The organism is Clostridium muellerianum (assembly GCF_012926525.1).
In the GTDB taxonomy this organism is placed as follows: Bacteria; Bacillota; Clostridia; order Clostridiales; family Clostridiaceae; genus Clostridium_AM; species Clostridium_AM muellerianum.
Window position 1 is genome coordinate 57,672 of sequence record NZ_JABBNI010000012.1, and the last position, 57,671, is coordinate 115,342.

The 57,671-nt window shown below is 28.7% G+C and carries 57 protein-coding genes, 1 tRNA gene and 2 riboswitches (2 of these 60 cut by a window edge); of the genes, 44 read left to right on the forward strand and 14 right to left on the reverse strand.

All coding sequences use genetic code 11. The features are described 5' to 3' along the window. Positions 1-836 carry the 3' portion of a DegT/DnrJ/EryC1/StrS family aminotransferase gene (locus tag HBE96_RS06465; protein WP_169296940.1) on the forward strand. It extends 286 nt beyond the left edge of the window, so only the last 836 of its 1,122 coding nucleotides appear in the window; its start codon lies off the left edge, out of view; the stop codon is at positions 834-836. Positions 837-886: 50 nt separating this feature from the next. On the opposite strand, the gene HBE96_RS06470 is transcribed toward HBE96_RS06465, so the two are convergent. Further along, on the reverse strand, positions 887-1,582 hold the full coding sequence (locus tag HBE96_RS06470) for a metallophosphoesterase family protein (protein WP_169296941.1): 696 nt from the start codon (positions 1,580-1,582) through the stop codon (positions 887-889). 146 nt (positions 1,583-1,728) lie between these two features. Then, a complete protein-coding gene (locus HBE96_RS06475) occupies positions 1,729-3,042 on the reverse strand; it encodes a M48 family metallopeptidase (protein ID WP_169296942.1) in 1,314 nt (437 codons plus the stop codon). Between the two features lie 332 nt (positions 3,043-3,374). Here HBE96_RS06475 and HBE96_RS06480 point away from each other — a divergent pair, with 332 nt between their 5' ends. From HBE96_RS06480 to add, 4 genes are all read left to right on the forward strand, one after another. Continuing rightward, complete coding sequence (locus HBE96_RS06480) at positions 3,375-4,379, forward strand: asparaginase (protein WP_169296943.1); 1,005 nt, start codon at positions 3,375-3,377, stop codon at positions 4,377-4,379. Between the two features lie 172 nt (positions 4,380-4,551). Continuing rightward, on the forward strand, positions 4,552-5,139 hold the full coding sequence (locus HBE96_RS06485) for a thiamine phosphate synthase (protein ID WP_169296944.1): 588 nt from the start codon (positions 4,552-4,554) through the stop codon (positions 5,137-5,139). Positions 5,140-5,359: 220 nt separating this feature from the next. After that, positions 5,360-5,450 (forward strand) — tRNA-Ser (locus HBE96_RS06490). A gap of 87 nt (positions 5,451-5,537) precedes the next feature. After that, a complete protein-coding gene (add, locus tag HBE96_RS06495; protein WP_169296945.1) occupies positions 5,538-6,563 on the forward strand; it encodes an adenosine deaminase in 1,026 nt (341 codons plus the stop codon). Positions 6,564-6,599: 36 nt separating this feature from the next. Here add and HBE96_RS06500 read toward each other — a convergent pair whose 3' ends face one another. Beyond that, positions 6,600-7,139 (reverse strand): DUF1256 domain-containing protein, encoded by a 540-nt coding sequence (locus HBE96_RS06500; protein ID WP_169296946.1) that lies wholly within the window; start codon positions 7,137-7,139, stop codon positions 6,600-6,602. A gap of 324 nt (positions 7,140-7,463) precedes the next feature. On the opposite strand from HBE96_RS06500, the gene HBE96_RS06505 reads away from it, so the two are divergent. After that, positions 7,464-8,105: a DUF5105 domain-containing protein gene (locus tag HBE96_RS06505; RefSeq protein ID WP_169296947.1), complete on the forward strand. Its 642-nt coding sequence runs from the start codon at positions 7,464-7,466 to the stop codon at positions 8,103-8,105. A 301-nt stretch (positions 8,106-8,406) separates the two neighbouring features. Here HBE96_RS06505 and HBE96_RS06510 read toward each other — a convergent pair whose 3' ends face one another. The 4 genes from HBE96_RS06510 to HBE96_RS06525 form a co-directional block, all read right to left on the reverse strand. Continuing rightward, positions 8,407-10,254, reverse strand: coding sequence for a stage V sporulation protein D (locus HBE96_RS06510; protein ID WP_169296948.1), 1,848 nt, complete (start codon positions 10,252-10,254; stop codon positions 8,407-8,409). Positions 10,255-10,489: 235 nt separating this feature from the next. Continuing rightward, positions 10,490-12,232, reverse strand: a complete 1,743-nt coding sequence (locus HBE96_RS06515; protein WP_169296949.1) for an NADH-dependent [FeFe] hydrogenase, group A6 — start codon at positions 12,230-12,232, stop codon at positions 10,490-10,492. Between the two features lie 26 nt (positions 12,233-12,258). Beyond that, the gene (locus HBE96_RS06520) at positions 12,259-14,139 is read right to left on the reverse strand and encodes an NADH-quinone oxidoreductase subunit NuoF (protein WP_169296950.1); all 1,881 of its coding nucleotides are present in this window, start codon (positions 14,137-14,139) and stop codon (positions 12,259-12,261) included. A gap of 30 nt (positions 14,140-14,169) precedes the next feature. Further along, entirely contained in the window at positions 14,170-14,652 is a 483-nt protein-coding gene (locus tag HBE96_RS06525; RefSeq protein WP_169296951.1) for an NADH-quinone oxidoreductase subunit NuoE family protein, read from the reverse strand. Between the two features lie 278 nt (positions 14,653-14,930). Here HBE96_RS06525 and HBE96_RS06530 point away from each other — a divergent pair, with 278 nt between their 5' ends. The 3 genes from HBE96_RS06530 to HBE96_RS06540 all read left to right on the forward strand — a co-directional run bounded on the left by HBE96_RS06530 (position 14,931) and on the right by HBE96_RS06540 (position 17,542). Next, positions 14,931-15,449 (forward strand): RNA polymerase sigma factor, encoded by a 519-nt coding sequence (locus HBE96_RS06530; protein WP_169296952.1) that lies wholly within the window; start codon positions 14,931-14,933, stop codon positions 15,447-15,449. Between the two features lies 1 nt (position 15,450). Further along, complete coding sequence (locus HBE96_RS06535) at positions 15,451-16,791, forward strand: DUF4179 domain-containing protein (RefSeq protein WP_169296953.1); 1,341 nt, start codon at positions 15,451-15,453, stop codon at positions 16,789-16,791. Between the two features lie 331 nt (positions 16,792-17,122). Beyond that, positions 17,123-17,542, forward strand: coding sequence for a hypothetical protein (locus HBE96_RS06540; RefSeq protein WP_169296954.1), 420 nt, complete (start codon positions 17,123-17,125; stop codon positions 17,540-17,542). Between the two features lie 341 nt (positions 17,543-17,883). Here HBE96_RS06540 and HBE96_RS06545 read toward each other — a convergent pair whose 3' ends face one another. From HBE96_RS06545 to HBE96_RS06555, 3 genes are all read right to left on the reverse strand, one after another. Next, complete coding sequence (locus tag HBE96_RS06545) at positions 17,884-19,860, reverse strand: methyl-accepting chemotaxis protein (RefSeq protein WP_169296955.1); 1,977 nt, start codon at positions 19,858-19,860, stop codon at positions 17,884-17,886. Positions 19,861-20,338: 478 nt separating this feature from the next. Then, positions 20,339-20,800, reverse strand: coding sequence for an ImmA/IrrE family metallo-endopeptidase (locus HBE96_RS06550; protein ID WP_169296956.1), 462 nt, complete (start codon positions 20,798-20,800; stop codon positions 20,339-20,341). 28 nt (positions 20,801-20,828) lie between these two features. After that, positions 20,829-21,155 (reverse strand): helix-turn-helix domain-containing protein, encoded by a 327-nt coding sequence (locus HBE96_RS06555; protein WP_169296957.1) that lies wholly within the window; start codon positions 21,153-21,155, stop codon positions 20,829-20,831. Between the two features lie 173 nt (positions 21,156-21,328). Between HBE96_RS06555 and HBE96_RS06560 the strand changes: the two genes are divergently transcribed. The 27 genes from HBE96_RS06560 (at position 21,329) to HBE96_RS06690 (ending at position 46,630) form a co-directional block, all read left to right on the forward strand. Next, positions 21,329-21,532 (forward strand): DUF739 domain-containing protein, encoded by a 204-nt coding sequence (locus tag HBE96_RS06560; RefSeq protein WP_169296958.1) that lies wholly within the window; start codon positions 21,329-21,331, stop codon positions 21,530-21,532. A gap of 183 nt (positions 21,533-21,715) precedes the next feature. Continuing rightward, positions 21,716-22,582: a phage replisome organizer N-terminal domain-containing protein gene (locus tag HBE96_RS06565; RefSeq protein ID WP_169296959.1), complete on the forward strand. Its 867-nt coding sequence runs from the start codon at positions 21,716-21,718 to the stop codon at positions 22,580-22,582. A 164-nt stretch (positions 22,583-22,746) separates the two neighbouring features. Continuing rightward, positions 22,747-23,211, forward strand: coding sequence for a sigma-70 RNA polymerase sigma factor region 4 domain-containing protein (locus HBE96_RS06570; RefSeq protein ID WP_169296960.1), 465 nt, complete (start codon positions 22,747-22,749; stop codon positions 23,209-23,211). Between the two features lie 350 nt (positions 23,212-23,561). Next, positions 23,562-23,738 (forward strand): hypothetical protein, encoded by a 177-nt coding sequence (locus tag HBE96_RS06575; RefSeq protein WP_169296961.1) that lies wholly within the window; start codon positions 23,562-23,564, stop codon positions 23,736-23,738. A 143-nt stretch (positions 23,739-23,881) separates the two neighbouring features. Then, positions 23,882-24,154: a hypothetical protein gene (locus HBE96_RS06580; protein ID WP_169296962.1), complete on the forward strand. Its 273-nt coding sequence runs from the start codon at positions 23,882-23,884 to the stop codon at positions 24,152-24,154. 201 nt (positions 24,155-24,355) lie between these two features. Continuing rightward, positions 24,356-25,255, forward strand: coding sequence for an Ig-like domain-containing protein (locus tag HBE96_RS06585; RefSeq protein ID WP_169296963.1), 900 nt, complete (start codon positions 24,356-24,358; stop codon positions 25,253-25,255). Between the two features lie 37 nt (positions 25,256-25,292). Then, positions 25,293-25,748 carry a hypothetical protein gene (locus HBE96_RS06590; RefSeq protein WP_169296964.1) on the forward strand — a complete coding sequence of 152 codons (456 nt, stop codon included), beginning with the start codon at positions 25,293-25,295 and terminating at the stop codon, positions 25,746-25,748. Next, positions 25,696-25,917 (forward strand): hypothetical protein, encoded by a 222-nt coding sequence (locus tag HBE96_RS06595; RefSeq protein WP_169296965.1) that lies wholly within the window; start codon positions 25,696-25,698, stop codon positions 25,915-25,917. Before HBE96_RS06590 ends, HBE96_RS06595 begins: the two co-directional genes overlap by 53 nt. Positions 25,918-25,957: 40 nt before the next feature. After that, positions 25,958-28,627 (forward strand): phage tail tape measure protein, encoded by a 2,670-nt coding sequence (locus tag HBE96_RS06600; RefSeq protein WP_169296966.1) that lies wholly within the window; start codon positions 25,958-25,960, stop codon positions 28,625-28,627. A gap of 12 nt (positions 28,628-28,639) precedes the next feature. Continuing rightward, positions 28,640-29,077, forward strand: coding sequence for a hypothetical protein (locus HBE96_RS06605; protein WP_169296967.1), 438 nt, complete (start codon positions 28,640-28,642; stop codon positions 29,075-29,077). Then, complete coding sequence (locus HBE96_RS06610) at positions 29,067-30,155, forward strand: XkdQ/YqbQ family protein (RefSeq protein ID WP_169296968.1); 1,089 nt, start codon at positions 29,067-29,069, stop codon at positions 30,153-30,155. The genes HBE96_RS06605 and HBE96_RS06610 overlap by 11 nt, the downstream gene beginning before the upstream one ends. After that, entirely contained in the window at positions 30,155-30,484 is a 330-nt protein-coding gene (locus HBE96_RS06615) for a hypothetical protein (protein ID WP_169296969.1), read from the forward strand. The genes HBE96_RS06610 and HBE96_RS06615 overlap by 1 nt, the downstream gene beginning before the upstream one ends. Positions 30,485-30,497: 13 nt before the next feature. Further along, positions 30,498-32,312 (forward strand): hypothetical protein, encoded by a 1,815-nt coding sequence (locus HBE96_RS06620; protein WP_169296970.1) that lies wholly within the window; start codon positions 30,498-30,500, stop codon positions 32,310-32,312. Continuing rightward, complete coding sequence (locus tag HBE96_RS06625) at positions 32,309-33,430, forward strand: hypothetical protein (protein WP_169296971.1); 1,122 nt, start codon at positions 32,309-32,311, stop codon at positions 33,428-33,430. The genes HBE96_RS06620 and HBE96_RS06625 overlap by 4 nt, the downstream gene beginning before the upstream one ends. Positions 33,431-33,444: 14 nt before the next feature. Then, the gene (locus HBE96_RS06630) at positions 33,445-34,989 is read left to right on the forward strand and encodes a hypothetical protein (RefSeq protein WP_206154849.1); all 1,545 of its coding nucleotides are present in this window, start codon (positions 33,445-33,447) and stop codon (positions 34,987-34,989) included. Between the two features lie 9 nt (positions 34,990-34,998). Further along, on the forward strand, positions 34,999-37,158 hold the full coding sequence (locus tag HBE96_RS06635) for a hypothetical protein (RefSeq protein WP_169296972.1): 2,160 nt from the start codon (positions 34,999-35,001) through the stop codon (positions 37,156-37,158). Between the two features lie 21 nt (positions 37,159-37,179). Further along, entirely contained in the window at positions 37,180-37,425 is a 246-nt protein-coding gene (locus tag HBE96_RS06640) for a hypothetical protein (RefSeq protein ID WP_169296973.1), read from the forward strand. Positions 37,426-37,436: 11 nt separating this feature from the next. After that, the gene (locus HBE96_RS06645) at positions 37,437-38,432 is read left to right on the forward strand and encodes a hypothetical protein (protein ID WP_169296974.1); all 996 of its coding nucleotides are present in this window, start codon (positions 37,437-37,439) and stop codon (positions 38,430-38,432) included. An 11-nt stretch (positions 38,433-38,443) separates the two neighbouring features. After that, positions 38,444-39,868 carry a signal peptidase II gene (locus HBE96_RS06650; protein WP_243186848.1) on the forward strand — a complete coding sequence of 475 codons (1,425 nt, stop codon included), beginning with the start codon at positions 38,444-38,446 and terminating at the stop codon, positions 39,866-39,868. 34 nt (positions 39,869-39,902) lie between these two features. Then, positions 39,903-41,450, forward strand: coding sequence for a hypothetical protein (locus HBE96_RS06655; protein ID WP_169296975.1), 1,548 nt, complete (start codon positions 39,903-39,905; stop codon positions 41,448-41,450). A 24-nt stretch (positions 41,451-41,474) separates the two neighbouring features. Beyond that, positions 41,475-42,134 carry a hypothetical protein gene (locus HBE96_RS06660; RefSeq protein ID WP_169296976.1) on the forward strand — a complete coding sequence of 220 codons (660 nt, stop codon included), beginning with the start codon at positions 41,475-41,477 and terminating at the stop codon, positions 42,132-42,134. A 21-nt stretch (positions 42,135-42,155) separates the two neighbouring features. Beyond that, positions 42,156-42,413, forward strand: coding sequence for a hypothetical protein (locus HBE96_RS06665; protein WP_169296977.1), 258 nt, complete (start codon positions 42,156-42,158; stop codon positions 42,411-42,413). A 1-nt stretch (position 42,414) separates the two neighbouring features. Then, the gene (locus HBE96_RS06670; protein WP_169296978.1) at positions 42,415-42,738 is read left to right on the forward strand and encodes a hypothetical protein; all 324 of its coding nucleotides are present in this window, start codon (positions 42,415-42,417) and stop codon (positions 42,736-42,738) included. A gap of 143 nt (positions 42,739-42,881) precedes the next feature. Next, entirely contained in the window at positions 42,882-44,660 is a 1,779-nt protein-coding gene (locus HBE96_RS06675) for an SGNH/GDSL hydrolase family protein (protein ID WP_169296979.1), read from the forward strand. Positions 44,661-44,894: 234 nt separating this feature from the next. Beyond that, positions 44,895-45,110, forward strand: coding sequence for a BhlA/UviB family holin-like peptide (locus tag HBE96_RS06680; RefSeq protein WP_169296980.1), 216 nt, complete (start codon positions 44,895-44,897; stop codon positions 45,108-45,110). An 11-nt stretch (positions 45,111-45,121) separates the two neighbouring features. Then, entirely contained in the window at positions 45,122-45,892 is a 771-nt protein-coding gene (locus HBE96_RS06685; RefSeq protein ID WP_169296981.1) for an N-acetylmuramoyl-L-alanine amidase, read from the forward strand. 276 nt (positions 45,893-46,168) lie between these two features. Next, entirely contained in the window at positions 46,169-46,630 is a 462-nt protein-coding gene (locus tag HBE96_RS06690) for a hypothetical protein (RefSeq protein ID WP_169296982.1), read from the forward strand. A 194-nt stretch (positions 46,631-46,824) separates the two neighbouring features. Here the strand turns inward: HBE96_RS06690 and HBE96_RS06695 are convergent, their stop codons facing one another. From HBE96_RS06695 to HBE96_RS06710, 4 genes are all read right to left on the reverse strand, one after another. After that, positions 46,825-47,619 (reverse strand): ABC transporter ATP-binding protein, encoded by a 795-nt coding sequence (locus tag HBE96_RS06695; RefSeq protein ID WP_169296983.1) that lies wholly within the window; start codon positions 47,617-47,619, stop codon positions 46,825-46,827. Next, on the reverse strand, positions 47,582-48,496 hold the full coding sequence (locus HBE96_RS06700; RefSeq protein WP_169296984.1) for an ABC transporter permease: 915 nt from the start codon (positions 48,494-48,496) through the stop codon (positions 47,582-47,584). The genes HBE96_RS06695 and HBE96_RS06700 overlap by 38 nt, the downstream gene beginning before the upstream one ends. Next, positions 48,496-49,503: an ABC transporter substrate-binding protein gene (locus tag HBE96_RS06705; RefSeq protein ID WP_169296985.1), complete on the reverse strand. Its 1,008-nt coding sequence runs from the start codon at positions 49,501-49,503 to the stop codon at positions 48,496-48,498. The genes HBE96_RS06700 and HBE96_RS06705 overlap by 1 nt, the downstream gene beginning before the upstream one ends. A 440-nt stretch (positions 49,504-49,943) precedes the next feature. Next, complete coding sequence (locus HBE96_RS06710; protein ID WP_169296986.1) at positions 49,944-50,363, reverse strand: HutP family protein; 420 nt, start codon at positions 50,361-50,363, stop codon at positions 49,944-49,946. Between the two features lie 288 nt (positions 50,364-50,651). On the opposite strand from HBE96_RS06710, the gene HBE96_RS06715 reads away from it, so the two are divergent. The 8 genes from HBE96_RS06715 to HBE96_RS06750 form a co-directional block, all read left to right on the forward strand. Continuing rightward, positions 50,652-51,590 carry a hypothetical protein gene (locus tag HBE96_RS06715; RefSeq protein ID WP_169296987.1) on the forward strand — a complete coding sequence of 313 codons (939 nt, stop codon included), beginning with the start codon at positions 50,652-50,654 and terminating at the stop codon, positions 51,588-51,590. 109 nt (positions 51,591-51,699) lie between these two features. Next, positions 51,700-51,795: riboswitch (THF riboswitch) on the forward strand. Positions 51,796-51,926: 131 nt separating this feature from the next. Beyond that, the gene (locus HBE96_RS06720; RefSeq protein WP_169296988.1) at positions 51,927-52,718 is read left to right on the forward strand and encodes a folate family ECF transporter S component; all 792 of its coding nucleotides are present in this window, start codon (positions 51,927-51,929) and stop codon (positions 52,716-52,718) included. Between the two features lie 261 nt (positions 52,719-52,979). Then, the gene (locus HBE96_RS06725) at positions 52,980-53,603 is read left to right on the forward strand and encodes an MtnX-like HAD-IB family phosphatase (RefSeq protein WP_169296989.1); all 624 of its coding nucleotides are present in this window, start codon (positions 52,980-52,982) and stop codon (positions 53,601-53,603) included. A 69-nt stretch (positions 53,604-53,672) separates the two neighbouring features. Then, positions 53,673-53,855: riboswitch (cobalamin riboswitch) on the forward strand. A 252-nt stretch (positions 53,856-54,107) separates the two neighbouring features. Beyond that, the gene (locus HBE96_RS06730; protein ID WP_169296990.1) at positions 54,108-54,848 is read left to right on the forward strand and encodes an energy-coupling factor ABC transporter permease; all 741 of its coding nucleotides are present in this window, start codon (positions 54,108-54,110) and stop codon (positions 54,846-54,848) included. 4 nt (positions 54,849-54,852) lie between these two features. Then, the gene (locus HBE96_RS06735; RefSeq protein ID WP_169296991.1) at positions 54,853-55,170 is read left to right on the forward strand and encodes an energy-coupling factor ABC transporter substrate-binding protein; all 318 of its coding nucleotides are present in this window, start codon (positions 54,853-54,855) and stop codon (positions 55,168-55,170) included. Next, positions 55,167-55,955: a cobalt ECF transporter T component CbiQ gene (cbiQ, locus tag HBE96_RS06740; RefSeq protein WP_169296992.1), complete on the forward strand. Its 789-nt coding sequence runs from the start codon at positions 55,167-55,169 to the stop codon at positions 55,953-55,955. Before HBE96_RS06735 ends, cbiQ begins: the two co-directional genes overlap by 4 nt. Beyond that, complete coding sequence (locus HBE96_RS06745; RefSeq protein WP_169296993.1) at positions 55,955-56,788, forward strand: energy-coupling factor ABC transporter ATP-binding protein; 834 nt, start codon at positions 55,955-55,957, stop codon at positions 56,786-56,788. The genes cbiQ and HBE96_RS06745 overlap by 1 nt, the downstream gene beginning before the upstream one ends. Before the next feature lie 253 nt (positions 56,789-57,041). After that, positions 57,042-57,671 carry the start of an ATP-binding protein gene (locus HBE96_RS06750; protein ID WP_169296994.1) on the forward strand. It continues 2,754 nt past the right edge of the window, so only the first 630 of its 3,384 coding nucleotides appear in the window; it begins with the start codon at positions 57,042-57,044; its stop codon lies off the right edge, out of view.

A 57,671-nucleotide genomic window follows, 5' to 3' on the forward strand; every position in this document is an offset into this window, starting at 1 on the left:
ATAATGCAAAGCCTATATTCGTAGATGTTGATGAGGAAACTTTCGATATAGATGTAAATAAAATAGAAGAAAAAATAACTTCAAATACTGTTGGTATAATACCTATACATCTATTCTCTCAAATGGCTAATATGGATAAAATTATGGATATAGCTTCAAAACACAATATAAGTGTTTTAGAAGATGCTGCTGAAGCTTTTGGTATGAGATGGAAAGGAAATGGTACTGACTATAAACATTCTGGAACTATAGGAGATTTAGGTGTATTTTCCTTCTTCCCAACTAAAACTTTAGGTGGCTATGGTGATGCTGGTATGATAGTAACTAATAATGATGAACTAGCAAATAAAGTTAAAATGTTCAGAGTTCATGGTGCATCTAAAAAGTATCATTATGACTATATAGGATATAATTCAAGACTTGATTCAATGCAAGCATCTATACTTTTAGTTAAGTTGAAATATATAGATGAAGCTATAAAGAAAAGAGAAACTGTAGCAAATTGGTATAAAGAAAGACTTGCAGATTGCGAGTATATAAAGACTCCTGTAGTAAGAGGAAACCAAAAGCCTGTTTACTACGCGTTTAATACATTAGCAGAAAAAAGAGATGAACTTGCAGCCTTCTTAAAAGAAAATGAAATAGGCACAAGTATTTACTATCCAATACCTCTTCATCTTCAAAAGTGCTTTAATTATTTAGGATATAAGAAAGGTGATTTCCCTGTTGCTGAAAAGTTATCAGAGAAGGTACTTGCACTTCCTATTTATCCTGAAATAAAGGAAGAAGAAGTAGATTTTGTATGTGAAACTATAAAGAAATTCTATAGTAAATAAAACTTTAATTAAGAAAAATCATATGCACTGCATATGATTTTTCTATATCTCTATTCAAGTCCAGTTCTTATATTGTTTATACAACTTAAATGTATACCCTTTTCTTCCATAGCTAATGCAGTTTTTTCATAATCATACTCAAACTCTATGAATTCTACATTTAAATTATTATTTTGCAAATCTAAAATAATATAAGTTCCGTTTGGTCTTCCTATTTTAGGTTTACCTATGCTTCCATCATTTAATAAGATTTTATTTCCATAGTGTTTTTCATAAGGTATGTGGGTATGAGCACATACTAATATATCTCCAGAAAATTCTTTTAAAGCTTCTTCAGCTTCTTTTGAATTTTCCTTTAAATATTCATTCATATCTCTATTGCTTCCATGAACAAAAACTATTTCTTTGTTTTCAAATTTAATTATAAAGTTTTTAGGAAGTGATTTTAAATATTCTTTATTTTCACAAGTTAACTCATGTGCAGCCCAGGGCATACAAAATTTGTTGACTTCATTAGATCTTATATAATTAAACTTTTCTTCTATTACGGCTGCATCATAGTTTCCTAAAATACTTATTATTCTTTTTTCTCTTACAAAGTCTATAACTTCATTTGGATATGGTCCGTAACCTGTTAAGTCTCCTAAACAAATTATAGTATCTGCATTTTTTTCTTGTATGTCCCAAAATGCTGTTTTTAATGCTTCGATGTTACCATGAATATCTGATATAACTGCTATTCTCATTTTTTCCTCCTACGTTAAAGCGTATTTATAATTAATATAGTATTAGGATATAACAAAAACTTAATGGTTTCAATGCTAAAACTTATTTAACTCAATTTTTTACAGTTTAAAAATAATGTGGCACAACTAACTGAAGAAATGTTAAGCTACTTAATATATTTACTGTATTTAAGAGGTTTTCCTTGCTCCCAAGGTTTATAACTGTTAGCAAATTTCACTCTTTCCTCAAAGGTTGGATGATCATAATTCCACAGTTTATATATTATTCCTGGAGAAGGAAGTACTAAGCTAGTTTCGTGTAATTTTATCATAGAAGATGCTGAAGATTCATTATCCTTTGTAAGTTCTAATTCAAATCTATCTGCCTCTGTTTCTGTGTATCTAGTATAGGTGTTAATTGCAGGTTGAGCCATAAACATGAATATGTTTAACATTAATATTAAAAGAGGAAGAGATGCTATATCATACAGCTTTGTAAATCCCAAAGCTCCAGATGAGTTTTTTATAACCCACATTGAACTTTTGTCTACAAGATAAAAAATAAATATACTTACGATTCCTCCAAGTACAATAGATTTCCATACGTGCCCCATTAGGTAATGTCCCATTTCATGTGCTAATACTCCAAGAGTTTCTCTTTCTGTTAAGTTTTTAATAGTAGTATCCCAAAGTACTATTCGTTTTGTGTTTAATACTCCTGTCATATAAGCATTCATTTCTTTAGTGTCTACACTTTTATTTACTTGGTATACATTACAATTTTTAATAGATGCCTTATCAAGTTCTTCATATATTTTGCTTTCCAGTTTAGTATTTTGAATCTTTTCATATTTATTAAAAATAGGATCAATGTACATAGGACTTATAAAAGTTACAAAAGCAATTACGGGAATTAAAAGAAATCCCAGGTTAAACCACCAGTAATTTGGAAACTTTTTTATAAGTAAATATGGTATGGAAACAAAACATGCACCCACTAAAGTATAAATAATAAAACTTTTTAAATTATCTATAAGCCATTTGTTAAAGCTTTGATTGGAAAGTCCAAAATCATGTTTTAATGTAAAACTGCTGTAATAATCTAGTGGAAGATTTATAAGTGTAGTAATTGTAGAATATATTATAAAGTATAAAAATATAACTATAAATAAATTTTTGCTTTTGCTTAAACAATAATCCCTTGTAAAAGTGGATAAACCTGAAATTAAAAAAACTACAGGGATTAATAAACTCATTACTAAATTTAGAATCCATAGATTTACTCTTTTATTATGATAATCTATGGCTTTTGCTGTAGGTGGCGCAATGGTTGTATTGATATTTCTAACTTCTTTGATAGAATATGTATATTCTTGAACTAATCTTTTATTATTTTTATCTTCTGTAATTTTTACAGAAATTGAAAATATTGCAACTATCAATGTCACAATTATTAGAGATAGAGTTAATTTTCTTTGCATTTTTATTTACCTGCCTTTATATATTTAATATGATGTCTACCTGTTGTAGTATTACCAATGGGTAGAATTCATTAATAATATTTATTATACTTTATAATTTATGATAAATAATAGCATATTATTAATTAAAATTTTGAGGCTTTGTCATTAAACAAATTGCATTTGAATAAATATTTTCATTGTTATTTTAGCATAGAAAATACTTTTCTTTAAACAAAGTTAAAAGCATATTAGGAACATTATTGCCAATATGTGAAAGATTTTCAAATTAAAAGGAATATAGTTTGTGGTGAAGAATATTAAAACATAAAATAAAGTTAGGAGAGATGAGTATGTCAGAAATACTTGTTAATGTAAATAGAGGACCTTTGATTGAAAGCATACACAGGGGAGACATAGCAGTAGTTAATAGTAAAGGACAATTGTTACATTCTATAGGAGATGCTTACAAAGTTGCTTACATGCGATCTGCATCAAAACCAATTCAAACTTTAAATGTAATTTTAAGTGGTGCAGCAGATAAATTCAAATTTACAGATGAAGAAATTTCCATAATGTGTGCATCCCATTATGGAGAGGAATTTCACAGAAAAGTAGTAGAAGGTATATTGAAAAAAATAGGATTGACTATAGATGATCTTTTATGCGGTACTACACTATCTTTAAGTGATAAATACAAAAAGGAACTTATATGGAATCATGTAAAGCTTAATGCTACTAATACTGATTGTTCAGGAAAACATGCAGGTATGCTTTCTGTGTGTGTTCATAAAGGATATGATATAAATAATTATAATTCAAAAGAACATGTGGTTCAAAAGGAGATAAAAAAGATAGTAGCTCAGATGTGTAATATAGACGAAGAAAAAATATTTATAGGAATAGATGGATGTACAGTGCCTGTATATGGTATCCCTTTGTATAATATGGCATTAGGATTTGCTAAGCTAGCCAATCCAGATAATTTGTCTGAAGACTATAAAAATGCTTCTGATAGGGTATTTAAGGCTATAAATAATGCGCCAGAGATGATAGCAGGTACTGATGGGTTTTGCACAGAACTTATAAAAAATACTCATGGTAAGTTAATAGGTAAATTTGGAGCGGAGGCAGTCTATTGTATTGGGATAAAAGGAATGGATTTAGGTATAGCGTTAAAAATAGAAGATGGAAATTCCAGTAGAGCGCTGTATCCAGCAGTTATACAATGTCTTGAAGATTTAAATGTGTTGGATGAAAATGAAAAAAAAGCTTTGAGTAAATTTAAGATAATTAAAAATTTAAATAATATAGGAGAAAGTGTTGGAGAAATAAAGCCTGTATTCCATTTAATTTAACAGTATGTAAAAGTGTAGTTAAATTGATTTTAATATCGTCGTAGAGAGAAAGTTTAGAGGATTTAAACACAAATTCATAGAGAGTTTGTGTTTTTTATATTTACCATATTAATGTTATAATATATTTTTAAGATATTTTGTTATAAGTCATAATGGAAGGTGGGTGGAGTTTTTGTTTAATTTAAAGGAAAACAAAAAGATATATGTGGTTACAAATAGAAAACTAATAGATAAAGATAGTAATTTATGTAAAGTAATAGAAAAGTGTGCTCTTAAGGGTGCTGATGGTGTCATATTAAGGGAAAAAGATTTAGAATATAAGGATTTAAAACATTTAGGTGAAAGTATCAAAATTATAACAGATAAGTATAAAATTCCTTTAATTATCAATGGAAATATTAATGCAGTTTTGGATGTAAATGCTTATGGATTTCATACAGGTTTTCAAAACTTCAAAAGTATAAGAGGAAATGAAAATATTTGTGAAAACCTTGTTGTAGGTGTATCTGTTCATAAAGTAGAAGAAGCAGTGGAGGCAGAAAAGTTAGGAGCAAATTATTTAATAGCAGGACATATATTTGAAACGGATTGTAAATTGGGATTAAAGGGAAGAGGAATAGAGTTCTTAGAAGAAATATGTGAAAAGGTTACTATACCAGTTATAGCCATAGGAGGAATAAAGGAAAATAACATAAAAAAAGTTTTAAATACTAAAGTTTATGGAGTTGCAATTATGTCTTCAGCTATGAAGATAAGGTGAGGCTTAGAACTACTTATTCAGGACGATATTAACGATTAGTAGCAGTATAGTAACTCTAAATCATTGAAGCTTAAGAGTTACAGTGTTTTCAGAGTGTGTTACATATGGTGGAAATAGGATAAAAGTTCATATTAGTTGTAGATAAATAAAAAAATATTAAAAATATATAAAAAAAGTGTTGACATTTGTTAATGTGGTTGATATAATTATAACTGTTCTTGGAAAGATGGTCGAGTTGGTTTAAGGCACCGGTCTTGAAAACCGGCGTACGGGTGACCGTACCTAGGGTTCGAATCCCTATCTTTCCGCCATAAGAAACACCTAACTATGAGTTGGGTGTTTTTTTTATAGAATTAGCTTATTATAAGTGTTATCATGTTATATAGAGGTGAAGTGAAATGGATTACAGCAAGATGATTAAAAATTTTCCTAAGGTTGAACTTCATTGTCATTTAGACGGAAGTGTAAGGCCACAAACTATAATTGATATTGCTATAAAACAAAATATAGCAATTCCAACTACTAAATTAAATGAATTTGAAAAGTACGTAAAAATTTCTAGTGAGTGTAATTCTTTAAAAGAATATTTGGATAAATTTGAATTACCTATTAAAGTTCTGCAAAGTAAAGAAAACATATATAGGATAACCAGTGAACTTTTAGAAGATGTTTCAAAAGACAATATAAAATATATAGAAATTAGATTTGCACCTTTCAATCATATGCAAGCAGGACTTAAAGTAGAAGAGGTTATAGAAGCCGCACTTAAAGCTATGTCAGATGGAAGAGAAAAATATGGGGTTATGTCTAATTTAATTTTGTGTGTTATGAGGCATGAATTTCCAGAAAAAAGTAAGCTTTTAGTTGAAATAGGTAAAAAGTATATTGGAAAAGGAGTAGTAGCAGTAGACTTAGCCGGTAATGAACAAGATTTTCCACCAGAAATTCATAAAGAAGCTTTTGATCTAGCTAAAAACTATGGTTTTCATTGTACAATACATGCAGGTGAGACAGGCATTGAAAAGAATATAATAAAGTCTATTGAGATTTTACATGCAGAAAGAATAGGACATGGGGTATATGCATTTAAGGATGAAAAAGTAGTTAAATACTTAAAGGATAAACAAATACCTTTAGAAATGTGTATAACAAGCAATGTGGATACAAAAGCAGTAAAATCATATAAAACTCATCCTATAAAAAAATATTTAGATGAAGGATTAATGGTAACAGTAAATACGGATAATATTACTGTTTCTAATGTGTCTATTAATGATGAGTTTGGTCATTTAGTTAGAGAGCAAAATTTTACTTTAGAAGATATAAAAAAGGTAGTAAAGAATGGAATAGAAGCTTCTTTTGCTTCAGAAGATGACAAAAATATATTGAGAAAAGAATATAGAAAAGCAATAGAAATATTATAAGCATATTTAGAGGAGGCGATTTTAAGCTCCTCTATTTTAATTGTTATGATGATTTTCTAATATATACTTTGCTTTAATTATAGAGCTGCAAATAACTTTAGAAAACTTATAAACTTCATTAAAGCTTACTTTTTTATTAAGTAATAGATATTGGAGTTTTTCCGATACACTACACATGATACTGCAATCTCCTATTAAAGGCAGATTATTACCTAAAGCGGCGCCTGGATGTATGCCATCATTTTTTAATAATATCATTCCCACATCATTTTTAAGAGATAAAATAGAATCTACAGCTAAAAGATGTTTTTCTTTCTTTTCTATATGAGGAAACTTGCTTTTTATATTTAAAGAATTAATTGAAAAATCTAATGTTCCGTATACTTTAATACTTAAATCTTTTTTGTTTTCCTCAATAAGAGTTCCTGTAAGAGGTCCAACTAAATCTTCTATACAATCATTTGTTCCCAAACATAATATGGCTGTATCTTTGTTTATTAGATTATTATTTATTAACATGTTAGTTAATGCATCTTCAGCAGAAGGGGATGCTAATTTAACTTTGCCTATAATCATAAATATCACCCTTGTATAACAAATTTAAAATGTAATACTTATGCTTCCCTATTAATGTTTAAGTTATTGGTAATTGTATTTAAATATTTTTTTAAAGCTATAATTAAAATGATTATATTAAACAACTCAAATACATATATTAACATAAAAACATACCATAAAATCCAATTTTGGTTTTTAAATTAGCTGAATTAAATTATTTATTTAAAGTAATGATAAAATTTTAGGAGGATTATATAAAGGTTGGCAAAATATTCACGAAATAGACATTATGTGGTACATTCGCATAGCAAAAAAATATATACATAATTACAGGGGGTAACTATGAAAAACATGAAAAAAAGTGCAGCAATACTTATGAGTTTGCTAATGATTCCTTTAATGCTAATGGGATGTAAGCCAAAGGTCGCACCTGATGAAACTTCAAAAACTTTGGTTGAATTTGCTATTAAAGGAGATCAAAGTGGTTTATCAAAAATTGGAGTATCCCAAACTGAAATTAATGATGCTGCAAAGGCTGAAAAAGATGAATTCATTAAAGAAATAAAGAGTGCTTTTACAACTTCAGGTTTAAATGTTACAGATGCACAGGTAAATGAAATATATAAGGCAATTATAGATGACTTTAAAAAGGTTACAGTGACATCACAAATTGCATCACAAAGTGATAAAACTGCTGAAGTAAAATTAAAATCAACTTATTTTGATTTAGAAGGAATTTTTACGAAAGCTGCAAACAATGCTGTTGCACAATTTGAAAATTCAGGAATAACAGATGAAAGAGAACTTAAAACAAAAGTGACAGATGCATATATCAAAAATATAATAGCAGAATTAAAAAATGCTAAACCAGGAGAAGCTAAAGAAAAAACTTTTAAGTTTGTTATAAAGGATAAAGTTTGGCTCCCAGAAAATGAAAGTCAATTCTTTTCAGATGTAGCTAAATTAGTTTCTGGACAAAAGTAAATGTATAATTTTTTAAACTACGTTTGATATGATTAAGCACTATGAGAATTTATTAGGATATAATAATGCACTTATAGTGCTTATTTTTTATTGTGAAAGTTCAATAAAATTTATACTGTTATTTGTAATGATTTACTTAATGATGTTACAAATAAGTTTTTGTGTTCATTATGATTGTGTATAGTGTGAGATATAAATATTTTGCTAAGTTGTTATTCGGGTTAAAAGTTTTGAAACTTAAAGGGACTATTTTATTTTGCACATTTTCTGCAAAATAAAATAGTCCCTTTAATATATTATACTAGTTACCTGTCTTGTTTAAAGACAATTGACCTTTCATTATCATGTAGTTAAAGATTTCACTAAAAAGGTCCTTAGCTACTGGAGCTGATACCTGAGCTGCATAGTAATTTGATGGATCGGGCTCATCCACCGAAACTAATAAAGTAATTTTAGGATCATCTACAGGTGCCATACCAGCGAAGGAAGAAAAATATTTATCAGCTTCATAACCGCCACCTTTTGGGTTTGCCTTTTGAGCAGTTCCGGTTTTACCTGCGATGTGATAGCCATCAATAAAAGCATTGTGTCCAACCCCTGTTGGTAAGCTTACAACTTTTTCTAAATAGCCTTTTAAAGTAGAAACAGAGTTAGCATCAAGGATTTCTTTTTTACCAAAGTTATTAAAAGTTTTATCTACGACGGGGTTATTATTTTCATCTGCATGAGTTATTTGTTTCATAATGTGAGGCCTTATCCAGGTACCACCATTTGCTACAGAGTTTAATGCAGATAAATATTGAACTGCAGTAACAGAAAGTCCTTGTCCAAAAGCTAGGCTGGATAAATCAACATTATTTAATTTGTCAGGATTTTTAATTATTCCGATGGATTCTCCTGGCAAATCAATACCAGTTTTTTGACCAAATCCGAATAAGGATACATAGTAACCTAAACGGCCTTTACCCAACTGCTGTCCTAATTTCATGAATCCGACATTACAGGAATTTTTGATTATATCCCCAAAAGTTTCTGTACCGTGACCATTTAAATCCCAGCAGTTAATAGTATGACCATCTACTTTTAAACTACCATTACAATAAAAAGTACTGTTCTCATTTGCTACATTTTCTTTTATCGCTGCATAGGAAGTAATTACTTTAAATATAGAACCAGGTTCAAAAGCACTTTGTACAGCAATATTTTTTACAGTATCATCAATTGACTTCACAGCATTTCCTTTTGAATCTTTACCTGGATTGTTTGGATCAAAGTCTGGCTTACTTACCATAGCTAATATTTCGCCAGTTTTAGGATCCATTACAGTTATAGTAACTGATTTAGCTTTATTATCAGTTAAAGCCTTTTGAGCAGCTTTTTCAGCAATAGATTGAATGTTTTCGTCAATAGTTAAAACAATATCTTTGCCATTAACAGGAGCTTTATAGTCTGAGTTACCATAAGGTAATTGAGTACTATTTCTATCTGCTTCAAAAGTAGTACGTCCAGGAATCCCAGATAGTTCTTTATCATAGTTTAGTTCTACACCAGAAACACCTTTACCTTCTAAGTTTACATAACCAAGTACTGAAGCTAAGAAATTATTATTTGGATAATACCTTTTGGAATCGGATGATATAATAAGACCTTTAATTTTTAATTCATTGATTTTGTCTACCTGTGGTTTATCAATACCTCTAGATAAAATAGCAAACTTTATTGGAGTTCCAGTAGGTGTAGTTCTATTAAAAACAGCAGATATTTTATCAGTGGGCATATTTAGTATAGGTGATAACTTTGCAGCAAGTTGATCCATAGTCATCTTTTTATTTAGTAAACTATCTTTTAATGTAACCATATCAAGATCAACTCTATAAGCATTCATGCTTACAGCTATTTCCATACCGTTACGATCTAATATTCTACCTCTTCTAGCGGGAATTTCGAAATCGTTTGTCCATTGTTTTAAAGCTAGGGATTTATAGTTTGGAGACTTAACACGCATTATGTAAAAAAGTCTTCCTACAATACCTAAAAATATGAAAATTAGCATAACTAGTATAAAAAATAATTTTTTGGATGAATTGTTTTTTTTCTTTTGTACCAGAATGGTTACCTCCTTTTTATATGATGGCTTTTTAGCAATCATTTAATGTTATAAAACTATTATAAGATATAATTTACAAAAAATCATACAATAATGCTAAAAAATATTAAGAATTTAAAATATTGAAGTAAAAATAAGTATTTCTTTGTCAATATATTATATAATGATAAATTATAGTATCCATTTTTAGTTAGTAATTTAGGTGTGCTGGAAAAGAAATTGAAAAAAGCTAGTTAAGGTTATTTTAATAAAAAAACAACTTTAACTAGCATATATATTAGAGCTTTTGTCTCTTTGTATAATGAGTATGAAGAAGATCATGGGCTTTTTTGCCTCCAACTTCTCCAATAAAATCTTTATATAAAGCTAGAACTTCAGGATTTTCATGAGATTTTCTTAAGGTTTTATTCCTATCCTCTCTATATATAGCTTCCATTCTTTTCTTTACAATATCTAAATCTCCAAAGTGATATGGTTGACCTCCGCCGTCAATACATCCTCCAGGACACGCCATTATTTCTATAGCATGGTATTTTGATTCACCAGATTCTATTTCTTCAAGAAGCTTTCTTGCATTACCAAGACCATGAGCTACACCAATATTTATTTCTTTACCGTTAATGTTGATATTAGCTTCTTTAAGCCCATCAAGGCCTCTTACACTATGAAATTCTACTTCTTTTAAAGTTTCGCCTGTAATCCATTCATAAGAAGTTCTAAGAGCTGCTTCGATTACTCCACCAGTAGTTCCAAATATTACAGAAGCACCTGTAGATTCTCCAAGAGGATTATCAAAATCTTCATCAGGAAGTTTATTAAAGTCTATTCCTGCTTCCATTATCATGTCTGCAAGCTCTCTTGTAGTAACTACAAGATCAACATTTTTTTGGCCTTCATGCTCTAGTTCTGGTCTACTTATTTCATATTTTTTTGCAATACATGGCATAACTGAAACTACTACAATTTTAGATGGATCAATATTTAATTTTTCTGCCATATATGTTTTAGCTAAAGTACCAAACATTATGTGTGGAGACTTACAGGTTGAAGGTACATCTAAAAGATCAGGAAATTGATGCTCTATAAATTTAACCCAGCTAGGGCAGCAGCTTGTGAGTATTGGAAGTCTTCCTCCGTTTTGAAGTCTATCAATAAATTCATGAGCTTCTTCTAAAATAGTTACATCTGCTGCAAAATCTGTATCACATACCTTATCAAATCCTAATCTTCTAAGAGCAGATACCATTTTACCAGTTACAATAGTTCCAGGTTCCATACCAAATTTTTCACCTAAAGTAACTCTTATAGCAGGGGCAGTTTGAACTACTACATATTTATCAGGATCAGCTAGTACTTCCCATACTTTAGCTACGTTGCTAACTTGAGTTAATGCAGCAGTCGGACATACAGATACGCATTGACCACAGAATGTACATTGTGTGTCAATCATAGGACGACCAAAAGCAGGGGATACTACAGTTTCGAAGCCTCTATCTACTGCAGAGTAAACCTGACAGGTTTGAACTTCGTTACACATAGTTTCGCATCTTCTGCACATTATGCATTTATCTAGATTTCTATATAGAGCACCACTAGAAGAATCCTTCTTGTAATTAGACATAGCACCTTTATATCTTATTTTTCTTATACCTAATTCAGCAGCAATTAATTGAAGCTGACATTGAGTGTTTTTTTCGCATACAAGGCAGTCTGTAGGATGATCCGATAATAAAAGTTCAACCATAGTACGTCTTGCTTTTATAGCTCTGAAACTATTGGTTCTAACGATCATGCCTTCAAAAACTTCTGTGGAACAGGAAGGTGCAAGATTACGCCTTCCTTCAACCTCAACTAGGCAGACTCTACAGGAAGAAGTTCTATTGACCATTTTTATATCATGAAGGTCAAGATAGCAAAGAGTAGGTATATTTATGTTTACTTTTTTCGCAGCATCTAAAATTGTAGTGCCTTCAGGTACTGATACATTTATATCATTTATAGTTAGATTTACCATTTTCATTTTTATAAACTCCTTTCTTAAAATTATTATTGCTTTGTAATAGCAGAAAATTTACAAGCAGTACTACAGCCACCACAATTTATACATTTTTCTTTATTTATTATATGTGCCTTTTTAACTGTACCGGAAATAGCCTCTGTAGGACATACTCTTGTACAAGCTGTACATCCAATACATTTTTCAGGATTTATGCTATATTTTAAAAGTGCAGTACAAACTCCAGCGGGACAGCGTTTATCTTTTACATGAGCTACATACTCATCCCAGAAAAATTTCATTGTACTTATAATTGGGTTAGGTGATGTTTGACCAAGACCACATAGAGAAGAATCTTTTATTACATAGGATAAATCTTTTAACCCTTCAAGATCCTCCATAGTGCCTTTTCCACTAGTGATGTTTTCTAAGATTTCTAAAAGTCTCTTGTTTCCAATTCTACAGGCAGTACATCTTCCGCAGGATTCATCCACACTAAATTGAAGATAGAATTTGGATATGTTTACCATACAGTCATCTTCATCCATTACTATCATTCCACCAGAACCCATCATGGAGCCTATTTCGGTAAGACTTTCATAATCAATAGGAATATCTAAGTGATCAGCTGGAATACATCCTCCAGAAGGTCCACCAGTTTGAACGGCTTTGAACTTTTTACCACCTCTAATGCCTCCACCTAAGTCAAATATTATTTCTCTTAAAGTTATTCCCATAGGTACTTCAACAAGACCAACATTGTTAATTTTACCTGCTAATGCAAAAACTTTAGTTCCTTTACTCTTTTCAGTTCCTATAGAACTAAACCACTGTGAACCTCTTAATATAATAGGAGCAATGTTTGCTAAAGTTTCTACATTATTTATATTGGTAGGTTTTTTCCACAGACCTATTTGAGATGGGAAAGGAGGTTTTACAGTAGGCTCACCACGGCCACCCTCTATGGAATTTATAAGTGCAGTTTCCTCACCACATATAAAAGCTCCAGCACCATATTTTAAATCAATATGGAAGGAAAAATTAGTGCCAAAAATATTGTCACCTAACAAGCCTAAATCATAAGCCTGTTTCATAGCAATCCGTAGTCTGTTTATTGCAAGAGGATATTCAGCTCTAATGTAAATATAACCTTTATTTGCACCTATACAATAACCTGCAATAGCCATAGCCTCAAGTACAGAGTTTGGATCCCCTTCTAATATACTTCTGTCCATAAAGGCACCAGGATCACCTTCATCAGCATTACAAATTATAAATTTTGTTTCTGATTCAGATTTTTTTGTCATTTCCCATTTTATACCTGTAGGAAAGCCTCCGCCTCCGCGGCCTCTTAAACCGCTCTTTTTTATTTCATCAATAACACTGTCAGGAGTCATTTGTGTTAAAACTTTTCCTAAGGCTTCATAACCATTCATTGCTATGTATTCAGTAATATCTTCAGGGTTTATAAGACCACAGTTTCTAAGAGCAATTCTTTTTTGTTTTTTATAAAATGGAATGTCTGTTTGTTTTGATATTTTATTTTTTGTATTTGGCTCGTTATATAATAATTCATCAACTACTATATTTTTTGCAATGTGTTCATATACAATCAGTTTTGTTTTTTCAGCAGTGACTTCAACATAAAAAACATTATCTGGTACAACCTTAACAATAGGGCCTTTTTCACAAAATCCAAAACAGCCTGTGGAAACAACATCAACTTCATTTTCCAGACCTGCATTTTTAATTTCGTTTTTAAGTGTGTTAATTACATCTAAACTTTTAGAAGCATGACATCCTGTTCCACCGCATACAAGTATGCTTCGTTTTATATTTTTGTTTGCATTTTCAGTGATGCGATTTTCAATTTTAGCTTTATATTTTTCTTTTAAAGTTGCTAGTTCTTCAAAGGATTTTACTTTATCCATATATTTCCCTCCACATTAAATTTTAATATTTTAGTTCTCAGCATACTGACTTAATATTCCTTTAACATCTTCAACCTTTACTTTCCCGTAAACCATTCCATCAATTACAACTACTGGTGCAAGACCGCAAGCGCCAACACATCTTAAAATATCTATAGTAAATAGTCCGTCTTCTGTGGAGAATCCGTCTTTTATATTAAGTTCCTTTCTAAATTCCTCTAAAACTTTTTCTGCACCTTTTACAAAGCAAGCAGTACCCATACATATACTTATTACATGTTTGCCTCTAGGTTCTATAGTAAAGTATGAGTAGAAAGTAACTACACCAAATACTTTAGCGGCACTAATATCAAGTTTATTAGCAATAAATATTTGCAATTCTTCAGGAAGATATCCAAACATATCTTGTGCTTCATGAAGCACGTTTATAAGTGAACCTTCCTTTTCTTCTAAATTATCTATATAGGAGGAGAGTTCTTTTAGTTTTTCATTATCTAATTTGCATACACCCATAATTTCCCTGCACTGCAGGTTTTTCACCATCCTTCTTTTTTATATTCTCAAAATAGTATGGGCATTATGAGGAATTTTTATTATATAATGTATGTTGAAATTTAAACTTCTTAAATAGATAACATACTGATAATTTTTAATTATCAAGGAACTGTTAGGTTAAGATGGAGGCAATCGAATAAAAATTATTTTTATATTAAAGAGAACCAATTAAAATTATGGTGAGTCTAATAGGTGAATTTTCGGATAGTATACTACTTGAAACATGGAGGTAAGTAATGGAATATATAATGTTAATTAGGAAAGCAAAAAAAGGAGACGGAAATGCTTTTTCAAAACTAATAAAAGCTTATGAAAAAGATTTATATAGGGTTAGTAAAGCTATGGTGAAAAATGATGATGATGCTTTAGATTGTATACAGGATACAATTTTAAGGGCTTATGAAAATATAAAAAAATTAGAGAAAGAGCAATATTTTAAAACATGGCTTATAAAAATCTTGATAAATAGGTGTAATTCCTTAATAGCTAAAAGAAAAAAGATTGTTTCCTATTCAGAAGTTTTTACAGAAGGTGAAGAAGATAATATTACTGAAAAAATAGAAGTGAAAAGTGCTATAGAAAAGCTGGAGGATGAACTAAAAATACTTGTAATGTTGTACTATTTTGAAGATATGAGTATAAAAGATATAGGTGAGAGTTTAAAAATACCTGAAGGGACAGTGAAATCAAGGTTATCTAGGGCAAGAAGTTATCTTAAAGAATTATTAAAAGATGATGAAAGGAGTATAATTTAATATGAAAAATGAATTTGATTTAAAGTTAAAAGAATATCTTAATAAAAATGAAAATATAGAAGTGCCGGGAAAAATTTCTCGAGGTGTTGATGAAGTGTTGATGAATTTAAATAATAGAAAGAAGAAAAATAACATAAAAAAGGTGATTGCGGCAGCTGTTGTAATTATAATATCAACATTGGGGATTAGGTCGGCTTTTCCAGCGTTAGCAGAGGAAATTCCTGTAATAAATAAAATTATTGGTAAAAATTCTATTTTTAATAGGGATTACAAACAATTTAATCATTTTGATAATCTTAAAAACATACAGAATAATTCTACAAATATAGAACAAACAATAAAGGATAATAATATTTCAGTAACATTAAAGGAAATAGCTTATGACGGAGCAGCTTTATATATTATTTATGAAGAAAAAGGAATAGAAGTTTCTGAAAAAGATTGTTTTAATGAGAAACAAACATTAAGTATAGATGGAAAAACATTTGAAGCTGGAGCTATAATGCCAGAAAAGATAAATAATGATACTGTGCGTGTTACAGAAATATATCCTATTGTTGGAGAAAAAAATATTCCAGATAAGTTTAATGTGGAGATTAATTTTACTCAAATACACGGACGTAATGGAAATTGGAATTTTAATCTTAGAATTGATAAGGATCAACTTGCTAAAAATTTAAATATAAAAGAAATAAATAAAAATATAACAGTAGGGTGGGATAGAGCTAAAATACTTTCATTAACCCAAAGTTCAGCTTATGTAAGACTTAATGTTGAACACACCCATTATAAGCCGGATAAATATTATTTTTCAATATTAGATGATGAAGGCAATGAACTGCAAGATGTTGATATGGGTGGAATTACAAAAAAGGGAATGAATAAAATTGTTACAAGTTTTTTTAAGGCAGATAAAGAACAAAAAATATCAAAAATAAGAGTAATAGAAAGGAAAATGGGATATTTTTCGCCAAATAAAATAAAGCATAGAAGTTATTTAAAGTTAAATGATACAGTTCCAAAAACAATATCCATTGGATCAAATAAAGAAGTGAAAGTTACTAAAATTCAAGAAAAAGATAACTATTATGAAGTTATTTTACAAACAAAAGTTTTATCTATACAGCAATATGGAGTTTTTTCAGGTGGAATATCTTTATATAATGAGGAAAAAAATGAAAATGATCGTGAAGCTTATAGTACAATTAAATTAGATGAACTTGGAAACAATAATTATAAAGTTTCTGTACTAAAAAAAGATGTTAAGAATGGAAAAAGTGTTTTAGTTTTTGGAAATTATGATGAAACTATAAGGGAATTAACTGAAATTAACTTAAAATAAAATTGATTTTCATAAGCAGTATTTATATGATCGATATCATTGTCAACACGTACATCGCACACAGCGAAAGCGACTATCACCAAATCAAAGATTTGGGATATCTACTTTAACGTGCATGGATAAGTTTTTCTAAGACTCAGATGGGTTAAATGTCTAAATGACATTTAACGAGCTTGCTCAGGTAAGAAGTATTCTTCACAAGCAAATTCCACCTGAGTCTAAGAATCACTTGGTTTCTCACTTTGATAAAAGAGTGAGTGCTAGCAATAGTAGTGATGAGATAAAAGTGATATAATAGTAAAAAGTTAGCTAGATGAAAGGATATATAATAATGAATGATAAAATTAAAGTTGAAATATTTGGTTTAAAATATAAAGAAGTTCCTCAAGGCTGCAGCTGCAGTCATAAAAATAATTCTTGCAGTGGTTGTGGTAGCGGAGAAGGTAAAAGTTGTGGAGGATGCAGTGGAGGAGGGTGTACAAAAACTGCTGAAGATAAGAAAACGAAAAATATAGGAGAAGTTTTTCAAGAATTAAAGGAATTTATTAATGACAGTGATGTTAAAGATAATGTGGAGCTAGAATTTATAGATTTAGATAAAATTGATATAAAGGAAAAGTATGAGAGGGTATATGAGACCATAAGTAAAGGATTTGAGCCACCTATTACAGTTGTAGATAATATAATAAGATATTACGGTGGTATATCTGCTGCTTTAATTTATAAGGATGTAAAAGAGCTTTTAGAGTGAAAAATGGCTATTGTAGCCACTTTTTTATTATATAGGAATTTTCTGTTTTTTTCAACAAAAAACCATGCCGTGAGGCGTTGAAAACAAATGATTACCAGACTCAAGGCAAATATTACAAGTAAAAAATTGTAAGTGGGGTTGATGCAAAAAAGGCGTTCCAGAGGACGCTTATGTTCTTATATGATACAAATTAATTTTAAAGAAAGATTGATATTTAAAAATTGATATATAAGCGTGGACAAAGTCCACGCCTATTTTTATAAAAATTAAAATTGCTATTTTTGATTCACTTTCCAATTAAGCCTTATTTGCATGCGAAACCAGAATACAATGTGCTTTAACTAAACAAAAAATTTGTTTAAAGCTTCATTAAGTTCTTGAGCCATTTTAGAAAGAACTTGACTAGATGAAGAAATTTCCTGTACTGAAGCTGATTGTTCTTCAGTAGCAGCTGATACCATTTGAGATTGTTCTACAGTCTTTTTGCTTAGATCATCTATATCTTTAACAGCTGACACAATATCTTCACTATTAGCAGTGATTTGTTGAGTAGCAGAGGAAATGCCTCTAACTTCTTCCGATACTTTCATTACTAAATCGGCAATTTCTTTAAATACACGTCCAGCAACATTTACTACCACTGTACCAATCTTAACTTCATGGGTACCCTCATTCATAGCTTTAACAGCTTTATCAGTATCAGATTGAATTTCACCTATTAATACAGATATTTGATTTGTAGCGTCCTGTGATTGTTCTGCAAGAATTTTAACTTCTTCTGCAACAACAGCAAATCCACGACCTTGCTCACCTGCTCTTGCAGCTTCTATTGCAGCGTTAAGTGCTAATAAGTTTGTCTGCTCAGCGATATCTGATATAGTATCCAAAATTTGTCCAATTTCTTTAGATCTTTCACCAAGTTTAGCAACTACTTCAGCTGAGTGATTAACTGTATCTTCAATATGTGCCATTTGAGTAACAGCTTTTTCTATAGATTTTTCACCTTCCTTAGCTGATTCAGCAGCTTTAAAGGAGTTGTTTGCTACCAGGTTTGTACTATTTGCTACTTGAGTTATGTTGGCAGCCATTTTTTTTACTACATTGGTTGCTTTATTTACTGTATCTAATTGAGCTTCTGCACTATAAGCAACATCTGTTATAGATACAACTACTTGGTTTGCTGCTTGTGCTGATTGGTCTGAGCTGGCGGTTAACTCTTGTGATGATGCAGCAAGTTGTTCGGCACTATTTTGCACTTTGCAGATTAATGTTTTCATATTTTCAATCATTTTTTCAAAACTATCAGCTAGATTTCCAAATTCATCATTAGAAGTGATATTTATTCTTTCTATTCTTAGGTCACCATCTGCAATTTTATCTGATGCTTCACGTATAATGTTAATAGGCTTTATTGCTCTTGATGTAATTATATAACAAATTAAAATACTAATTAAAAGAGTTATTATTGTCACTATAAGAAAAATAACTGTCAATGAATTTAGTTGATTTCTCAATTCTATTGAATTAATACTTACAGCAATGGACCATTCAGTTCCTGGAACCTGATCATATGAAGCTATCGTTTCTATATTATTATAGTTGTAGTGTGCAATTCCAGATTGTCCAGAGGTCATTTTTTTACCTAGGCTTTTAAAATCTTCAGAAATCGTTTTGTCTTGAAGTAAATTTAGTTTCATTACCAAATTAGTGTTTGGATGTGAAATAATAAAGCCATCTTTTTGAATAATAAAATTTTGGCCTGTATTTCCAACTTTATTTGATATAACTTTTTTGTTGATAACATTAAATGGAATATTTCCACCAATAACTCCAATTAATTTTCCATCTTTTTTTATTGGTGAGGCAACTATAATAGACAATTTTCCAGTGGATTTATTTAAAAGTACTTCTGAAAAAACAGTTTTTTGAGTACTTATGACCTTTTGAAAGTATTCTCTTTCTTTAATAGAACCTTTCCATCCTCGTGACGAATATCCATTTCCATTTATATCTGATACAAATATTCCATCATAAAGCGCAATTCTTTTATCCTCTTTTGTTATATAGGAAAGGATAATTTCGGGATTTTCTGATATTAAGTCATTAGTATTTGCAATCATCTCCATATCATTTTGACGAGCTTCTAGCCATAGACTAATTTCGTTGCCAATAGCATCAGTTTTTAGTTTTAATGTTTCCTCTGTTTGGTTTGTAAGTATATTGCTGGATTTCCAGTAATTAAAACCTGATAAGGTTCCTAAGGATAAAATCATCATTGCAATAATAATTACCATAAGCTTTGATTTAATGCTTTTCATATGTGTTCCTCCTCGATAAAAAATAGAATATTTCGAAAATTGATACGATTACATCTCCTATTCTTCAATTATTAATATAAAAAAGTAATTACTTAAAATAGCTTAAGGCATAATTTTGAAATATAGATTTATAATTTAAGTTTGTTTTAGTTAAAATTGTTGAATTTTGTATGCATATTAATGTAATTAAATATGGAAATATTAATACTATATTAATATAGAAGCTAGAGAAAATGCAAAAAGTGACATAATAATCTAAATTTATAATCTTATTAAAAATTTTAATCACTTTGTATTCAAATGTCAACTCTTAGAATCTACTTTTACAGATAATCCTATTGATTCTACATTAACTTAAGCTTTTTAGTAAGGGATATTTTCTTATTGTGATGCCATATTTTGACATATCTAAAATTCAGCAATGCTATTCAGCATGGCCGAATAGTTACTATTATATGTAATTAAACATATTTTGGTATTAAAAAATCTTTAATACTGTTAGACTTGGCTGAAAATAAACTATATAATTATCTATTTCATAATAAATTCCATACTTTTCTTTATAATGCTTAAGAGCATCTTCTAAAAATTTTTCTGTTACATTTAGATATTCAGCTAGGTCATGTCTTCCTTTAATCCCTCTTTCAAATGCGTTTATTAAAGATATAATTCCTACTAATTTTTCATATCCCCAGTTTCTAGCACGTTTTTCTTGTTTTACATTGATTATATTTGATTGATCTAATATATTACCAAAAGATGTGTAATGATGTCCAAGTTCTTCAGCTAAAATACATCTTTTTTCAGAAGATGTATTTATCTTTTGGTTTATAATTATTTTTTTATTCTTATATAATCCTTTGAAGCCATATGAAAGTGGTTTTTCTTTAATAGTTAAACCATTGCTTTCAGATTCAATAAGTAATTTATCGTAAGTCATATAATCCCCCCATCTTTATGTCATAAAATTAGTCTTCGTCATCAAATAAAGCATCTATATATTTTTCTAATAACTTCATTTTTTGAGGTGTTATATTTTTGCCTTCTAAATGTGCAGCTATAGTATCTATTTGATTAGATTGTTCTTTTACACTTTCTTCCCATCCCATAAGATATGAAGGTGAAACCTTTAATATAGTAGCTAGTTTTTCTATTGATTCTAATTTAAGGTTTTTTATTTCTCCACTCTCATATCTTTGTACAGTAGCTTTAGAAACACCTAAGTAATCACCAACTTCTTGAAGAGTAAAACCTAATTCTTCGCGTCTATTTTTAATTTTTTCATTCATATTCATTTCATATACCCCTAATAAAAATTAATTTATTTATATTATATCATAAATTACTTGATACGCAACAAAAAACACATATAACAGAAGAAATGTTACGTAAAATGTATTGACATGAAATATGGTACATGCTAATATTAAGTTGCGAAAAACGTTACTGAGGATTGGAGGTGATAAGTATGGTTAATGTAAAATTGCTAAAGGCCCAAATGGTATTAAACAATTATACTATAGGTAAATTAGCAAGGGAAATTGGTGTATCTACAAAAACACTATCAACTAGATTGAATAAATCACCAGAGAATTTTAAACAAGTTGAGATTGAAAAAATAGTAATAATTTTAAAGATTTCTGATCCAATGAGTATTTTTTTGACTTTTTAGTTACTTAAGATGCAACTTGTGATGAATTGGAGAAAATTGAAAGTAAAGAGATTAAAGATTAGATTATTCACTAGTTAAAGTTAATATCATTATTAAATAAGCTACATATTATACATTTAGGGAAAATGAGAAATGACATTGGATCAATTAATAGGCTATTTATTTAAGTAAGGAAGTGATAATGTGGTTAAACGCTATTATTGGCTAAAGTTAAAGGAAAATTTTTTTGAAAGAGAAGAAATAAAGGTTATTGAAAACAGTCCTAATGGTAAGGATTATATAATTTTTTATTTAAAACTTTTGCTTAAGTCAATTTCAAATGAAGGAAAATTAAAGTTTAGAAATATTATCCCATATACACCGGAAATGTTGTCAAGTATTACAGCGACAAATGTAGATACTGTAAGGATTGCTACTGATTTATTTATAAAATTAGGGCTTATGGAAATATGGGATGATGGAACTATGTTTATAGTTGAAACTCAAAATATGATAGGTTCGGAAAGCGATTCAGCAGCAAGAATGAGAAAGCTTAGAAATAAAGGGATTAAGGAAATACCGTCACATTGTGACGATAATGTTCATAATAATGATAAAAGTATTCAAAGAAGTGATATAGATATAGAGAAATATACAAATATAAAATTAGATAAAGATACAGATGAATATAAAGAAAATGAAGAAAAAATAAATTCTGATTTTTTTTATGAAAAGATTATACAATTATGCAAATACTATTCAGAATTAAAATGTGGAGAAAGTATAACATCACATTTAATAGAATTAAGTATTTTTATAAGGGATTATAAATTTGAATGGTGTAAAGAAGCTTTGAAAGAAACAATATTAAGTACAGGAAAGTTTGTTCCCAATTATATGGGAAAGATACTTAAACATTGGTCTATATATGGCAAACCTAAAAGTAATGTTAAAAAAGAAATTAATAACAATAAAAAAAGTTTATTTAATGATTTTCAGCAAAGAGATTATGTAAAAGAATATGGTGGATTTGATGAATTAGAAAAAAAGCTTTTAGGTCTAAAAGATTAGTGCATGACTTTTATATAGCAATAATGGCATAAAAGAAGCAATATATGTTGCATATTGCACTTGTTATTTTCTTTCAGATGCCTAAACCACATTAGTAAAGATATGAAATGTAATATTTTTTATAAAAACAGAAGATTTATATTTATTATATAAGGAGGACGATTATGATAAGCGAAGAAATAAAGGATTTATATTCAAAAGTAGAAGGAATGTTGTGGAATTATACTACATTAAAAAATGAAGTGAAAAATCTTGAATTGGATATAGAAGAATTGGAAAATGATTATAGAGGGTGTGGATCTATAGTATATGGGGAAAAGACGGGGCCGACTAATGCATTTAATAGTTCTGTAGAAAATGAAGTAGAATATAGAAGCAAAGAATTAAAATTTTTAATGAAATTAAAACGAAGTAAGGAGATTCAAGTTGAAAAAGTGGACAATGCATTAGAAAGCTTAAGTGATGATGAAAAAAAGGTAATAGAGCTAAAATATTTTGGAAATAATAAAAAGCTTGGGTGGCTGAAAATAGGTGAAATAATGGGGTTTTGTGATGTAACATGTAGGGCTTTAAAGAATGCAGCTATTAAAAAAATGATACTAATTATTTTTCCTTATAAAGAGTTTTGAAAAGTTTATTAAAAAATTCTGTAAAAATTCTGTAAAAATATATAGAGAGGTTTCGATGAGTTGGAGTAAACTATAAATAGTAAAAGAAAAGCATATTTACAGAGGAAGTAAAACAATTGATTTTTTTATATGATTTATTCATAGAATGGTTTAAAATATGTACTAATAAGTAATAGACCTTGCAAACGATGTAGTAATTAATACGTATTATATAATAACTGTCTTAAGGAAACATACCTTAGGATAAACTTAAAAAATATAATAAGTCCTATTATTATATATTTTTTATTTTAAGTAAGCACTAGTGAATAGAACTGGTGCTTACTTAAGTTTAGGAGTAGGTGAGAGGTATGAAAGTAGAAAAGATAGAAAAGTTTCACAAGATGAATACACATAAACAATTAAAGCAGCAAAATAGCAAAAAGAAAAATAGGGGAGATAAAGAACATCTTTCTTTTTATGACATAATAGAACTTATGAAGCATGATAGTTATTATAGACATAGAGGGGCTATAAGGCAGAAATAAGATAAAAGAATATATATAAAGTAATAATAGAGAATTCTTTTGGAAGTATAAGAGCAAAAAGAGTTCTTTTTTATTTATAAAAAACAATTTACTATTTAAGGGTTTACTATTTAAAGTAAATGATTTTGTTTTTGGAGGTTTTTATGAAAAATAAGTTTACAGGTACTGAGATAAGTTGTGATAGTTGCAATAGGAGATTTAAAATAAAAAAATTAAAAACAGAGTGGATAAATAGTAATGTTCAGAAAGTTTATTTTACTTGTCCATACTGTAAAAAAGACTATACTTGTTTTTATGTAGATAAAAGAGTAAGAAAAAACATTAAAAAAATAGATAATTTAAAAAAACTATATGATGAAATAGTTAGGGAAAATAAAGAAATATTACAACAGCTTAAAGAAAAGTATGAGACATAAATGATAAAAATATTTTAATAGCACACACATAGCTAAAATAGCATTAAACATAATTAAATTTTTATAAGGAGGTGAACAAGTAATGACCTTACAAGAGTTTATAAATTCACAGTAAATAGTATTTATATGTAGTTAATAGAATACTAGCATATGTGTGAATATTTATAAAAGAAAGATTTCAAAAATTAAGGAGGTAATAAAATGGCAGAAGAAATATCAACTCAATTAGATGGTATGCCTATAGCAAACATTGTATTAGCAGAAATTATTGATGAGGTAACAGGAAAGGCATATAGGTTTGATACAGCCGAAGATGCAGATACTAAGGCAGATTTATCAGCTGGAAAGGAAGAAATTTTAAGGGTAAAAAATAGAATTATTGCTATGAATAGAACAGAGGATATTTGTATAGGGTACAATACAAAACTTAAGAACAATACATTTACCACTGAGTTAATGAGCATTGTAGACGGAGGAGTAATGACAGGAACAGGTTATGAAGGACCTGAAATTGGTAAAGTAGTAAATAAACATCCCTATACATTGAATATATACACTGAAGAAAAGGATTATGATAGTTCAACTTTAAGATATGTAAAATTTTCTTTCAAGCATAATAAAGGAAAGCCAGTAGATTTTAAATTCCAAAATGGAAAATTTCTTGTACCACAGTTTGAAAGTCATAGTAGACCTAAAAGAGGAGAGAAGCCTGTATACATTAGCTATGTAAGTTCACTTCCTACTGATGAGTCAACACCAAAGCCAGTGACACCTACAGTACCAACACCACCAACACCAATAGAACCAAATGATAAAAAACCAGGTATAACTGTAGGATCAGATTGTAAAGTTACATGGACATTTACAAATGCAATTAATGATGCAGATGCAACTGTAACTAACTTTAAGGTTACAAAAAAGTCAGATGGAACAGCGATTTCTGGTAATGTAACTATAGATACTACTAAAAAAATAGTTACATTTGTTCCAACATCCATAGCTGCAGGAGTAACCTATACAGCACAAGCTTTAGCAATTAGAAGCGCAGGTAGCTCAACAGCAGATACTATACCAATATCAGTTGATTTCACAACTATATAGAATATATGCAATGTGAAATAGAGAGGAGAATATTTAGATGGAAGAATTAAAGATTACAAGTTTAGAAGATCTAAAAAATATGTCTACAGAAATAGTAGAATTAAGTCCTTTTTCTGGAACTTATCCTTTTTATGTAAGAGTAAAAAGACTTTCAATTTTAGGCTTATGTAATAGTGGACAAGTGCCTAATCAATTGTTAGGAGTAGCTAGAAAATTGTTTTATCAGGAAAATATTCAGCAAATAGATTTAAAAGAATATGGAAGCATAATTGATATTATATGTAAAAATACTTTAGTTGAGCCAAGTATAGAACAGCTTAAAGAAATAGGTTTAGAATTAACTGACTCACAAAGGTTTGAACTATGGGCATATAGTCAACAGGGGGTAGAAGGTTTAAAATCCTTTCGTGCAATCACAAAGAGTACTCTCAGTGATAACGATGGCCAAAAGTTACAAGATAAGACCAAGCAAAATTTTAAACATAAGCAATGATTATGATGCATTTTGTTTAGATGAAGCATGTGAGTATATTTTATGTGAACTATCTCAAGAAAAGCCTAAAGTTCCTAACTGGATTGATAAAAAAGAATATGCTACTAAACATGAGAAAGTTAATAATGGGACAATAGAATGGATGATGAAACATAACAAAGCACTCTAATTAGGGTGTTATTTTTTATAATTAAAAAGGAGGTGATAATTTGGCAATTGATGCAAGTTCTGTAGTTAATTTTATGAAATTAGATACTTCAAAATTTACAGAGGGATTAAATAGTGCTGGACAAAAAATGCAAGAGTTCACGGATTCTACAAATTCATTAGGAGTAAGAGTTAAAAGTTTGGGAGATGTTATGCAAATTACAGGAAGAACTTCAATTGATGGATTAACTTCACCTTTAGTTAATGTAGGCACATCAGCAGTAAAAACTAGTATGAATTTTGAAGAACAGATGTCTAAAGTAAAGAGAATCTTAAAACCTACAAGTAATGAATTTGAAAATTTGAAAGATAAAGCTATTCAATTAGGAAGTGAAACATGTTTTAGTGCTTCAAATGTTGCAGATGGTATGAATAATCTAGCTTCTTCTGGTTTTACAACTAAACAAGTTATAGAATCAATGCCTGATATTCTTAATCTTGCAGCTGCAGGTAATGTTGATGTAGCTACAGCATCAGATGTGGCTAGTAATGCTTTAAGAGATTTTGGTATTGAAACTGATAAAACATATCATATTACAGATGTATTGGCTGAGGCATCTGTGAATACAAAGTCAGGAATCAAAGATACTGGTGAAGCTTTGAAAAGTGTAGCACCAGTTGCTCATGCCTTAGGAATTTCTTTTGAAGATACTACTGCAGCAATAGGAATTTTATCAAAAACTGGTGTTAAGGGGGCTGAAGCTGGAGATATTCTCAAAGAAGCTTTTACTAGTATGTTAAATCCAACCAAAGAAGCTTCACAGCTAATGGAAAGGTTAGGAATGAATTTTTTTGATGCTAAGGGTAAAATGCTGCCATTAGGAGATGTACTTCAACAATTAAAGGAAAAGACTTCAGGATTAACTGAGCAACAAAAGAGCAATGTATTTAAAACTTTATTTGGTACAAAAGCTGGAACAGGTATAAAAACTATGTCTGGAATGTTAGCTTTAGTAGATCAAGGACCTGATAAGTTTAAGAGCTTCTCAAAGGAACTTAAGAATTGTGATGGTGCTTCTAAAGAAATGGCTAATACAATGAAGGGTAGTCTTAAGGGATCAATTGATTCTATGAAAAGTTCAATTGATAGCGCTGGCATTAAATTAGGAGATGCTTTAGTACCATCAATTAAATTAATTACTAGAGTTATAAATGGATTGGCCAATGCTTTTACACGTTTGCCTAAGTCTGTTCAGACAGTTATAGCTAATGTATTATTGGCAGTGGCTGCATTTGGTCCAGTAATAGTAGCATTAGGCAAAATTATATCTTCAACAAATTTAGTAGTAAAATCTTTTAGCAAATTAGGAAAGGTTCCATCAGTGAGTAAATCAACAGATAATCCCAAAAGTAGAACCTTAAAGAATGCTAAGAAACTAAATGTACCAAGTTCTTCATTTAAAAATATAGGGCAAGTAGCTGATAAGTCAGCAGGACAACTTTTAAGGGTTAGCAAAGCAGGAGAAAATGTTAATAATGCTTTTTCAAAACTTGCTAAGGAAGCAAAAAATGTGATAAAAGCTTTTCTTAACATTAATTCAGTAAGCAAAAAAACAGTGACAGCTCTTTCAAAAGTGAATATGGAAGTTAAAAGACTAACAAAATCTTTAATGGAAGCAAATATGGCAGCAGGTAAATTATCAAGAAATTTTAATGGGATAAACAAAGCAGGAAATCTAACAACGAAAAGTCTTTCAAGAACAGGAAAGAGTGTTAACCAATTAAATAGTACATTTTCTAAAGCAAGTTTAGGTTTAGATAAATCAACAAAATCTATTTTGAATTCTTTTACAAAAATATCAGCAGGGACTGGAAAGTTAGGAAAATCAGGAGGGGTAGTAAAGAAATTTGCTAGCATTTTTACTTTATTACCAGGCATTATTAATCCACCTGTATTAATAGCAGTTGCTGCAATAGCTGGACTGGGATTAATAGTTTATACTATTATTAAAAATTGGAGTGGATTTAAGAAAAAAGCAGGAGCTTTTTGGGAAGGATTTAAAAAAGGATTAAAAGATGGTTTTGATGGAATGCCAGGCGCATTTTTTGGTATTGGCGGTGCTATTGTTTCAGGACTTATAAAAGGGTTTGAAAATGCATTCCCAAATGCATTGGAAAAGATGAAGAAATTTGGAAATGGAATATTGAACATGTTCAAGAATATAATGGGGATAAATTCCCCTTCTAGAGTATTTGCTGAATATGGTAAATTCATAGGTCAAGGGCTTATAAATGGAATAAGTAGTATGGAAGAAAAAACAGAAGATAAAGTTAGATCTATAGGAGAAAGTTTAAAAAATGGATTAAAAAAAGCATTGGAAACAAATTTATATTCCAATGATTTTATAGAACTTGGAGTTAATACATCACAAAGTCACATAAATAAAATGATGGATAGTGCTAAGAATGTATCTGTTAAGAAGAATTTTACACAACTTGATAATGTTATGCTAAGTAAAACTTATGGAGAAGTTTCAAGTAGAGGATTAAAGGACATAAAAAATAATTCTAAATTGCTTAATTTTGAACCTAAAATAAATTTGTATGTTACAGTAGCAGATACAGGAGAAAAAGGCACTGCAAAACTTGCAGGAGAAGTTAAATCTATGACACAAAATGCACTAAAAAATGCAATGACAGATTTATTTATGAATGATGTTTTAAGAGATTAGGAGGTGGTTTAATTGGTTGATATAACAAGATTAGATACTTTTAATTTGGAACTACAATATAGTGATGGGGCTAATACTGGTGGTGTTATAACTAATTATAAACCACCTCGTCCTGCTTATTTTAGAAAATCAGTTAGAACGATAGCTGGATATAGTAAATTCCAGCATAATGTTAAAAGTGATTGTATTTTAGAATTTACTGTAGCATTTCAAATTAAAGGAGAAACAGATAGAGAGACACAGGAAAATTCAAATAAATATTTAGAGTTTATAAAAAGATTCTCTGAAAGATTTGTGTTAATTAATGAGTTTGGCGTGATTTACAAAGGATATTTTCAAAGTAAATTTGATTTGAATACAACAATTGAAGGAGATATTTATTATATATCAACAGAAATGTTATGCAATCATGATGTAAGCGGATGGGTGAGTGATACTAGTGAATTGTAGAGTAGAGATTTTTAAAAAATCTGGATATTCAAGTCACAGTACAAAAGATGAAGATTCAATAAAATTAAAAAATAGTTTAACTAGTGTAAGAATAAATAAGAGTAGAAGTACTTTAACTTCAGAAGCTAATATATCAATACAGTTCCAAGGATTACCACTTGCAGAATATCAAGGAGGTAATGAAGGAATAGTTGATAACTTTGCATTAATAAAAATATATGTAGATGAACAGGTAGAATTTACAGGAGTAATAAAAAGTTATAATTATGATGAAGAAAGCAAGATTATGGAGCTAAATTGTCATGATATGAGTTATAGGCTTTTAAATGCTACTGATGAAGTTATTGAATTTGTAAATACTACAGCAGTAGGCGTTATACAAAGTTTAGTTTCTAAAGTCGGTTTAGCTTTTACAAGAACAGGTGGAACTGATTATAGTATAAGTAAATTAAAAATAGAAGAAGGTACAGTGTATTTAGATGTTATACAGAGTTTACTTGAAACAATGAAGGCAAATTTAAGAGCAACTAAGAATGGAGAAGTTTTATTAGAAGAACAGTATCCAGATTATACAGAAGGTGCTGGAGATGTAAATCATTTTGATTGGACATACAGTGATTGTGAAAATACATCATCTACTAATGCAGGCAGAAATGCTTCACTTATGAGGAACATATTGAAAATAAAGTGTGATAAGAATTATGATAAATTCGAAGATCCAAGCATGACTAACTATCTTAATGGTGAAAAGTGGTATGATACTATAGAAAATTCACTTGCTAATACACAAGTCAAAAGAAGGGCTGTAGCTGGATATAAATTTTTAGATATGTGGCGAAATAGTACTCCTTTAACCACTTTACCTGCACTAGGAAATAAAAGTATAGATTTAAGTCAAGTTGTAAAATTGCTTAGAGAGGATACATTACCAGGATATTATTTAGTTGTTGGTGTTGATACAGATATATCAGCAGATAACTATCAGGATACTTTACAATTACAAGGTATGAGAGATAAAAGAACTATTTATAAAATACCTGTTCTACTTTCTTCAGGAGTAGAAAAGGAGGATAGTTAATGGCTAAAAAAGATTTTAAAAATTTTAGAGATCCTGTAGTTTATGTTCTTAATCAAGAACTTAGAAAAAGAAATCTTAGAAATAAGGTTTCAATTGAACCTGGATGGGATGGAGAACTTATACAGTATCCAGTAGAATTAATCAGAGATAGCAATAAGAAAGTAACTAAAATTATATATGCAACTGGAGCAGACCAGTGGTCCCAGAAATTAATTAGAGATGGTACTGGTAAAATATATCAGGTTAAAACTACATTCCCTGATTCAAGCACAGAAACTATACAAATAAATAGATTTGATAATGTAGTAAACACCATAACAGAGGTTTAGAGGAAGTGATATTATGGGGAACTCTGGAAGTCTCCCAAGCTTAGTTTTAAATTTTGATGAATTAGCAGATGCATTAGTTGATTATTTAAAGAATGGGATAGTAGTTAATTTAGGCAATGTAGCAGTTAATACAGCTACTATGGAGCAGTTGCTTAGTGAAATAAAAAATCAAATTCAAGGTGTTGATTATAAAGATTTAATCAATGCTTTAAATACTTTAGGTGCCAAGTTAGATGCTTTTGCTGCTAATTTAGGAATCACAGGAACTGAACAAATTTTAGGAGCTTGTTTTGATTTAGGCGCAGTTAAAGAAAGTATATTTGAATTTTCTTTAAATACAGAAGGGTATTTAACAGGAATAACTTTCTTTCAAAGTGCCTTAAGTTTATATGGGTTGAAAGATAACTTTGATTTATTTATAAATGATGGTTCAGGTGAAACGCAACTTTTTAAATCTGTTTATCCTAAAGGTTTTGGCGAACACAAATATATGAATGTATTTTTTAAAATATCTAAGGCAGCAAAGGTTAAAATAGTTTATCATAATGATTCCCAAAATAATAAAGTAGTATGGTTTGATTTTCATGTGTTAGATGTTCCCCATGTAAGCACTAGCAGTATAAGTTCAGGTTCAGGAGGAACTACTGATGGAAACTCTACAACAATAACAAGTGATTCTGTTAAATATCTCAGAAGATTTGTTGTAACAGATTCAAAAGATCCAAGTTATGTAGATCCTTTAAGTTTGAATATGGATTATTGGACTATGGCTGCAGAGCATATTCCAAATGACTTTTGGCAGGGGAGAAATGCTTTATTGCAAGGTTTGCAAAATTCATCTTCTGATGGAAATACCTATGAGAATTCAATTATAGATAAAATAACTAATTTTTATAGATATTTGTTTCAGTTGCAGCAAGATATAAGAAAAAATGGATTGGTATTGACTGATTGGCAAGATGATTATAATACATTTATGCAGTTATGTAACAAGGATGTTTTAAGTGGAGGATATGGTTTGCAAGCTTTAAGTAATGTAGAAAAAACAGAAATATATCTTACTTATATTTTTCAAACTATAACCTTAATATTTCCTTCATGTCAAAGTTTATTAACTACAGAATATATCAATCAATTTAAAACTTATCTTCCAGTGGATAGACTTAGGGTATTAGAATGGATAGATTTTTCTGATGTTAATCCTGATAAAAGTGTTGGAGCATTTGATTTAGATCTGGGTAATAGTGGAGATATGAGTACATTTAGAACATACATGAATATAGAACCAAGTGCTTTAGATCCTTCAACATTTGCTTTTAGTAATGATGAGGTTTTAAATCCTTGGTTTTTTAAGCTGTATAAAGATGGACAACCAGTAATTGGAGATAGTATTATTGCTGTAGATGGATTTTTTCCAGGAGATAAGTGGCAAACTAAAAAAGTTACAAGCTCTTATACCGTAGGTGATGCAAAAACTATGGCTGTAAGAGTTTTTTTACATGAACTTGGCCATGGTATTGATTTTCAGTATGGAACAATAAATGGAGTTAAGCTTTCTGATTTAAGCGAATGGAGAAACATTGGAGGATGGCAGTATGGAGATATGAAAATAATTCCAAAGCTGAAACCTACAAAATGGTCATGTGATTGTACTGAAGAAGATAAAGAACCTCCTATAAGTCTTTATGGATCTACCTTAGTTTATGAAGATTTTGCAGAAACTCATTCTTGTTATTGTATTAATCCCAATTATTTAAAAACATTTTATCCAAAACGTTTTAATTTTATGGAGAAGTATGTGAAAGGATTTAAGCCATATAGACAATGAAAAATAATAACGGTTTAGCCAAATATTGGGTTAATATAGATGAGTTCGTTGATGAATTTAAAGGAAAACTAGATCCTTTACTAATAAACAAGCTTAAGGAAAAGTTTAATATATTAAAAAACAGTGAGGAACTTTTAAGAGAAATAGAAAATATTCTTCCAGAAGAATATTTTAAATATCTTTCTAAGAAAATAAAAGATCTTGTAAATAAAAAATATTCTGGTGAGCAACATGTAGATGGTATAAGAGAAGATGTTCCACCATTAAAAGGTGACTTTGATGTAGTGTGGAAATCTCCTGGAGCAATTGCTCTTACTGATGTACAAATTGAAACTACGGGTTGGAAGCCTAATGATGCTTACAGTTTAAAAGTAAATCATTATAGTAAGGATAAAGATGGGCAAATAGTAAGTAAAAGAGAAAAGCCTTTGTTTATAAGAGTACCTTTTAAGGAACTTGGAGAGCATAAGGCTTTTAGTGTTTTTTATAATTATTTTGGTAAGAAAAACTATAAAATAAGGCTTGATGATGAAGTTGTTTTTACAGTACACAATAATTCAGGAAATTCTAGGCAGTTATATTTAGATATTGAATATTTATTATTAGGTAAGGACACACCAACAGCAGGATCTACAGCATTATTCTTAGATGTATCTGGGAGTATGAGTAATATTTTAGCTCAAATGGCTACTCTTATGACTAAATTTCTTGTTAATTTAGAGGATACAGACAAAGTTACAATATGTTTTGCTGCAGATAGAACAGGGGGATGTAAAAAAGGCACCTATGATTTTAGAAGAAAAGATTTTGTAGGTAAGGATAATGCTATTAAATTTATATCTGATATAGCTAATATACCACAATTTGGCGGAGGAGCTTATGACATTATGACCATACAAAGTGCTATTGATTATAACATGATTGACTTTGATAACTATATATTCTGCACTGACCAGACATTAGAACAACATCCTAATTCACAACTTTTAAAAGATAGAATTAAAAAATTTTTTAAAAACAAAGAAGTTTATACTATACCAGTAAATGATGAAAGTAAATCATACTGGCAGAATGTGTACGAAGATACAAATATATTTAAACCATTAGATTTACATTAAAGGAGAGTGATATCATGTCTGATGATTTTTATTATGTAGAGGGAAACTCCTCTGTAAAAGATATAATTAAATCTATAATAAAGGAGATAACTCAAAAAGCAGGAACATATGCATGGTCTTTGGTTTACCCCAATAATACAGATGCTATAAAAGATTATGCTTTAATTTCAACTAAAAATCTTTATTGTGATAAAGTATTTTATACTAAGTTTGAAAGAAGTGCTGCAACAATTCCCACAGGTAATGAACAAAAATTAATAGATAAATATAATAATTCAAAACCATTGACCACAGAACAATATAATCTTATGAAGAGATATATTGGAAGTTTAGATATTGGTAAAATTACAGGTTACATTAATAATTCATATTATAGTGAATCTAATGTACTTAAGAAAGAATCAGGAATGAGAACAGATGATGAAAATACTTTTACACAATTTGTTAGAACTGTGAGAAATATTACTGATGATGCAGAAATTACATTAATTTATAAGTATTTAAATGGTATTGCATTAAATACAAGTGAACAAAATCAATATCAAGTATTTAAAGAAGCTCATGAACTTACTTCAAGTGAAATAAATGAATGGACAAAATTAAAAAAAGATAGAAAGTTTTATAGTGATAGCATAGTTATTATCTTATTGAAAGAATATTTAATGCCTGATTTATTAAGCAATTCTGATAGATCATCACTTGCAAGCTATAGACAATCAATAGAACTTACAGATTTAGAAATGCAGCAATTAGCGAGACTTAAAGCTGGAATGGATAATAGAAACAACATAAGTATTAGTATAGGTACTGAAATTGAGGACAAACAAGTTATGCAAAATGAAAATGGTAAACAACAACAGATAACAATAAAGGATTTAGTTGAAGATAAAAGTTCATTACCAGCAAGATTTGCATGGTATAGAAATTTAGATTCAAGTATAGGGGATTGGCTGCCACTTCAATTTTGGATAACTCAGAATAAGGATAGTATAAATATAGTTCTAAGAGGAGATCCATCTGCTGATAATTATCCTTATAACAATTACCTTACAAGCTGGGCACATATAGGCGCATTAAAACCTGTTCGTGATGGAGCATATACAGATGATGTTTATAATTTTGGAGTGTGCACTTCTTCAGATTTAGAACCACAATATATTCCTAAATTTGGTTCAAGGACAGGAACAGGAATAACAGATTTTGTAATGGTAGGTAATAAAATTGGTATGCCTTATCAACCTCATTATGCAGCACATTATACTACAAATCAATGGATGGATAAATGTAATTTTAACGGTAGTAGGTGGAATATGAACAAGCATACATTTGATAATATAACTGTGGTTCATCCTGTAGATATGGAAAGAGGAATATTACAAAATGTAATGGTAGGAGATGCAACAGCTATAAATGATACAGATAGACTTGTTTATGAAGCAGATGGAGTAGAAGAATGGTACCGAAAGTTTAAAATTAATGCACCATATTCACTTTTTACTAATGGACCTAATGTTTTATATTGCATAGCTATTAGAATACCTAAATCAGATACAAACTAGGAGGGAATCATGAAAATTTTACTGTGTACTTTTAAGTATACAGAAAATATTCCTTGTGAATCAGCTAAATTTAAATATGAAAGTAAAGAGTATATGGCTAAAAATAATAAAACTAAGCTTTTGCGAGAAGTGCCAGAAGATATATTTAAAGAAAGCATGCTTAAATTATTAAAATTTCAAGAAAAATTATTATCAAAAACTCGTAGAAAACTTCTTAGAAGACATAAGAAATATATATGTAAATCTAAAAAAACAATATTTAGAATACTATTTACAGAACTTTATAAAAAAGAATTAAATTCTTCAGTAAGTGTTATTAATAGTAAGCTTAGGACTAATATAAATTTTCAATTAAAAGATCTACTTGAAAAAAGAATACATGTTAACTATTCAGCGAAGTTAATGAACATATATACTATAAATAAAATATGTACAAATAATTTTAAAGAATTATTAGATATAAACAAAGAAAGAATAAAAATTAATAGAGCAGATGTTGTAAAGAACCTTCTAAGAGAAGATATTGATTTTATAAATAGTCCTCAAAATAAATTATTAAAAAACACCATACAATTTTTATATAAAGTTAAGGCTCAAAATAATTTAAAATTTAAGCATTCAAGAGAACTTTCTAAGTCTAAATTTAAGATTCTAAAATGTTATAGGTTGATAAAAATTGACAACATTGAAAACAAAGTTTTGTTAAATCAACAAGGTATAAATTATGTAGATAAAAATATGGTGCAACTTCTTAAAAATTATAGTAATAGAAAATTGGAAAAGTACAATAGAATAAAGTTCAACAAAGTTTTTAAAGTACACAAAATATATAAAAATTCAAGTTATTTAATGAAAATTTGTAAATATAACAGGATTATAAAAGTTCCAAAAGTAATGTTATATCATAAACTTAATGTTAAAAAAATGTATAAGTTACCAAAGCTAAAGTTTTTAAACAGGTTAAATTTAGTTAGCATAAATAAAATGGATAAACATAAATTATTGAAAAATAAATCAATAAAAAATATAGATAAGTTTAAATTAAAATTTATAGAAAGCAAAACAATAAAATTTATAGATTTATTTGAAAATAAATTTGTGAAAAAAGGCGCTGCAGCAAATATTAATAAATGTTGTCTTAACACATTAAAAAGAGAATCTGCAGTACCAGTAGTTATAAATAGATGCAAGAGTATTATTAGAAAAGAATGTGTAACACCAGTAGTTATAAATATATATAAGAGTATTGTTAAAAAAGAATCTATTGGTATACATAAAACTTATGATAAGGAACACTTTAAAATAACAAAACGCTGGTGGATTATATCTCCAGGTACAGAGGTAGATGAAAAAATATTGCCATTGGATTATGACTATTTAGAACACCCATTGTTAGGCAGTCCTGGATTAGGATATATAAGAATAAGTTATCCAGATAAAAATAACTTTAGATCTAGCTTAGAGTACGAACAGGCATGTTTAAAACTAATAAATAGAATGATTGAAAATATGAAAGTTCAATATTTTATTAAGAATAAAGACATAATTCCATATGAGTATTTACCTAAAATTTATAAGGCTCATCCAAATTCAATAAATATAAATCCTTATATAAAGCATGATGACAGGATTAGAGGTGTATATGAAATACCTATGGCCATAAATATAATGATAGAGATGGTCAATTTTGTAGCTTTAATAGTACATCACTGGGCTAGCCAATTATGCTATTGTACAGGACAGGAGGCTATGTGGTTTATTATGGAGGCATTGGACAACTGGCTTAACTTAGATACAACTATAGATCGATTAAGTAAACTAAATGCTAAGGAACATTATAATAGAGCTTATAGATGGATCAGGTGGGAAGCTGAAAAAGTATTTTTTAATTGTGATTATGCAAAAGAAAGAGGTAGATTTAGAGGACTTAAATATGCAGGTCAACTGCTTTCAAATTTAATAGGATATATGAAAAATCATCATTTTAATATAGTCCCTATATGGCATGATGTAAGTAGAATGGATTATTGGAGAGCGCAACACAATTTAGATGATAACCCAAGCGACGATATTTTAATAAGATTAGATAAAGTAAAATGTAAGCGGCATTTAAATATTGAAACTAAAAGACTAGATAAAAAATCAACAGAAGGTACTCCTAAAAAATAAAATAGAAAGGAATTGATATTAATGTCAGTAAATTATAAAGCAATATCACAACCTAATACAACGTTTAATCAGCCAAGACAAAAAGAATGGATAGTATTTCATTCAGGCGATTGTGGATGGCAGATAAAAAAACAAACATCATCATTTTTAGAAGCACAAAGCGAAGTTAAAGAATTATTAAGTAATGGAGGTATGTATACTAGTATAAATAGAGTAATGATGTGTGAAGTAGTTCCAATTGATATGGTTATTACACCACAAGTATAGGATGTGAGTCTATGAAACTTATAAAAGTTAAAGATGGCTTATTAGAGGTTGAGAATTTTTTCTTGACCTCTTCTTTTAGTGATTTTGCTGGAGAAAGTAGTGTTACAAGGGATATAAGTACAGGTAAATTAAAGTTAATTTCTAATAATAAAATTGAAAGAAAATTTAAATATGATGAATTTGTTATGGAACTAGAGAAAGAAAATTTTAATTCTATAGATGAAGATGATTATTCAATAATTTATTTGGGTAACGATCATTATACTTTTGGAATAAAAGATAAAAAACAAGATGAACAACATAAATTTTGGAAGATAATTAAACAAGATAACTATATACAGGCTTATATAAGCGATGATGGTATTAATTATACCAATATAGGTGGCATGAATTTTACAGATATAATTACTAAACAAGGATTTGAAAAATATAATAAAGATGAGTTTATTTTAGATAACTATAAAATTTATTCTAATCCGTATGTAACAATACAAAATTTTCCTGAAAATGTTGTTTGTGAACTATATGATTTAAATAATAATCTTCTGAAAAGTAGAACTTTTGATGATGATTTAGAATGTAAAGTATTTTTAGATGGTAACATTCAAGGATATTTTATTTTTAAAGATAGCAATGGAAATCAAATATATAGATCTGACTTATTGAATTTAATCTATGGTGATGTATATGTTTTTAGTCAATATGAATTAGAAATAATTTATAATGGTTCAGTAGTAACTAGCACAATTCCAACTACATTAAAGGATTTACAGGAAAGTATAACCATTAAAAATGTAGATTCTATAGATTATAAGGAATTGAAACTAGGAATAGAAACTATAAGTGATGATTTAATACAACTAAGTTTAGATGGTGTAACATATTTAAATACAATAAGTTTAGATTTATTACAAGGACAAAGCAAAGATGTATTTATAAAGATAACTAAAAATCCAAACAATTATAATTTTTGTGTTAGAGATTTTCAACTTGTTATAAATGGGTAGGTGGTGACTATATGAGTGAATTTTTTAATGTAACATTAAATGATGTACTTTTAGATGATAGCGTAATTTCTAATAGAACAGGTTGGACCAGTGAAAAAATATATAGAGAAATGATTAATAAAAGAATAACTAAATTTGAGGAACTTGAAGATGTAGATGTAGTAAATAAAAAGAATAATCAATTATTAGCTTATTCAGAAAGTAAAAGAAAGTTTATTACTATAGATGCAATTGAAGCTGGACAAATTATTGTAACTGGATTAAGACAAATATCTAAAACGGGCATAGTGGGTAGCCCTGAAAAGCCTGAAATAGTCAACATTCCTATTAATACAACAGATTTTAAGGTGCCGTCAGTGAATATTCTTAAGTATAATTTAGGTACTCAAGATATTATAGTAACAAAAAACGAGTTTATTAGTGGAGAAGCTAATGATTTTATACAAGACAATATGGTAGTTTTTGATGGCAAGGCACACTTAAAAACTGAGCATAATTATAAGTTTCAGGTTGAAAGAGAATTAGAAACTAAAATAGAATATAGTGTTCATTTTGAAAAATCTGATTTTAAAAGAGTTGAAGAGTTTAGCACTTTTGAACATGGAGTAACTGAAAATTTGAAAGTAATAGCAATACCATATGATAGATTATTAATACCAACTGGAGATATGAATCTTTCTAATGTAGAACATATAGACTATTTTAAATTAACTGCAAATAGTAAAAACTTAAAGGTAGTTTGCAGTGTGGATGGAGGCACTATATGGAAGACATTTAAAGGTGAAAAGTGGATAAATGTTAATTTAGATACTGAAAGTGTTAGAGTTAAAGGTATGGATATAGATGAATTCAATAAAATTAATGACGTTTTTTGGAATGAATTGATTACTACTAAAAAGATAAGATTTGCCTACTTGTTGGCCATGGATACTCCACAAGATATAGAAGAAATAGATAATTTAGATTTAAAATATGATGGTGAAGGTAAGTGGATACAAGCAAAAGAAGATACCTTTGATGTAATATATGCAAGCAATACATTATTACAGGTGTATGTAAAATTTAGTGGGGATATAAAGATTAATTATCAAGAAGATAATGAAGGTTTGAGTATATATGAAAATCATTGGACAAAAGAATGTTTTAAGGGTGTAAATTTATTAACTGATATTAAAGATATTTTTGTTTCAAATAAATATCATGCAATTTCAAATAGTGAATTTACTATCAAAAATAATATTGATAGTGTGGATAAAGAAACGGATATTAAACCGGAAAATCAATTACATTTAGTAATAACAGATAATAATATTACAATCTTAGATGTTTTTATATTACCTCAAAACACGCAAAAATATATATTAGGAATAAGTCCTAATTTAAAAGTATTTATAAAAGGGCAATTTGATGCAAATCTTTATATGACAGTTTGTTAAAGATAATAAAATTAGTAAAAAGGAGGAATTTTTCATGGCAAAAATCCTTAATTCAGAATATATAAATGGAATGATACAAAAAGTAGTTGAAACACCATTAGGTTATATAATAAATGGTATGTACTATGATAAGAAAACAATGACTCCAAAACCATTACAAATGTTTCATATGTATGGAAATTACCTTGACTTGGGTATGAATCAAAGACTTATATTAAACCAAGGAGGAATAAATCATAATAAATCAACAGGAAATATTATCGCAAATGATAGATATGATCCAACTATAAGTTATATATTTACAACTTTTGAAGAGGGGAATGCTTATGGATATCTTTTAAAGATAAAAGAATATGACGGTAGAATTAATGTCTTGAAGGAAGTAAGTTATGCTCATCTTGATAACAGTTATATTCTTTTTTTAAAATTAAGATCGTATATAGGACAAGATAAAAGATATTTATATTGTTTAGGGAATTGTCGTTATTATGACTCAAGCTATAAAGATTGTTTATTTAAAATAGAAAAGAATTCATTAACTTTTTCTGTTATAGATGATTTAGGTAGTAATTCTTGGTCAAGTCCAATAAAAGAAACTGATACTTTTATATATTATGGACAAACAAGTGGTGTAGGATACCATTATATAAAAAGATATAATAAAATAATAGGAAGTATAGAAAAAATTCCTGTTATTGAAAGAAATGATAAAAATTACTATAGTACCTGTTATTCAGAGTTAGTATCAAGCTCAGATACGGATTTTAGTGTATTCTCAACATTTCAAGATTTAACTTCACATAAAATAAAAATAATTAAATATCATTTTGATATAACACAAAGTGATATAAAAAATATTTGTACTGAAAAAGTTTACGACACAGGAGATATAGAAGATTCAATAACAAAACCAATATTAACTAATTCTGCTCATATACATTATGAACCTTTTATAACTACAATCAATAATAAATCTTATTTAAATATAGCAGTTTATGAGAGGTTTGCCTCAACTCCAAATAATTTTCCTTACTATGGCATATATACTTTTGAAATTGATGGAATTACAAAAGATATAACTTATAAAAATTTCTTACAAATAAATAGTTGTCTTAGAGGATTTATAGGAGTTAGAAATAACACATTTTTAGCAGCAGCTTCAGATACAGAATGCTATTTCATAAATTTTGAAAAAGAAAAGTTTGTTATTACAAATACATTAGCTAATAAACCATATCATATAGGAGCTGACTTATCAGAAAATATATGGATTATTAATGGATTAAATGAAGTAGAAGTATATTCTCCATATGTACCAATACATGTTAATATTGAGTATGAATTACAAGACTATAGTTATGAAGGAAAAGATATAAGTACACATATAACTGTAGCAGCTAAAAATTATTTAAATGAAAATACAGCTGCAAAACTGCAATTCACTATAAATGGTAATGCTGTATTCTTAAGTAATGGGAAAAATAATATTATTGATACAATATCAGAAATAGGTAAAAAAGAGATTCCAATTGTAATAAAAGGTGATGGTGCAATTACAATAGATGCTGAGGAAGTACCTTAAAAACAAGAAGTGAGATGAATTGGTATGTTTGTAAATAGTAAAAACTGTGAATTTAGTAAAAGCATTTTTGTAAAAGAAAAAGAAAAAAACAAGATAATACAAAGTTATAGTAGCATTATAATAAAAAATAAGGTTCAAATACCTAAATCATTTCTATTAATTAATAATAAAGATAAAAAAGAAAACTCAACTTATGTATTGAATAAAAAGAGATATAATTTAAAAAGTGTTTTTAATAAATCAACTTGTTATGTTAGTGGTAAAGATAGCAAAGGTATTCTAAAATATTTAAAAATAAATGCAGATAAAGAACAATCAATTACTAAGTATATTCATAAAGTTTCTAGAAATAAACTAATAATTAAAGATAATATTATAACAGTAAAATATTATATACCTTATCATAATGGAGATATATTAAAAATTAATGAAAAAGATATTAAAAATGAAATGAAAGATTTTAAAATTGTAGCACAAAAATATTCTTATATTGAATACGATATGGACTTTGAAGAAAATACAATAAAAAATATAGAAGGATTACCACAAGGAATGATATTTGATAAAAATTGTTTAAAGGGAACACCAATGATTTCAGGTAACTTTTTGATAAGTATTCAGTTAAATAATGGAACTATAATATCAGGTTTAATAATAGTACCTCAATTACCTAGGCAATTATAAGGAAGGAGAAACAAAGTAATAATGATTTATTATTTAATAAAACAAAATGATAATTATATATCCACAAAGTCAGAATTCTATAAACAGTTAGGACAACCTAAAGATGATACTCAATTACAAGATTGGTTTAAAAAATATGGAACAGATGATTTAAGTGTACTAACTAAAAGACAAGATAAGAATACTGACTTAGGAATAGATAGAGGCAATATTGGTAGTGGTAAATATTTTTCTATTGATTTTCCTAATGATTTTTTAAGTATAAGCAGGGTGGAGTAATATGGAAGAGATAATAACAACAAAATATTTAATACAAGATAAAAGTAACATTTTATATACCTTAAATAAAACTAATATAATACAATCTTCTTCTCAAATACTAGATGAAAATAATTTTAAAAATAATGGATTTAATGATGTGGCAATAATTACAAAGAATTTATTGATAAATAAATTTGGAGATTTAAAAGATGTTAAACTACTTGCCTATACTGATAATTCAGAAAAGAAAGATTGCAGGATGATTTATAATTGCAATGAGTATAAACCAATTGATTTGTTGGAAAGTGAATTTGAAATTATGATGTTAAAAGATAAAATATAATAATATCATGAAGCTTAACCATGGACTAGAGATAGTCTTTTTTATTTATTTTATACTTTTAAATATTAAAATACTATATGAACATAATGGAGAACGTATACATTATATATGTAAACATAAATAATAGAAAGGAAGTCATAACTTTGAAAAATGCAGCTAAAAACATATTTAATAAAATGAAATTCTTAGAAACAAATAATAGTGAGAATAGAGTAAATATGATTGAAAATAAAATAACATTTCAAGATGCATGGGTGGCTTGGGAAAATGGAGAAAAGTTTCCTGTAGCTTTTTTTGGGGATAGTACTTATGATGGATACAATACTACTGGATGGATTGGTAATTCTATAGGTACAGATCATGAACCACCTAATGTTTTTACTACTTATCTTCAGGATTTAATAAGAAAACATACCAATTCTAAAATTGCACGTATATATAATGCTGGATTTAGTGGACAAATAGCCCAATGGGGATATAAAAACATAGATGCTATATTTAGTGGCATATATTCAGATGTAAAGATGGTTGGTATAGGATTTGGTATCAATGATAGAATTGGAAAGGTTTCTACAAAGGACTATAAAGAAAAGTTTAGAGGGGATATAGAGAATATAATAAAATGGTGTTATTCAAAAGACATACAGCCATTTTTATTAACTACTCAAGCAACTATAGAACCAGGAACTATAGATTACAATTTATATCCATATCGTACTAGTGAAAATATAAACTCTGTGGCTAATAGAGTAAAAAAAGAACTTGCTAAAAAATATGGTATAGATTTGATAGACTTAAATTATTATACAGAAAAATTTTTAGCTAACAATAAGTTATATAAACTAAAGGATATAATACCTGATAATCTTCATTTTATTGATTCAGGACATAAATTTGAAAGTGAAGTTATATTTGCTCATTTTTGTCCAAGGGTTATTATGATAAATAATGATAAACCTTTAATATTAGATTTTAGTTCTCAAAATATTAAGAGCAGTATACCAAGTGATAAAATATCCTATGAAAATAATTTGTTAAATTTATGGTATAACAATTACAATTTTAAAAGTTATGCTTATTATGATAAAGGAAATAAACATAATATATTAGCACAAGATTTTATAATATTTAATATGGAAAATGACATGAATGTATATACGGTACAAATTAATTCTGGTAAAGATCATGAAACGAATTTATGTTTGAGCGATGAGAAAAAACCTTATGTAGTAATAAATGATAAGAAATTAGTTTTACAAGACACATTCAAGCAGTATTATTTTGAAGAAGCTCTTATGTATAGATTAATTAAAAAATATAGTTTGAAGTTTGGACTTAATACAATGCAATTATATACAGGAAATAACAATAAAGTTTCAGCAGTAGGATTTTATATTAAAAAAGAAGTACCAAATTGTAGTTCTAAAATATCTTTTATTCAGAAACTAGATGGGGTTGAGAGTAAAAATAGTGTAATTCCATATAGTTATAAAAATTATTTTAACAATAATGTTTTATTTAAGTTAAAATTAGATACCAATATAGAAGATTACAAAGATTTAATAATACCTATTTTTGATACTGTAAATAGTGGGATATTTTTAAATTTAAAGGATACTGTTTTAGAATTATGCACATACAAAAGAGAAAAACTAGAAATTGATAATATTGAAGATTATATGGAAATAGCATCAGTAGATATAGGTGTAAGTTCCAAAAGTATTGTAGAAACAGGTATTTATATAGAAATTAGTGAAATGAGTATTAAAGTTTTTATGGATATAAAGGAAGAACCTATAATAGATTATTATACTAACGGAAAAATATTAGGATCAGGAACATTTGCAAATTTTGTTAAAGTACCAGAGGCAGATGGCAATGATTATGCTATTGTTTATATTGATGTATTGTGTAATTTATAATAGATAATTATTAAAAAGTCATTTAAAAACAAAATACAAATATAATATATTAGGCATCTGAAAGAAAATAACAGGTCCAATATGCGACAAATATTTTGGGTAAGACAAGGATACAGGTTCCGCAGAAGCTTAAGCTATCTAAGGGTTCTGTGGACGTAGTAAGTATTACAAAAAATAGAATAGCATATGGACTTGTTATTTTTTTGAAGATGCCTTATTTGCAGGAGACGTAATATGGAAAATGAAGTATTTAAGCTTGCACTGCAGCAGGGATTATGGGCAGCACTTTTTGTAGCACTGCTATTTTTTGTATTAAAAGAAAATTCAAAGAGAGAAGAGAAGTACCAAGACATTATATCAAAACTTACAGATAAGTTTGAATGTATAGAAAAAGGACTAAATGGTATTAAGGAAGACATTAAAGAAGTTAAAGACAAGATATTTAAATAGGAGATGAATTTATGATAATAACTTATGATTTTGGACATGGGATAGGTGAAGACAGAGGGGCGGAAGGGTACAGGAATGAGGAATATGATTGCAGACAATATGGTGTTTTAGTAATTGAAAAATTGCAGAGTTTAGGACATACTTGTTATGATTGTACACCATCAGCAAGCCCTGCATTATCTTTAGGTCAGAGTCTTGCCTATAGAGTTAATAAGGCTAATTCTATAGGTTCATCCATTCATTTAAGTTTTCATGTAAACGCTTATGAAACAGATAAAGCTAATGGTTGTGAAGTTGAATATATAAGTGATTCGGGAAAATTCTATGCAGATAGAATATGTAGTGAGATCTCTAATGCTTTAGGTTTTAGAAATAGAGGAAGCCAATTAAGAAGCGGACTATATGTGCTTAAATATACCAATATGACTTCTATATTAATAGAACCTTTTTTTTGTGATACAAAGAGTGATTGTGATAAATATGATCCAGAAAAGTTGGCAACAGCTATAGTAAAAGGAATTACTGGACAAACAGTATCAAGTCAAACACAAATTACAGTGGCAGCACCAGTAAAAATTCAAACAGTATCAAAGTATCCGGAAACTATTCCTGAGGGAGTATTCCAAGTACCAGGAACTAAAGCATATATTGAACCACGTACTGATGGAGGAATTGGTATACATTTAGATAGAGGAAACTATTTTGTTATGAAAAAAGGTGAGATTTCAGTTTGTTGGAATGACAATAATGGACATGGTGGAAGTAAAAGAATATCTGGTTAGTGGAGAGCTTTGTCAGAAATCTTTTCTAAATTCTCATTTTATCAATTAAAGGATAAGATGAGAACTTTACTTTTTATATGGGAATTTTCTATTTTTGAGCAAAAAGTATACCACCAAGCCTTGTAAAAAAATGATTTTTAGGTTTGAGAAAATATTACAAGTAAAAAATTGTAGGTGGGGTTAATGGGAAAAAAGGCATCCCAGGAGACACTTATGTTCATGAAGTTAATAAAATACCTATTTTTTAAATTATTAAAAATACAGGAGGAAAATGACATGTTAGGAAATGAAGTAGCAAGTATAATCTCACAGGGAGTAATAAGTATTTTAGGAGCTTTAGCTTCTTATGGCATAGCGGTAGGAGTTACTTATCTCAAAAAGAAAAGGCAGGTTCTTATAAAACAATTAGGTATAGATAAATATGATGAGAATTATAAAATTGCTAAAGATATTTATTATATAGTAGAGCAGCAATTTAAATTTATAGGGCAGGCAGGAGAGCAAAAGAGAAAAGAATTTGATAAGCTGTTAATTCAAAAAATACCAGGGATATCTCAAGAAGAATTAGATCACTTTAGAGAATCCATTTGTGGAAGGGTAAATAGTGAAATTAAAGATGCAGAACTTTTAGCTCCTGCATTTGATGAAACTAAAGATGTTGAAGATGTATTGAGTATTAATAAGTTACAAGAAAATGTTATAGCTACTGAAGTAAATACTGTTCAAACACCAGTATAATATCATTTGTATTAGGTTTAACTAATTTGATTGTTTTACCTTCACAAGTGATATTTTTTCATTAAGTAAATTATAATACAGCTAGCTAAGCTATTGTTATCACTAACTAAATATATAGTAAATATTAAAGATAAAGAGCCTTATGCTATTTAATAACATAAGACTCCTTAATTCCTTTGTAGACCTTAAAAGTTTTAAGAAAGAGCTAATTCATCACTTATAAAATCTTCACACTTCTTATTGTTGAACAAATCCAAAAGTTTAGTTATAGTTAGAGATTTCTTTTCTTCACCACTTATATCTAAAATTATTTCTCCACCGTGAAGCATTATCAGTCTATTTCCTATATCTATAGCGTGATTTAAATTATGTGTTATCATAAGGGTGGTTATATTTTTTTCAGCTACAGTTTTTTTAGTTAATTCTATTATATTTTCAGATGTTTTTGGATCTAAGGCTGCAGTGTGCTCATCTAATAATAATAAATCAGGATTCGATATGGTGGATATAAGCAGAGATAAAGCCTGCCTTTGACCACCAGATAATAAGCCAACCTTTGTATTTAGGTTATTTTCAAGCCCTAAAGAAAGATTAGATAATATCTCTTTAAAAAAAACTATATTTTTTTTGGAAACACCAGAGCTTAGTCCAAATTTTTTACCTTTATTATAAGCCATGGACAAATTTTCTAATATGGTCATAGAAGGAGAAGTACCTAAAGCAGGATTCTGAAATACCCTGCCAATAAATTTTGTCCTTTTATGTTCAGGAAGATTAGAAATATCCATTCCATTTAAATTAATAGAACCACCATCTGGTAATAGTGAACCAGATACCAAATTTAAAAGTGAGGATTTACCAGCTCCATTACTTCCTACAATAGTAATAAAATCTCCCTTATTTATATGAAAGTTTAAATTTTTAAATACTGTTTTTTCATTTACTGTATCTTTATTGAAAACTTTTTGCAGATTTTTTATTTGAAGCAATTTTTACACCTCCTGAAGTAAAGCTTTTTAAAGCTTTAAAGCCTAAATTTAACTTTTTGCCATTTAAAGATAAAGCCATAATAACAATTATGCAGGTTATAAGCTTTAAATCTGTTGGAGGTAAGCCTAACTTTAAAGCAAGAGATAAACTAGTTTTGTATAATATTGATCCTAAAATTGCAGTGGTTGTTGGGAGTAAAAAGTGAGCTTTTTTAAAAACAGATTCTCCAAGTATAACTGAAGCCAAACCCATTACTATAATTCCAGTGCCCATACCTACATCAGAAAATCTCTGATATTGAGCCATCATAGAACCTGATACTGCAACTAAACCGTTTGAAAGCATAAGACCTACTATTTTAATAGTTCCTATGTCAATGCCTAAAGAAGTCACCATTTGAGGGTTGTCCCCTGTGGCTTTTAATACAAAACCAAGTTTAGTTTTTAAAAATAAATCTAATGCAATTTTAGTTAAAATAGCAAATATAAAAATTATAATTACTGGAGAAATGCTGCTAGAAAAAATAGTACTTTGTGCGAATAATGGAATATTCGCTTTACCCATTATTCTTAAATTTATAGAATAAAGACCTATCATCACTAAAATACCTGAAAGCAGGTTAGTTATTTTAAGTTTAACATGAAGAAGTCCAGTAACTCCTCCTGCCAAGCAACCTACTATAAAAGCTAAAATTAAGGACATAAAAGGATTTATACCTTTTAGTAGGGAGGTGGCAGTAACTGCCGCCCCTAAAGCAAAGGTTCCGTCCACTGATAGATCTGGAAAATCCAATATTTTATAAGTTATATAAACTCCAATAGCCATTATTGAGAATATAAAACCTTGTTCTAATATATTTATAATGAACCCATCCATTACTTAGCACCACCTTTAACTATTTCTGCTTTTGATTTTAAATCATCTGGGATAGTGATACCAAGTTTTTGAGCGGTATTTTCATTTATTGTAAGTTTTGTTTCCTTTAAAGTTTGTACAGGCATATCAGCAGTTTTTTTACCATTTATAATATCTACCGCCATAAGTCCTGTTTGGAAACCAAGTTTGTAGTAATCTATACCTTCAGTGGCAAGAGCTCCAGCTTCTACATGAGCTTTTTCAGCACCTATTATAGGTATTTTCTTTTCAATACATTTTGAACTTATAATGGACATAGATGATGCCACTAAGTTATCTGTTGGTGTATATAAAACATCAACTTTAGAAAGTAAAGTGCTTAAAGCTTGAGCTATTTCATTAGAACTAGTAATTCCCACAGGAACTATTTCTAAATTCATTTTTCCAGCTTGCTCTTTAGCAAGTTTTACTTGAAATTCTGAATTTGCTTCACTGGTATTATATAATACACCTATTTTTTTACAGTTAGGTGATAATTTTTTTATCAATTCAAATTGTTTGTCCATAGGTAACGCATCACTGGTACCTGTAACATTTGTACCTGGCTTATCCATAGATTTTGTAAGTCCAGATTTAACGGGATCAGTTACAGCAGTTATAAGTATAGGAATATCCTTTGTACTATTATAAGCTGCTTGAGCTGCAGGGGTTGCTATTGCCAGTATTAAATCTTTTTTGTTTGAAACGAAATTGCTTGCGATGGTTTGAGCTGTTGGTATATCACCTTGTGCGTTTTGAAAATCTATTTTGATTTTATCTCCATCCTTGTATCCTTTAGAACTAAGAGCATCTATAAAGCCCTTACGAGTTGAGTCTAAAGCTGGATGTTCTACAAGTTGACTTATTCCAATGTTTACCACCTTGTTAGATTTGTTTTCATTTTGGCTATTGTTTGAAGAGCATCCTGTAAAAACAGAGATACCTAGAAATAGTGCGCAAGTTGCACACAATAATTTTTTCGCTACCATACTACCATCCTCCTAAAATATTAAGTTATAAAAATAAAAGCTATTTTAAATTTAAAGATAGCTTAATTAATCTTAAATTCTACTATGCTACTACCATACTACTTAATGCTACAAAACATACTGTTTATAATACACATTTAGGTTTTAATTTGCTACAAATATTTTTAGAAAAATTCATTCTAAAAACTAAAATAAGATACGTTAGAAACAATAATATAGTAAATCATATTAAATGTCAATAAATAATGTGAAATTCCTAATATTCTCATTTAATGATAAAAATAATAAGTGACTAGATGAAAAATTTCAATTAGCCATATGAAAGAAAATAACAAGTCAAAGATATGGTGAATATTTTATGTCACACAATAAAGTAGATTAAACTGATATAGCATAATTTAAAATAAACTAATAGTTGACTGGTTATTTTGGAATATGTTTTAATAGATATCGGGTATAGAACGATGGGCAAGGCCTATAGTAACTTCATTTAAATGAAGAAGACCTATACTTAAAAATATACATACACTTAAATGCTCACCAGATCTAGCTATACCTATTTTTCCACCTACGTTTAATCCGGTAGCTTTAGGTGCAAGTTCGCATAAAGCATCTTTAGTAGCACCAGCCACAGCTCCATCATGTACATGACAATCTTTTATAAGTCCACTTCTTTTTGAAGCTACTAGAGCTCTTTCAATAACCTTTGTAGTAAATTTAGAAAAGTCACCACCAATATCTACTGCAGTAACTAACATTCCTTTACTCTTATAGGCTTCTATAAGTTTATCTTCATTTTCTCTTGAGGATATTGCCATTTTTATAGAGGCTTTTGCTACAATTGTACTTTTGTGATCCATGAATATATCATCCTCCTTTTAAGTTAATTAAGTTTCACAAAATAAACCAAAATACGAAAATCAATTTACTAATTTTCATATGAAGTATATCATAATTATGGAAAAAAGTATAGAACAAAGAGGTGTTGTTTTCATTAAAGAAAGAGATTAGGGATGTACAGATTTTAGCAAAAAACACGATACTTTATAGTCAAGGTAAGTTTAACCAGTAAATTATGAGGATTTTAAAGTCAGAAGGCATAAGCAACTTTTGACTTTTAATTAATAAAAAGTTTAGGAGGCAAAAAATTGGAACAAAATACTAATGAACAAGAGACAGTTAACACTAAAAAGGAAAATGGAAAAAAGATCATATCCAGGATTTTATCAATTGCTTTGATTTTAATAGGAACTTTAATGTTATACCCTACAGTTACTCAGCGAAGAGAAGGTTCTAATAATAACTTTATGATATTTATTCATAATGCTATTATAGTTTATTTATTAACCCTAGTGGTATATGTTATAAGAAATAAAATATTTTTTAAAGGTAAGAAAAAGGTTGGATTACTTACATTTTCTTCTATACTTCTCTTTATTTCATTGTGTAATTTTACAAATGCCGTAAAGGAAAACTCTAAAGAATTAGCAGCAGGGAAATATATAATGGCATTATGTGAAAGTAAAGTAAATGATAATCCTATATTATTGAAAAATAAAGAAAAAGATGATTATGGTAAGCTGAATTCTTTGGTTGCAATTGTAAAGGAAGAGGCTAATAAAAGTTATTCTATTAGTAAAACTTTCAATAGTGAGCTTAAGGAAAATACTTCAAAAAATCATATTATTTCTAATAATGTTTTAAGAAGTGAAGATAAAATTAAAGAATTTAGAAATAGTTTAAGTGAATTAAATAAGGCGCTTGCTAAATATGAATCTGATATAAATAGTAACAAAGTAAATTTTGATAAAAAGATGTCGGAGTTTAAAAGTGAAAATACTATATTTGAAAAAAATCTGATAAATGAATTTAATTTTTGGAGAAAAGAAAAATATGATAAGAGTATAAAAGATATTAATGAAAAGAAAGTACTAAGAGAAAAAATGGACAAATATCTTGAATTCATGGAATCAAAACAGGGGAGTTATAAAATTGTTAATAATAAGATAATGTTTGGAAATCAAAGTGATGTAGATAAATGCAATGAGCTTATAGAAGGGGTAAAGAAAGCAGGTAGCAGTTGGTGATTTTTGTATAAATAGCACTTATTTAGAAAATATTTTGAATAATAGAATAAAATATTTACCAAAATATATAGACATACTTATCCAAATTTTGTATAATTATAATTAAAGTAGCAGAGTAAATATTGTGCATCAAGTGTTAGAGAATGGGAGGTTGTCTCTAAACGAAAAGCATACAAGCTTATGATACAATATTGCTTCCACTGTTACATTAAAGGGATTTTGTATTTTTATACCTCTTTTCTCTTTAATGTGACACGCATTAAAGAGAAAAGAGGTGTTGTGCTTAAAAGAATAAAACGTATACATTTCATTAATATTTGTATAGGAGAAAGTAAAATGAAAAGTAAAATGAATACAAAGTTTCTTGTAACAACAGCTTTATGTATTAGTATAGCGGTAGTTTTGAGGTCATTTTCTATAATGATTACTGCTGGTGGTGTTCTTACTATGAGGATAAGCTTCGGTGCAATTTTTTATGTACTTCCCGGTTTGCTTTTTGGTCCGCTGTATGGGGCAATAGCAGGCGGCATGGTGGATATATTAGGAACAATTGTAATGCCTATGGGAGCATATATACCAGTATTCACTTTAACTAATATTTTAGCAGGTTTTTTACCAGCTGTAATTTGGAAGAAAATAAGAAATATTCCAATAGAAAATTTGAAAAAATATTATGTTATTTTCTTTAGTTTACTAACTTTAGTGGGAGTCTTTAACACTATAGTAATTCTAACTATGCATAATTCTTATTTGGGAAAAATGCTTATGCTTATGGGTAAGAAAGCTCAGTATGTTGGTGTTGGACTTATATTAAGTGGAGTTATAGGATTTACTCTTCTTATAATAAATAATATAATAAATAAACATAATAATAATAATTATAGTTATGTTTATAATAATTTCTTTAAATTAGTTATTTCTGTAGGTATATCTGGAGTTATAGTATCCACTATAAATACCTATTTTATATTGATGTTTACACCAGCTCTTGCAGCTAAAGGGTTTATGATATTATGGATTCCGAGAATAGTAGAGACATTAATTATGACTATTATAAATTCTTATGCCATATCCGTACTTATGTACTCTTACAGTGCTTTTGAAGGCAGAGTGCCTAAAAAAATATAATGTATATGAAAGAAATAACCTGTAAATATATTGTTTATCAGATGGATGGTTGCTGTAATGTTCCGAGTTTTATTAAAGTGTGATATAACGGTAGCTGCTTCTATAGGTAATTCATCTTACTTAGTGGGAGAAAGAAATTTCCACTAAATAAGATTTATTGATTCTGTATATTTTACCTGTTATTTCTTTTTTTAATATGAATGGTTTTATATTAAATTGAAATTTAGAATTAAAGTCGTTGTAAATTAAGGAGGAACTAAATTGAAAAAAGCTTTTGTTGTTGATTTTGATGGAACTATAACAGTACAGGATGTAGGTTTTTCTATAATAAAGGAACTGGCAAATGAAGGCTGGAAGGAAGTAGGAGACTTGTGGGTAGATAAAAAAATAGGAACAGAAAAGTGCGGCAAAATGCAGTGGGATTTAATTAAATATGATGATAATTACATAAAAGACTTTGTTAAAAAGTTTGATATAAATAAAGGATTTATTGAATTCATAGAAGAAATGAAGAAAAATTCTTACGAGATGGTTATAGCTTCTGATGGATATGATGTTTATATAAGTGAAATATTAAAAAGATATGGGCTTGAAAATCTAAAAGTTATTTGTAATAGTGCAAAATATAATGAAGGATGGAAATTATCTTTTTTAAATTCATCAAAAGAATGTGCATTTTGTGGAAACTGTAAGAGGGATATAGTAGATGATTTTAAAAGTAAGGGTTATAAAGTTTATTATATTGGTGATGGACATTCAGACATATGTGCATCTAAAAATGCAGATGTAATTTTTGCAAAGTCATTTTTAAAAGAATATTGTGAGAAAGAAAAAATATCTTATTATAATTTTAATAATTTTTTTGATATAATGAAATATATATAAATTCATAATTTATATATTAGCAGCCACATTGACATAATTTGAAAAATAATGTACAATTTTAATTGTAAAATTAAATAATAAAGTGTTAGGTTTATAATGTTAATTAAAAGGGAAAGTGGTGAAAATCCACTACAGCCCCCGCTACTGTATACGGCGACAAATTCTAAATCCACTGGGTACTATTTTTTACCTGGGAAGGAAGAAGGCGGAAGACCCGTGAGTCAGGAGACCTGCCTACATACTATTTGCTGCAATCTTTCGGAGGGAAAGAAAATTTTATAAAAACTGTTATTTTATATATTATTACAACTTAATTATAATAGTTGATCTATTTGATATAACGGTGTGAGTGCTTTCAGAGTTGATTATAGGAACTTCCAAAAGAAGTTCCTTTTATTTTTGAAACAACAGAATTTTATTAAGATTTATCAGCATTATTAGCATTAACATAGCCATTATTATTTTAAATATTATAGTTATCTATAGAATAAGAGGGGTGTAATCATGTCAAAAAAGTACCAAATTTCTTTAGGAATTTTTATTGCAATGTTATGTATCCCTAAAAATGTATTTGCAATGCATATTATGGAAGGGTTTCTTCCGCCAAAGTGGTGTATTGCCTGGGGAGTTATATGTATACCTTTTGTAGTAGTTGGACTATTTTCCATAAAGGAAAAAATAAAATTGAATCCTAAAACCAAGATGTTAATAGCTATGGCAGGAGCTTTTGCTTTTGTACTTTCTGCTTTAAAAATACCATCAGTGACAGGAAGTTGTTCACATCCAACAGGAGTAGGTCTTGGAGCTATACTTTTTGGACCTACGGTTATGAGTGTTTTAGGTCTTATAGTTCTTATTTTCCAAGCTTTGCTTCTCGCACATGGAGGATTAACAACTTTAGGGGCTAATACATTTTCTATGGCAGTAGTTGGACCATTAGTATCATATTTTTTGTACAAGTTGTTAAAAAAATTAAATGTATCGCATTCTATAGCAGTATTTTCTGCAGCAATGATGGGAGATTTAATGACTTATGTTACAACTGCTATTCAACTTGGATTAGCATTTCCAGATGTGTCAGGTGGAATTACAGCGTCTGTAATAAAGTTTATGGGCATATTTGCTGTAACACAAATTCCATTAGCAATAAGTGAAGGAATATTAACAGTGATAGTTTTTAATATTTTAAATAATTATAATAAAGAAGAACTTATAGAATTAAATGTTATAGCAAAGGAGGCTTAGATATATGAATATACGAACTAAAAACAATAGTTTATTAAAAAAGAATATGATATTAGCCTTTTTAGTAATAGTAATTGCTGTAATTCCTTTGTTATTCTTAAAAAATGCTGAATTTGCAGGGTCTGATGATCAAGCAGAAAAAGCAATTACACAAATTAAACCAAATTATAAACAGTGGGCTTCACCAATTTGGCAACCACCAAGTAGTGAAATAGAAAGCCTTTTATTTGCACTACAGGCTGCTATTGGTTCAGGGGTTGTATGTTATTATTTAGGATATTTGAAAGGTAAGTCTAAAAAGGGTGGAAGTGGCAAAAAATGATTTCTATAGATAAATTAGCTTATATATCTGAGCTTAGAAAAGCGAATCCTATGGAAAAGTTTATATTTTCTATTTTAACTATGATATTATGTATATCTCTAAATAACATAGTGTATTCCATATTAGTAATATTATTTATGGCTGCTGTAACTGTTTTTAAAGGGAAAATACCAGCTAAATCTTATGGGGAATTGATTTTGATTCCTTTAGTTTTCTTAGTTATTGGAATCGTTACAATAGCAATAAATACTGTTGGAAATAGTAGAGAAGTAATATTTAGTTTTTCTATATTTAGTGTTAAACTTGGCTGTACAAAGGAAAGTATTTTTATGGCTTCAAAAATATTTTTTAAAGCACTGGCTTCGGTTTCGTGTTTATACTTTTTAGCATTAACAACTCCTGTGTTTGAAATTTTAACTGTGCTTAGAAAACTCAAAGCGCCTAAGTTATTTGTAGAACTAATGGGACTTGTATACAGGTTTATTTTTGTACTTTTAGATACAGCTAATATGATTTTTATATCACAAAATTCAAGGCTTGGATATTCAAGAATTAATACAGCATATAGTTCTTTGGGAAAATTGGTTACTTCATTGTTTATAAGTTCATATAAAAGATCACAGGATATTTATACTGCAATGGAATCTAGATGCTATGACGGAGAAATAAATTTAATAGAAGATAAGTTTAAGATTTCATATAAAAACATATTTATTATAGTAATTATAGAAGCAATATTAGTAGCTATAAGTCTAAGTAAGAACATTTTTGGAGGCGTCATTTAATGAGAGAATACATACTCGAAACAAAAGATTTAAGCTTTAAATATCCAGATGGTACTAAAGCTTTAAAAAGTGTAAATATAAAAATAGAAAAAGGAAAAAAGATATCTTTTATTGGTGTAAACGGTTCAGGGAAATCTACATTGTTTCTAAATTTTAATGGGGTATTAAAGCCAAGTGGTGGGAGTCTAATATATAAAGGTAATGCCGTAAAATATAATCAAAAATCTTTATTAGAACTAAGAAAAAATATAGGAATAGTGTTTCAAGATCCTGAAAATCAACTTTTTTCTGCTAGTGTGTATCAGGAGGTTTCTTTTGGAGCTATGAATTTAAAACTTGAAGAAACTGAAGTTAGAAGAAGAGTTGATGAAGCTCTAAAAAATATAGGTATGTATGATTATAGAGAAAAGGCTGTACATTTTTTAAGTTATGGACAAAAGAAAAGAGTGTCAATTGCCGATATACTTGTTATGAATCCTGAAGTAATAGTGTTTGATGAACCTACTTCAAGTCTTGATCCAAAACACTCCAGTCAAATTATTGATATATTTGATGATATTAATGAAAAAGGGATTACTGTAATACTTTCAACTCATGATGTGGAAATTGCTTATTCCTGGTCAGATTATATTTTTGTTATGAAGGATGGAGAAATAGTTAAGGAAGGTACTCCTTACGAAATTTTCTCAGATGATAAACTTATAAATGAGTGTTATCTTCAAAAGCCTTTGATTCTTGAGACTTTTGAAAATTTAATTAAAAGTGGAAAAGTAAAATCTACAGAGACTATACCAAGAAATAAACAAGAACTTTTTCAACTAATAAATGCTTAGTGCTGTAGCACTAAGCATTTTTTAGTTTTTAGCGTGTTAAAATATTTACTACCTACAGTAATTTTTTACTAACAATATTCTATTTATATTTTCAAATTTTTTACCAATGCATAAGTAAATTTCAAATTTCGAGTTTAAATGCCATTAAAATATAGAAAAATTCTTCAAATTTTGATAAGATGTTTATATAAGATTAAAATTATTTGCATTTAATGTAAACTGGAGTTGTTTATTATAAAACGAGGAGAATTTTATGAAAATTAGTAAGTTAGTTATTCGTAGGGTGATTTTTTTTATTATATTATTAGCTGTAGGATGTGCACTTACGTTAACTTTTATTAATAAAAATAGAGAAGTGTTAAATAAAAAGCCTATAGCTAGAGACGGAATATTGGATTTAAGAAACTGGGATTTTAAAAAACAGGGAGTAGTTAAACTAGATGGGCAGTGGGAATTTTATTATGATCAACTGCTGACACCTGAGAATTTTAAGAATAAGAAAGATGCAAAAAAAACAGGGTTAATTAATATTCCAGGAAGTTTTAAAAATTATAACTATAAAAATAAAAAATTAATGCCTCAGGGGTATGCAACTTATAGGCTAAAAGTACTTGTTAATAATAAAGAGCAGTTATATGCTGTAAAAACGGAATTTATACAAACAGCGCATAAGATCTGGATTAATGATAATGCAGTTATAGAATGTGGCAAAGTAGGTAAATTTAAAAATGAAGCTAACCCAAAGCTTGCTGTAAATTTAGGTGCTTTTTATAACAGCACAAATGAATTTGAAATATTACTTCAAAGCAGTAATTTTCAGTACGGTGTGCCGCAAATTGACAGTATTTTACTTGGCAGTGAATCACAACTTAGTGAAAATAGA

Bases quoted from the DNA above. Each gene is read 5' to 3' on its own strand.
- HBE96_RS06550 (WP_169296956.1), bottom strand. From the start codon at position 20,800: ATGACTTACGATAAATTACTTATTGAATCTGAAAGCAATGGTTTAACT.
- HBE96_RS06520 (WP_169296950.1), bottom strand. From the start codon at position 14,139: ATGGATAAAGTAAAATCCTTTGAAGAACTAGCAACTTTAAAAGAAAAA.
- cbiQ (WP_169296992.1), top strand. From the start codon at position 55,167: ATGATTTCTATAGATAAATTAGCTTATATATCTGAGCTTAGAAAAGCG.
- HBE96_RS06665 (WP_169296977.1), top strand. From the start codon at position 42,156: ATGATTTATTATTTAATAAAACAAAATGATAATTATATATCCACAAAG.
- HBE96_RS06505 (WP_169296947.1), top strand. From the start codon at position 7,464: ATGAAAAACATGAAAAAAAGTGCAGCAATACTTATGAGTTTGCTAATG.
- HBE96_RS06545 (WP_169296955.1), bottom strand. From the start codon at position 19,860: ATGAAAAGCATTAAATCAAAGCTTATGGTAATTATTATTGCAATGATG.
- HBE96_RS06585 (WP_169296963.1), top strand. From the start codon at position 24,356: ATGGCAGAAGAAATATCAACTCAATTAGATGGTATGCCTATAGCAAAC.
- HBE96_RS06625 (WP_169296971.1), top strand. From the start codon at position 32,309: ATGAAAAATAATAACGGTTTAGCCAAATATTGGGTTAATATAGATGAG.
- HBE96_RS06620 (WP_169296970.1), top strand. From the start codon at position 30,498: ATGGGGAACTCTGGAAGTCTCCCAAGCTTAGTTTTAAATTTTGATGAA.
- HBE96_RS06525 (WP_169296951.1), bottom strand. From the start codon at position 14,652: ATGGGTGTATGCAAATTAGATAATGAAAAACTAAAAGAACTCTCCTCC.
- HBE96_RS06705 (WP_169296985.1), bottom strand. From the start codon at position 49,503: ATGGTAGCGAAAAAATTATTGTGTGCAACTTGCGCACTATTTCTAGGT.
- HBE96_RS06640 (WP_169296973.1), top strand. From the start codon at position 37,180: ATGTCAGTAAATTATAAAGCAATATCACAACCTAATACAACGTTTAAT.
- HBE96_RS06470 (WP_169296941.1), bottom strand. From the start codon at position 1,582: ATGAGAATAGCAGTTATATCAGATATTCATGGTAACATCGAAGCATTA.
- HBE96_RS06685 (WP_169296981.1), top strand. From the start codon at position 45,122: ATGATAATAACTTATGATTTTGGACATGGGATAGGTGAAGACAGAGGG.
- HBE96_RS06630 (WP_206154849.1), top strand. From the start codon at position 33,445: ATGTCTGATGATTTTTATTATGTAGAGGGAAACTCCTCTGTAAAAGAT.
- HBE96_RS06645 (WP_169296974.1), top strand. From the start codon at position 37,437: ATGAAACTTATAAAAGTTAAAGATGGCTTATTAGAGGTTGAGAATTTT.
- HBE96_RS06560 (WP_169296958.1), top strand. From the start codon at position 21,329: ATGGTTAATGTAAAATTGCTAAAGGCCCAAATGGTATTAAACAATTAT.
- HBE96_RS06530 (WP_169296952.1), top strand. From the start codon at position 14,931: ATGGAATATATAATGTTAATTAGGAAAGCAAAAAAAGGAGACGGAAAT.
- HBE96_RS06710 (WP_169296986.1), bottom strand. From the start codon at position 50,363: ATGGATCACAAAAGTACAATTGTAGCAAAAGCCTCTATAAAAATGGCA.
- HBE96_RS06700 (WP_169296984.1), bottom strand. From the start codon at position 48,496: ATGGATGGGTTCATTATAAATATATTAGAACAAGGTTTTATATTCTCA.
- HBE96_RS06480 (WP_169296943.1), top strand. From the start codon at position 3,375: ATGTCAGAAATACTTGTTAATGTAAATAGAGGACCTTTGATTGAAAGC.
- HBE96_RS06570 (WP_169296960.1), top strand. From the start codon at position 22,747: ATGATAAGCGAAGAAATAAAGGATTTATATTCAAAAGTAGAAGGAATG.
- HBE96_RS06580 (WP_169296962.1), top strand. From the start codon at position 23,882: ATGAAAAATAAGTTTACAGGTACTGAGATAAGTTGTGATAGTTGCAAT.
- HBE96_RS06660 (WP_169296976.1), top strand. From the start codon at position 41,475: ATGTTTGTAAATAGTAAAAACTGTGAATTTAGTAAAAGCATTTTTGTA.
- HBE96_RS06720 (WP_169296988.1), top strand. From the start codon at position 51,927: ATGAAAAGTAAAATGAATACAAAGTTTCTTGTAACAACAGCTTTATGT.
- HBE96_RS06555 (WP_169296957.1), bottom strand. From the start codon at position 21,155: ATGAATATGAATGAAAAAATTAAAAATAGACGCGAAGAATTAGGTTTT.
- HBE96_RS06615 (WP_169296969.1), top strand. From the start codon at position 30,155: ATGGCTAAAAAAGATTTTAAAAATTTTAGAGATCCTGTAGTTTATGTT.
- HBE96_RS06635 (WP_169296972.1), top strand. From the start codon at position 34,999: ATGAAAATTTTACTGTGTACTTTTAAGTATACAGAAAATATTCCTTGT.
- HBE96_RS06595 (WP_169296965.1), top strand. From the start codon at position 25,696: ATGGCCAAAAGTTACAAGATAAGACCAAGCAAAATTTTAAACATAAGC.
- HBE96_RS06670 (WP_169296978.1), top strand. From the start codon at position 42,415: ATGGAAGAGATAATAACAACAAAATATTTAATACAAGATAAAAGTAAC.
- HBE96_RS06575 (WP_169296961.1), top strand. From the start codon at position 23,562: ATGAAAGTAGAAAAGATAGAAAAGTTTCACAAGATGAATACACATAAA.
- HBE96_RS06745 (WP_169296993.1), top strand. From the start codon at position 55,955: ATGAGAGAATACATACTCGAAACAAAAGATTTAAGCTTTAAATATCCA.
- HBE96_RS06730 (WP_169296990.1), top strand. From the start codon at position 54,108: ATGTCAAAAAAGTACCAAATTTCTTTAGGAATTTTTATTGCAATGTTA.
- HBE96_RS06535 (WP_169296953.1), top strand. From the start codon at position 15,451: ATGAAAAATGAATTTGATTTAAAGTTAAAAGAATATCTTAATAAAAAT.
- add (WP_169296945.1), top strand. From the start codon at position 5,538: ATGGATTACAGCAAGATGATTAAAAATTTTCCTAAGGTTGAACTTCAT.
- HBE96_RS06475 (WP_169296942.1), bottom strand. From the start codon at position 3,042: ATGCAAAGAAAATTAACTCTATCTCTAATAATTGTGACATTGATAGTT.
- HBE96_RS06510 (WP_169296948.1), bottom strand. From the start codon at position 10,254: ATGATTGCTAAAAAGCCATCATATAAAAAGGAGGTAACCATTCTGGTA.
- HBE96_RS06690 (WP_169296982.1), top strand. From the start codon at position 46,169: ATGTTAGGAAATGAAGTAGCAAGTATAATCTCACAGGGAGTAATAAGT.
- HBE96_RS06515 (WP_169296949.1), bottom strand. From the start codon at position 12,232: ATGAAAATGGTAAATCTAACTATAAATGATATAAATGTATCAGTACCT.
- HBE96_RS06650 (WP_243186848.1), top strand. From the start codon at position 38,444: ATGAGTGAATTTTTTAATGTAACATTAAATGATGTACTTTTAGATGAT.
- HBE96_RS06590 (WP_169296964.1), top strand. From the start codon at position 25,293: ATGGAAGAATTAAAGATTACAAGTTTAGAAGATCTAAAAAATATGTCT.
- HBE96_RS06655 (WP_169296975.1), top strand. From the start codon at position 39,903: ATGGCAAAAATCCTTAATTCAGAATATATAAATGGAATGATACAAAAA.
- HBE96_RS06540 (WP_169296954.1), top strand. From the start codon at position 17,123: ATGAATGATAAAATTAAAGTTGAAATATTTGGTTTAAAATATAAAGAA.
- HBE96_RS06735 (WP_169296991.1), top strand. From the start codon at position 54,853: ATGAATATACGAACTAAAAACAATAGTTTATTAAAAAAGAATATGATA.
- HBE96_RS06500 (WP_169296946.1), bottom strand. From the start codon at position 7,139: ATGATTATAGGCAAAGTTAAATTAGCATCCCCTTCTGCTGAAGATGCA.
- HBE96_RS06680 (WP_169296980.1), top strand. From the start codon at position 44,895: ATGGAAAATGAAGTATTTAAGCTTGCACTGCAGCAGGGATTATGGGCA.